General features: G+C 65.6%; 59 protein-coding genes. 18 read left to right on the top strand and 41 right to left on the bottom strand.

From position 1 onward, the window contains the following. Positions 1 to 140 precede the first annotated feature (140 nt). The 17 genes from gcvH to V5A19_RS03520 form a co-directional block, all read right to left on the bottom strand. Positions 141 to 578, bottom strand: coding sequence for a glycine cleavage system protein GcvH (gcvH, locus tag V5A19_RS03600; RefSeq protein ID WP_332317946.1), 438 nt, complete (start codon positions 576 to 578; stop codon positions 141 to 143). A gap of 129 nt (positions 579 to 707) precedes the next feature. Further along, complete coding sequence (locus V5A19_RS03595) at positions 708 to 1,094, bottom strand: DsrE family protein (protein WP_332317945.1); 387 nt, start codon at positions 1,092 to 1,094, stop codon at positions 708 to 710. Between the two features lie 89 nt (positions 1,095 to 1,183). Then, positions 1,184 to 1,630: a hypothetical protein gene (locus tag V5A19_RS03590; protein ID WP_332317944.1), complete on the bottom strand. Its 447-nt coding sequence runs from the start codon at positions 1,628 to 1,630 to the stop codon at positions 1,184 to 1,186. 104 nt (positions 1,631 to 1,734) lie between these two features. Then, a complete protein-coding gene (locus V5A19_RS03585; RefSeq protein ID WP_332317943.1) occupies positions 1,735 to 2,649 on the bottom strand; it encodes a CoB--CoM heterodisulfide reductase iron-sulfur subunit B family protein in 915 nt (304 codons plus the stop codon). Continuing rightward, entirely contained in the window at positions 2,642 to 3,361 is a 720-nt protein-coding gene (locus V5A19_RS03580) for a 4Fe-4S dicluster domain-containing protein (RefSeq protein WP_332317942.1), read from the bottom strand. The genes V5A19_RS03585 and V5A19_RS03580 overlap by 8 nt, the downstream gene beginning before the upstream one ends. Positions 3,362 to 3,550: 189 nt before the next feature. After that, positions 3,551 to 4,384: a hypothetical protein gene (locus tag V5A19_RS03575; RefSeq protein ID WP_332317941.1), complete on the bottom strand. Its 834-nt coding sequence runs from the start codon at positions 4,382 to 4,384 to the stop codon at positions 3,551 to 3,553. Beyond that, positions 4,356 to 5,408, bottom strand: a complete 1,053-nt coding sequence (locus V5A19_RS03570) for a CoB--CoM heterodisulfide reductase iron-sulfur subunit A family protein (protein WP_332317940.1) — start codon at positions 5,406 to 5,408, stop codon at positions 4,356 to 4,358. Before V5A19_RS03570 ends, V5A19_RS03575 begins: the two co-directional genes overlap by 29 nt. Positions 5,409 to 5,410: 2 nt before the next feature. Then, positions 5,411 to 6,769 carry a heterodisulfide reductase-related iron-sulfur binding cluster gene (locus V5A19_RS03565; RefSeq protein ID WP_332317939.1) on the bottom strand — a complete coding sequence of 453 codons (1,359 nt, stop codon included), beginning with the start codon at positions 6,767 to 6,769 and terminating at the stop codon, positions 5,411 to 5,413. 56 nt (positions 6,770 to 6,825) lie between these two features. Then, the gene (locus V5A19_RS03560; RefSeq protein ID WP_443081408.1) at positions 6,826 to 7,491 is read right to left on the bottom strand and encodes a 4Fe-4S dicluster domain-containing protein; all 666 of its coding nucleotides are present in this window, start codon (positions 7,489 to 7,491) and stop codon (positions 6,826 to 6,828) included. 228 nt (positions 7,492 to 7,719) lie between these two features. Further along, on the bottom strand, positions 7,720 to 8,193 hold the full coding sequence (gene dsrE2, locus V5A19_RS03555; RefSeq protein ID WP_332317937.1) for a sulfur carrier protein DsrE2: 474 nt from the start codon (positions 8,191 to 8,193) through the stop codon (positions 7,720 to 7,722). A gap of 64 nt (positions 8,194 to 8,257) precedes the next feature. Beyond that, positions 8,258 to 8,488, bottom strand: coding sequence for a sulfurtransferase TusA family protein (locus tag V5A19_RS03550; protein WP_332317936.1), 231 nt, complete (start codon positions 8,486 to 8,488; stop codon positions 8,258 to 8,260). Positions 8,489 to 8,622: 134 nt separating this feature from the next. Then, a complete protein-coding gene (locus tag V5A19_RS03545; protein ID WP_332317935.1) occupies positions 8,623 to 8,946 on the bottom strand; it encodes a rhodanese-like domain-containing protein in 324 nt (107 codons plus the stop codon). An 89-nt stretch (positions 8,947 to 9,035) separates the two neighbouring features. Then, positions 9,036 to 9,974: a dimethyl sulfoxide reductase anchor subunit family protein gene (locus V5A19_RS03540; RefSeq protein WP_332317934.1), complete on the bottom strand. Its 939-nt coding sequence runs from the start codon at positions 9,972 to 9,974 to the stop codon at positions 9,036 to 9,038. A gap of 33 nt (positions 9,975 to 10,007) precedes the next feature. Then, positions 10,008 to 10,703, bottom strand: coding sequence for a 4Fe-4S dicluster domain-containing protein (locus tag V5A19_RS03535; protein WP_332317933.1), 696 nt, complete (start codon positions 10,701 to 10,703; stop codon positions 10,008 to 10,010). A gap of 285 nt (positions 10,704 to 10,988) precedes the next feature. Beyond that, the gene (locus V5A19_RS03530) at positions 10,989 to 13,010 is read right to left on the bottom strand and encodes a sodium-translocating pyrophosphatase (RefSeq protein WP_332317932.1); all 2,022 of its coding nucleotides are present in this window, start codon (positions 13,008 to 13,010) and stop codon (positions 10,989 to 10,991) included. Positions 13,011 to 13,315: 305 nt separating this feature from the next. Continuing rightward, complete coding sequence (locus V5A19_RS03525) at positions 13,316 to 16,246, bottom strand: molybdopterin-dependent oxidoreductase (RefSeq protein ID WP_332317931.1); 2,931 nt, start codon at positions 16,244 to 16,246, stop codon at positions 13,316 to 13,318. After that, on the bottom strand, positions 16,243 to 17,475 hold the full coding sequence (locus V5A19_RS03520) for a molybdopterin molybdotransferase MoeA (protein WP_332327705.1): 1,233 nt from the start codon (positions 17,473 to 17,475) through the stop codon (positions 16,243 to 16,245). Before V5A19_RS03520 ends, V5A19_RS03525 begins: the two co-directional genes overlap by 4 nt. Before the next feature lie 352 nt (positions 17,476 to 17,827). On the opposite strand from V5A19_RS03520, the gene V5A19_RS03515 reads away from it, so the two are divergent. The 12 genes from V5A19_RS03515 (at position 17,828) to soxB (ending at position 29,280) form a co-directional block, all read left to right on the top strand. Continuing rightward, complete coding sequence (locus V5A19_RS03515; protein ID WP_332317929.1) at positions 17,828 to 18,133, top strand: hypothetical protein; 306 nt, start codon at positions 17,828 to 17,830, stop codon at positions 18,131 to 18,133. Between the two features lie 86 nt (positions 18,134 to 18,219). Then, entirely contained in the window at positions 18,220 to 18,732 is a 513-nt protein-coding gene (gene moaC / locus V5A19_RS03510; RefSeq protein WP_332317928.1) for a cyclic pyranopterin monophosphate synthase MoaC, read from the top strand. Between the two features lie 82 nt (positions 18,733 to 18,814). Beyond that, positions 18,815 to 20,257, top strand: coding sequence for a M48 family metalloprotease (locus V5A19_RS03505; RefSeq protein ID WP_332317927.1), 1,443 nt, complete (start codon positions 18,815 to 18,817; stop codon positions 20,255 to 20,257). 53 nt (positions 20,258 to 20,310) lie between these two features. Then, entirely contained in the window at positions 20,311 to 21,237 is a 927-nt protein-coding gene (locus V5A19_RS03500) for a phosphate/phosphite/phosphonate ABC transporter substrate-binding protein (protein ID WP_332317926.1), read from the top strand. Further along, on the top strand, positions 21,234 to 22,697 hold the full coding sequence (locus V5A19_RS03495; RefSeq protein WP_332317925.1) for a sensor histidine kinase: 1,464 nt from the start codon (positions 21,234 to 21,236) through the stop codon (positions 22,695 to 22,697). The genes V5A19_RS03500 and V5A19_RS03495 overlap by 4 nt, the downstream gene beginning before the upstream one ends. A gap of 10 nt (positions 22,698 to 22,707) precedes the next feature. Next, entirely contained in the window at positions 22,708 to 24,057 is a 1,350-nt protein-coding gene (locus V5A19_RS03490) for a sigma-54-dependent transcriptional regulator (RefSeq protein WP_332317924.1), read from the top strand. A 409-nt stretch (positions 24,058 to 24,466) separates the two neighbouring features. Beyond that, the gene (gene soxX, locus V5A19_RS03485; protein WP_332317923.1) at positions 24,467 to 24,862 is read left to right on the top strand and encodes a sulfur oxidation c-type cytochrome SoxX; all 396 of its coding nucleotides are present in this window, start codon (positions 24,467 to 24,469) and stop codon (positions 24,860 to 24,862) included. Positions 24,863 to 24,897: 35 nt separating this feature from the next. Continuing rightward, on the top strand, positions 24,898 to 25,407 hold the full coding sequence (gene soxY, locus V5A19_RS03480) for a thiosulfate oxidation carrier protein SoxY (protein ID WP_332317922.1): 510 nt from the start codon (positions 24,898 to 24,900) through the stop codon (positions 25,405 to 25,407). 58 nt (positions 25,408 to 25,465) lie between these two features. Further along, positions 25,466 to 25,795 carry a thiosulfate oxidation carrier complex protein SoxZ gene (gene soxZ, locus V5A19_RS03475; protein ID WP_332317921.1) on the top strand — a complete coding sequence of 110 codons (330 nt, stop codon included), beginning with the start codon at positions 25,466 to 25,468 and terminating at the stop codon, positions 25,793 to 25,795. Positions 25,796 to 25,827: 32 nt separating this feature from the next. After that, positions 25,828 to 26,700 (top strand): sulfur oxidation c-type cytochrome SoxA, encoded by an 873-nt coding sequence (gene soxA, locus V5A19_RS03470; protein WP_332317920.1) that lies wholly within the window; start codon positions 25,828 to 25,830, stop codon positions 26,698 to 26,700. Between the two features lie 290 nt (positions 26,701 to 26,990). Next, positions 26,991 to 27,434 carry a DUF302 domain-containing protein gene (locus V5A19_RS03465; RefSeq protein ID WP_332317919.1) on the top strand — a complete coding sequence of 148 codons (444 nt, stop codon included), beginning with the start codon at positions 26,991 to 26,993 and terminating at the stop codon, positions 27,432 to 27,434. A gap of 76 nt (positions 27,435 to 27,510) precedes the next feature. Continuing rightward, a complete protein-coding gene (gene soxB, locus V5A19_RS03460) occupies positions 27,511 to 29,280 on the top strand; it encodes a thiosulfohydrolase SoxB (protein ID WP_332317918.1) in 1,770 nt (589 codons plus the stop codon). 177 nt (positions 29,281 to 29,457) lie between these two features. Here the strand turns inward: soxB and V5A19_RS03455 are convergent, their stop codons facing one another. The 4 genes from V5A19_RS03455 to V5A19_RS03440 form a co-directional block, all read right to left on the bottom strand. Further along, positions 29,458 to 30,546 carry an AI-2E family transporter gene (locus V5A19_RS03455; RefSeq protein WP_332317917.1) on the bottom strand — a complete coding sequence of 363 codons (1,089 nt, stop codon included), beginning with the start codon at positions 30,544 to 30,546 and terminating at the stop codon, positions 29,458 to 29,460. Between the two features lie 99 nt (positions 30,547 to 30,645). Beyond that, positions 30,646 to 31,038, bottom strand: coding sequence for a hypothetical protein (locus V5A19_RS03450; protein WP_332317916.1), 393 nt, complete (start codon positions 31,036 to 31,038; stop codon positions 30,646 to 30,648). A gap of 16 nt (positions 31,039 to 31,054) precedes the next feature. Then, the gene (locus tag V5A19_RS03445; protein WP_332317915.1) at positions 31,055 to 31,804 is read right to left on the bottom strand and encodes a type 1 glutamine amidotransferase; all 750 of its coding nucleotides are present in this window, start codon (positions 31,802 to 31,804) and stop codon (positions 31,055 to 31,057) included. An 8-nt stretch (positions 31,805 to 31,812) separates the two neighbouring features. Then, on the bottom strand, positions 31,813 to 32,766 hold the full coding sequence (locus V5A19_RS03440; RefSeq protein WP_332317914.1) for a selenium metabolism-associated LysR family transcriptional regulator: 954 nt from the start codon (positions 32,764 to 32,766) through the stop codon (positions 31,813 to 31,815). A gap of 158 nt (positions 32,767 to 32,924) precedes the next feature. On the opposite strand from V5A19_RS03440, the gene V5A19_RS03435 reads away from it, so the two are divergent. The 3 genes from V5A19_RS03435 to V5A19_RS03425 are packed head-to-tail and all read left to right on the top strand — an operon-like array spanning position 32,925 to position 35,733. Beyond that, complete coding sequence (locus tag V5A19_RS03435; RefSeq protein ID WP_332317913.1) at positions 32,925 to 33,341, top strand: hypothetical protein; 417 nt, start codon at positions 32,925 to 32,927, stop codon at positions 33,339 to 33,341. Then, positions 33,338 to 34,510, top strand: coding sequence for an acetoin utilization protein AcuC (locus tag V5A19_RS03430; RefSeq protein ID WP_332317912.1), 1,173 nt, complete (start codon positions 33,338 to 33,340; stop codon positions 34,508 to 34,510). The genes V5A19_RS03435 and V5A19_RS03430 overlap by 4 nt, the downstream gene beginning before the upstream one ends. Positions 34,511 to 34,542: 32 nt before the next feature. Continuing rightward, positions 34,543 to 35,733 (top strand): aldo/keto reductase, encoded by a 1,191-nt coding sequence (locus tag V5A19_RS03425; protein WP_332317911.1) that lies wholly within the window; start codon positions 34,543 to 34,545, stop codon positions 35,731 to 35,733. Positions 35,734 to 35,888: 155 nt separating this feature from the next. On the opposite strand, the gene V5A19_RS03420 is transcribed toward V5A19_RS03425, so the two are convergent. Beyond that, the gene (locus tag V5A19_RS03420) at positions 35,889 to 37,475 is read right to left on the bottom strand and encodes an endonuclease MutS2 (protein ID WP_332317910.1); all 1,587 of its coding nucleotides are present in this window, start codon (positions 37,473 to 37,475) and stop codon (positions 35,889 to 35,891) included. A gap of 212 nt (positions 37,476 to 37,687) precedes the next feature. Here V5A19_RS03420 and V5A19_RS03415 point away from each other — a divergent pair, with 212 nt between their 5' ends. Then, positions 37,688 to 38,281 carry a LabA-like NYN domain-containing protein gene (locus V5A19_RS03415; RefSeq protein ID WP_332317909.1) on the top strand — a complete coding sequence of 198 codons (594 nt, stop codon included), beginning with the start codon at positions 37,688 to 37,690 and terminating at the stop codon, positions 38,279 to 38,281. Positions 38,282 to 38,560: 279 nt separating this feature from the next. Here V5A19_RS03415 and tsaB read toward each other — a convergent pair whose 3' ends face one another. The 16 genes from tsaB to aspS form a co-directional block, all read right to left on the bottom strand. Further along, a complete protein-coding gene (gene tsaB / locus V5A19_RS03410) occupies positions 38,561 to 39,286 on the bottom strand; it encodes a tRNA (adenosine(37)-N6)-threonylcarbamoyltransferase complex dimerization subunit type 1 TsaB (protein WP_332317908.1) in 726 nt (241 codons plus the stop codon). Between the two features lie 251 nt (positions 39,287 to 39,537). Continuing rightward, positions 39,538 to 39,789, bottom strand: coding sequence for a molybdopterin converting factor subunit 1 (gene moaD / locus V5A19_RS03405; protein ID WP_332317907.1), 252 nt, complete (start codon positions 39,787 to 39,789; stop codon positions 39,538 to 39,540). A gap of 62 nt (positions 39,790 to 39,851) precedes the next feature. Next, positions 39,852 to 40,415, bottom strand: coding sequence for a molybdenum cofactor guanylyltransferase (mobA, locus tag V5A19_RS03400; RefSeq protein WP_332317906.1), 564 nt, complete (start codon positions 40,413 to 40,415; stop codon positions 39,852 to 39,854). A 37-nt stretch (positions 40,416 to 40,452) separates the two neighbouring features. Further along, on the bottom strand, positions 40,453 to 41,289 hold the full coding sequence (gene ybgF / locus V5A19_RS03395; protein WP_332317905.1) for a tol-pal system protein YbgF: 837 nt from the start codon (positions 41,287 to 41,289) through the stop codon (positions 40,453 to 40,455). Positions 41,290 to 41,293: 4 nt separating this feature from the next. Beyond that, entirely contained in the window at positions 41,294 to 41,884 is a 591-nt protein-coding gene (gene pal / locus V5A19_RS03390) for a peptidoglycan-associated lipoprotein Pal (RefSeq protein ID WP_332317904.1), read from the bottom strand. A 29-nt stretch (positions 41,885 to 41,913) separates the two neighbouring features. Next, positions 41,914 to 43,203, bottom strand: a complete 1,290-nt coding sequence (gene tolB, locus V5A19_RS03385) for a Tol-Pal system beta propeller repeat protein TolB (RefSeq protein WP_332317903.1) — start codon at positions 43,201 to 43,203, stop codon at positions 41,914 to 41,916. Then, a complete protein-coding gene (locus V5A19_RS03380) occupies positions 43,200 to 44,063 on the bottom strand; it encodes a cell envelope integrity protein TolA (protein WP_332317902.1) in 864 nt (287 codons plus the stop codon). The genes tolB and V5A19_RS03380 overlap by 4 nt, the downstream gene beginning before the upstream one ends. After that, positions 44,060 to 44,467 (bottom strand): biopolymer transporter ExbD, encoded by a 408-nt coding sequence (locus V5A19_RS03375; RefSeq protein ID WP_332317901.1) that lies wholly within the window; start codon positions 44,465 to 44,467, stop codon positions 44,060 to 44,062. The genes V5A19_RS03380 and V5A19_RS03375 overlap by 4 nt, the downstream gene beginning before the upstream one ends. Positions 44,468 to 44,476: 9 nt before the next feature. Next, positions 44,477 to 45,154, bottom strand: a complete 678-nt coding sequence (tolQ, locus tag V5A19_RS03370; RefSeq protein ID WP_332317900.1) for a protein TolQ — start codon at positions 45,152 to 45,154, stop codon at positions 44,477 to 44,479. Positions 45,155 to 45,404: 250 nt separating this feature from the next. Beyond that, complete coding sequence (ybgC, locus tag V5A19_RS03365; protein WP_332317989.1) at positions 45,405 to 45,812, bottom strand: tol-pal system-associated acyl-CoA thioesterase; 408 nt, start codon at positions 45,810 to 45,812, stop codon at positions 45,405 to 45,407. A 5-nt stretch (positions 45,813 to 45,817) separates the two neighbouring features. Next, on the bottom strand, positions 45,818 to 46,861 hold the full coding sequence (gene ruvB, locus V5A19_RS03360; protein ID WP_332317899.1) for a Holliday junction branch migration DNA helicase RuvB: 1,044 nt from the start codon (positions 46,859 to 46,861) through the stop codon (positions 45,818 to 45,820). Positions 46,862 to 46,867: 6 nt separating this feature from the next. Then, complete coding sequence (gene ruvA / locus V5A19_RS03355; protein WP_332317898.1) at positions 46,868 to 47,467, bottom strand: Holliday junction branch migration protein RuvA; 600 nt, start codon at positions 47,465 to 47,467, stop codon at positions 46,868 to 46,870. After that, positions 47,464 to 47,976, bottom strand: a complete 513-nt coding sequence (ruvC, locus tag V5A19_RS03350) for a crossover junction endodeoxyribonuclease RuvC (RefSeq protein ID WP_332317897.1) — start codon at positions 47,974 to 47,976, stop codon at positions 47,464 to 47,466. Before ruvC ends, ruvA begins: the two co-directional genes overlap by 4 nt. A 34-nt stretch (positions 47,977 to 48,010) precedes the next feature. After that, positions 48,011 to 48,760 carry a YebC/PmpR family DNA-binding transcriptional regulator gene (locus V5A19_RS03345; protein ID WP_332317896.1) on the bottom strand — a complete coding sequence of 250 codons (750 nt, stop codon included), beginning with the start codon at positions 48,758 to 48,760 and terminating at the stop codon, positions 48,011 to 48,013. Positions 48,761 to 48,856: 96 nt separating this feature from the next. After that, complete coding sequence (locus V5A19_RS03340; RefSeq protein ID WP_332317895.1) at positions 48,857 to 49,519, bottom strand: alpha/beta fold hydrolase; 663 nt, start codon at positions 49,517 to 49,519, stop codon at positions 48,857 to 48,859. A gap of 13 nt (positions 49,520 to 49,532) precedes the next feature. Next, positions 49,533 to 51,317: an aspartate--tRNA ligase gene (gene aspS / locus V5A19_RS03335; RefSeq protein ID WP_332317894.1), complete on the bottom strand. Its 1,785-nt coding sequence runs from the start codon at positions 51,315 to 51,317 to the stop codon at positions 49,533 to 49,535. A gap of 433 nt (positions 51,318 to 51,750) precedes the next feature. Between aspS and V5A19_RS03330 the strand changes: the two genes are divergently transcribed. Both V5A19_RS03330 and V5A19_RS14290 read left to right on the top strand, forming a co-directional pair. Continuing rightward, the gene (locus V5A19_RS03330) at positions 51,751 to 52,026 is read left to right on the top strand and encodes a hypothetical protein (RefSeq protein ID WP_332317893.1); all 276 of its coding nucleotides are present in this window, start codon (positions 51,751 to 51,753) and stop codon (positions 52,024 to 52,026) included. A 316-nt stretch (positions 52,027 to 52,342) separates the two neighbouring features. Further along, complete coding sequence (locus V5A19_RS14290) at positions 52,343 to 52,678, top strand: GGDEF domain-containing protein (RefSeq protein WP_443081406.1); 336 nt, start codon at positions 52,343 to 52,345, stop codon at positions 52,676 to 52,678. Positions 52,679 to 52,719: 41 nt separating this feature from the next. On the opposite strand, the gene V5A19_RS03325 is transcribed toward V5A19_RS14290, so the two are convergent. The 3 genes from V5A19_RS03325 to V5A19_RS03315 all read right to left on the bottom strand — a co-directional run. Then, complete coding sequence (locus V5A19_RS03325) at positions 52,720 to 52,899, bottom strand: hypothetical protein (RefSeq protein ID WP_332317892.1); 180 nt, start codon at positions 52,897 to 52,899, stop codon at positions 52,720 to 52,722. 22 nt (positions 52,900 to 52,921) lie between these two features. Next, the gene (gene bfr / locus V5A19_RS03320) at positions 52,922 to 53,398 is read right to left on the bottom strand and encodes a bacterioferritin (RefSeq protein WP_332317891.1); all 477 of its coding nucleotides are present in this window, start codon (positions 53,396 to 53,398) and stop codon (positions 52,922 to 52,924) included. A gap of 189 nt (positions 53,399 to 53,587) precedes the next feature. Next, positions 53,588 to 54,859, bottom strand: a 1,272-nt coding sequence (locus tag V5A19_RS03315; RefSeq protein ID WP_332327704.1) for a DUF2325 domain-containing protein, incomplete at its 5' end; no start/stop codon positions are given.

Here is a 54,859-nt window from a genome sequence, read left to right as displayed (position 1 = left end):
CGGCGCTGGGCTCCGGGTGCGCTGCGAGCCCAGCGCCGGGACCCGCCGGCTCCCTGGTCAGGGAATCAGGGGTGCCCGGTCCGGCGGCCTGGGGCCACCGGAACGCGGGGACCGGTGCCGCCTGTCCCCGCAGTGAGGCGCTAGCAGCCGTCGAAGCCGTCGGCGTCCATCTTCTTCTCGAAGACATCGAGGGCGTCCTGGCCGGTCACCAGGTCGGCGATATCGTTGTCCCAATCGGCGGGATCCAGCTTGGCCAGCCAGCCGTCACCGTAGGGATCGCGATTGACCAGGCTGGGATCGTTGGCCACCTGGTCGTTGGTGGCGGTTACATCGCCGCCCACCGGGGCCTTCACGGGGCCGACCCACTTGCCGGACTCCACCGTGGCGGCGGACTTGTCCTTCTTGATGCTCTTGCCCACCTTCTTGGGCGTATAGGCCACCAGATCCCCGGCCAGGGCGGCCGCAAACGCGGTCATGCCGATGGTGACGGACCCGTCGTCTTCCTTGCGCGCCCAGACGTTATTCTCGACGTTGTAATAGAGGTCCTCGGGAATCTCACAACCACGTACGGTCCCCATTTAACATCCTCCTATCGGGTAGGGAGTGGGCCGGCCTCCGGCCGGTTCCATGCCATCAATTGTGCGGCTTTATCCTAGCCAACGGATCGCGTAGGGCGCCCCTACGCCCTTCTCCGCTCGGGCCCCCGTTCAGAACGTTACCAACTTGTCGCAGGAAAGGATAAGATCGGCCAGCCGTCCGGCATTGGCAACCTCGTCCACCTCATCGACGAGCTCGGCATCCTCCAGCTCGTAACCTGGCAAGGCAGGCTTGCAGCCGATGAGCTCGACCCCGGCGCGCTTGGCCTCCTGCATGAAGGTGTGAATGTATTTGCCACCTTCCATGGCGGTCAAGTTCTCCGGCACGCCCTTCTCCAGCAGGCGAACCCCCTCCATGGTGAAAAAGATCTTGACCTCTGTGTCCATGGCGGACAACAGCGAGCCCAAATAGAACGGCGTGGCACACCGCTGGGGCGTGCTGGGCCCGCTGGTCATCAGGAAGATAACCAGCTGGTCCTCGGCCTCCTGATAGTCCATGGCCTGAATCCTCTATAAAAACCGCCCGGCCCTGGGCTCCTGCGGGGCCTCGCTACTGGCCCCGAATCCCGCACGGTCCTGGAGCGGGGTCAGCGAACATCCCGGTCGCATTCCCAACCTTCTTCCTTCGCCCGGCGGCAGAACTCCTCGGCGGCCGCGTCGCCGGTGAGCATGCCATCCAGCGCCGCTTCGGCGCCGTTCTCTGGATCCACGACCGCGATGTAGGCCTCGTACGGCTCCAAGTTGAGGAGGGTGGGATCCTTCATGATCGCCTCGTTGGGGTCAACGATCACGCAGTCGAAGAAGTTGGGCACCGGTCCGGCCCACTTGCCGGATTCCAAGGTGGCGATGGGCTTGCTGGCGGGACGCCGGGTGCCGGCCTTGCGCACGCGAGCGTGCAGGATCTTGCCGGCGATGGACTGGGCGTAGTCCGTCATGCCCACCGTAAGATTTCCGTCCTCCTCACGCCGAGCCCAGATCTGGAAATCCGGGTCGTAATAGAGCTCCGGACGGATCTCGCAACCGTTGCACTCCATGGCTGCCCTCTGTGGGTAGTCCGTGCACCTAGTGGTGGGACGCACCAGGCCCCAAAAACGAAGGGCGGGACCCGGGGTCCCGCCCTTGCCATCCTTCCATGGTCTTAAGCGACGCCTTTTTCCTTGAGCAGGCCCATGGAGTCGCTGATGTTTTCGTGGATACCCAGTTTACGCGGCGACAGACCCACGGCCAAGCCCAACAGCTGGGTGAAGTAAACGATCTTGACGTTGGTCTCGATCCCGAACTCCTTCTCGGCGCGCACCTGATGGAGCTCCAGCCCTGAATGGCAGGTGGGGCATTCGGTAGCGATCACCTCGGCGCCTGCATCCTCGGCGGCCTGCAGCAGGTTGAGCACCAGCTGAGTGGAGGTGTCGGCGTCGGACAGGGTGTGGGCGCCGCCGCAGCAGGCGGTCTTTAGGGGATACTCCACGTTGATCGCGCCGGCCGATTCCAGGAGATCGTCCATGAAATGCGGCTGATAGGAGGACTCGCTGCCCGGGCCCTGGTCCTTCTCGGGGAAGATCTGACGCGGCCGAGTATACATGCAGCCGTAGTAGTTGGCGATCTTGAGGCCATTGAGGTTCTTCTTGATCTTGGCCTTCATGCCCTCGGGGCCGAGCTCCTCCATGAACCACTCGAGGGCGTGCACCGTACGGACGTCACCGTTGTAGACCGGATCGTCGGACTTCTTGGCCAGGTCCTGCACGGTCTCCATGGTCTCTTCGTCGGTGGCGGTTTCGTACTCGGCCTTCTTGAGATTGTGGTAGCAGCCGTTACACGGCGCCATCACGGTGTCGAAGCCCTGTTCCTCGGCGGCCAAGGCCATGACCCGGGAGGACATATAGGTCTGGAGCATGGGATGGACGTTCTTGGCCTCCATCGCGCCACAGCAGCTCCAATCCTGGACTTCCTCCATCTCGAGGCCGAGGGCCTTCACCAGCGCCTTGGTGGATTTATTGTAGGGGCCACCGGAGCCCTCAAGGGCACAGCCCGGATAATACGCGACTTTGTTAGGCATGATGCCTGGCCTCCTTCTGCTCCCGGATGTATTCCTTAAGCACCTCGCCGGTCTTGCCCCAGTTCTTGGACCGGGGGCTGAATACCGACGCCAGACCCATGTGGAACATGTGGCTGATCGGCAGATGCTTGAACATGCGCTGACCCACCGCCATCAGCCATTCCTGGAACAGGGACTGGTTGGTCTTCTTGTAGAAGTTTTGCAAGACCTCGCCGTCCTCGATCTTGCCGCGCTCGAGGATCTGCTCGGTGAACTCCTCGTCGAACACCGTGGAGGGGTTGGTCTCGGTGTAGCCATTCTCCTCCAACCAGTGCGCCAGCCCCTTCATGACGCCCTCGGGGCGAACGTCCTTGGGGCAGATGTTGGTGCACTTGTTGCACGACACGCACTGCCAGATGATGTCCTTGTCCTTGAGCAGCTCATCCTTCAGGCCCAGGTTGGTCAGATAGATCCAGTACCGGGGATTGAAGTCGGTGTTCAGGGCGTAGACGGTGCAGGAGTTGGTGCAGGACCCGCACTGCCAGCAGCGGTGCACGTTCTGCGCCTGGGGCATGGCCGCGATTTCCTTGCGGAATTCCGGATCGTAATCCGTGAGGTAGCGCGGCCGAATCATGGTGTTCCAGTGGCCGGAGACGTCCACACCGTCAACGGTGAGATCCTCCTCCTCCATGATATTTTCGGCATCGATCAGGGATTTTTCGTGAATCGCCATCGGATTTCTCCTGTTCAAGCCAGTACCGCGCTCACGGCGGTATGAGACCCGCGGTCAACCACCACCGCACAGCCTCCTTATTCCGCCTGACACGTCCTGGGCCGGACATCCGGTGAGCTAACCCGGGGGTGGCCGGGGGGAAGCGCAATTTCCGCAGTGCCCCATCCCCTTTCTGAAAGGAATGGCCAGCTAACCCTCGGCGCCCTCTTCCTTGAGCCGGGAACGGCCCCCCATACGCTGCTCGTCGATCCCCAGCAGCTTGCGTAAATGCTCGCTGGGGTCTTCGCTGCTGGAGCCGAAATCGGTCCGGAGCATGCCCTCGGCCATGGCCTTGATGTACTGGGCATAGACCTGGGCCAGCACCAGATCGACCATGAACGCCAGATCTCGATAGAAGGCCTGGGCCTCCAGCTGCTCCCATACCCAGTTGCGAAGCGCCACATAGGTGCCGGGATCGCCGCCCGTGGGCAGCTGGGTCACCTGGTCGCTGTTGGGCACAAGCTCTCGCATGGCCCCCGAGTCCGTATTAACGTCCCAGACCCAGCGGGCCATAAGCGGATAACGCTCGGGGTCGTAAAAGTGCAGGAGATCGGCCGCGAGGTCCCGCCGCGCCCGGCAGGACTTACCCTCGCAGGGAAGGCCTTCGACAAAGGCCTCCATTCGATCCGCCACCGGCCCCTTGCCATGAAGCAGCTCGTTGACCAGCGCCCGGACCTCGGCAAGCTCCATGGCCCGTACATAGGGCGACAAACGCCGACGGGCCGAGAAGACCCGCTCCAGGATGGTGTCCCGGGCCTCCTCATCCAGCTCGGCCATAGCGTCCGGGGCCAAGAGGCGCCCGAACAGCTCGCTCTTCATCTTGAGCGCGGCAATGTAGCGCTCCAACCCGCCGTCGGGCTCCAGATGCTCGAACATCTGCTGAAGGGCGTTCTCCAGACGCTGGGGGCTGAGCTCAACCCCCAGATCGGTCGGCTCGAGGGCTTCCTCCGAGCCTTTAGCTTGCTGCCTTCGAAGCCACGCCATTGATGGTCCCTACCGCGCGCAGGGCAGCCGACTGGCCCTCGGCGACGCTGCTGTCGATGTCGTTGGGACCGGTTGCCGCGCCCGCTACGAACACGCCCTCGCGGGTGGTTCCCTGCGGGTTGGTATACATCTCGGCCCGATCGATGAAACCGTGATGCTCCAGGCCCACCCCAAAGGTCCTTGAGATCTCGGGGTTGTCGTCCTGGGGATCCATGCCGATGGCGTGCACAACCAAGTCGAAGGGGATGATGATCGGCCGCTTAACCAGGGTATCCTCGCCCTTGACCAGCAACCGGTTGTCCTCCGACTTGGTGACCTCGGCGATACGGGCCTTTACGAACTTGGTCTTAAATTCTTCCTGAGACTTCCAGTAGAACTTGTCCTCATAGAGCCCGAAGGTCCGGATGTCCATGTAATAGATGTAGACGTCCGTCTCCGGGGACAGCTCCTTGATCTCCATGGCCAGGTTGCAGGAGACCGTACAGCAGATCTTGGAGCACCACTCGCGCCCGATCTGGCGGTCCCGGGAGCCCACGCACAGGAGGATGGCCACCCGCTCGGGCACGCGCCCATCGGAAGGACACATTACCTCGTGCCGGCCCACCATCTGCTCCACCTGGGTGGTGGTCACCACGTCCGCGTAAGTCCCGAAGCCCCACTCCGGTTTGTTGATGGAGTCGAAGTGGGTGAACCCGGTACCGAGAACCGTTGCGCCGCACTCCAAACTCTCGCCATTGGAGAGCTTGGCCGTGAAGCTGCCAGGCTCACCGTCGAGCTGCTCCACCGTGGTAGAGGTGTGGACGGTGACGTTGGGGTCGTCCTCGACCTGGTTCACCATCCGACCGATCGCATCCTTGGCCCACTCGCCGCTGGGAACCAGCTTGGAGTAGCCCGACAGGATGGGAGCGCCGCCCAGGATGTCCTCCTTCTCCACCAGGGCGACCTGCTTGCCGGCAGTGCTGGCAGCGTGTGCCGCCGACAGCCCCGCCGGACCGCCACCTACGACAAGAACGGTGTCCGACATGATTAGTTCGTGCCTCCGTACGCCAGTTCCGGGTTGTACAGGTATTCGATATTTCCTTGCTCAACTTCCTTGAGGTATTCCTCGAAGTTGGCCTTGGAATCCGCCCAGGAGATGCCCATCTTCTCCACCAGCTCCTCGACGGGCGAGGCGTGCCACTGCAGCTGCACGATCTTGAACGGATCGGCGCCGCAGGCCAGCGCAGCGAGCTGCACCTCGGCAATGATCGGCACCTGATAGGGCTGGTTGTGGGCCTTACCGATCCACTGGTTCTTGTCCATGGTGGTGATGCAGCCGGTGTCATTGCCCATCATGACGTCGGCTTGGGCCTCCTCCTGGGCCACCCGGATCTTGCGGTCGATGGTGAAGGACCGGGTGAACTCCCGCTCGGAAATGATGTGGCGGAAGCCGAAGCCACAGCAGTCGTACCAGGTGGAGTAGTCGATCACCTGGGCCCCAAGCGCCTGGGCCAGACCGGTACCAATGGCGGTGCGATTGCCGCCCAAGATGTCGGGGTCGTAGACCGCGTCCTCGTGGATCATCTTGTAGTAGTGGCAGGCCACGTGCATCGTCGTCCGGATATTGCTCATATCGATGGTCTGCAGCTCCGAGGCGATGCGGTGGCGCATCACGTGAACCCACTCGGAATAGTGGACCACCTCTTCCGGGATGACGAGCTTACCGTTCACGGTCCGGCCCAGCTTGTCGAGGATCTTGGTGACCTTCTCGCGCAGCTCGGCGGACTCGATCAGGTACTTGCGGATCTCCTTGTAGTTGCCGAAGGAGGTGCCGCAATGGACCAGCGGGAAGAAGTGCCCCGCATCGAAGCCGTGCTGCTGGCCGGAAACATAGGCCTGGTGGAAGTTCCGAAGGAACACCGCCGCCAGCGACTCCACGTTGCCGATGCCGGAGCCGTGGTAGTTCCAGGCGGTGCAGGAGGTCTGGTCGGTTTCGTCGAGATAGTCCTTGCCCGGCTCCAGGCCCAGGTTGTTCATCAGCCACAGGAGGCTGGCCGGATAACCCGGAATGTTGCCGCACTGGCCACAGGACTTGTGGTGCCAGAGCTGCTTGGTGGGGATCTGCTTGTTCCAGCCGTATAGGGTCTCGACGTCCATGGGCTCATGGTCATCCGTGATGCGGTGGACGATAATCTCGCCCTCGCGCTCGAGCTCCCACATGTGCTCGCGGATGTCATCGACGCGCTCAGCATTCTGGTACCGGCGCTTGTCCACTTCCTTGCGCACCCACTCGGTAGCCGCCTGGGCTTCCTCGGGCGACAGATCGGTGGGCTGGAAAAAGGAGCCGTGTCCGGCGATGCCGCCCTCGTCCTGACCCGGGTTATTGGGATCCATTTCATCGGCCATGATCATTCTCCTATCTATTTCGAAGGTGCTGCCTCGGATTCGCTGGAAAGGGACCCTTAGTCCTCTTCCTGCTCCTCGAGCCAGTCTTCATAGTCCTCGCGCTTCTCCTCGATGAAGTCCTCGATCACGTCGTAGAGATTCTCATCCATCGTTTCCAGCGAGGCGAGGACGCCGGTCATCTCCCAGATGGTGTACATCTCCACGGAGGTCTTGAGGCTGACCTCCCAAGCGGTCTCGACGGTCTGCAGCGTCTTTACCGGGATGGCGTTGCGCAGGGTCTGCAGATCGCCCTCGACCTTCTGGATGTTCGGGCCCCAGTCGGGGAAGGCATCAGGCTGGATCATGTCCGGTGACAGCTGGTTCCCGGTAGTGATCAGCTTGAGCATAACGCGCCCGAAGGGCCGCAGCACCTGCTTCGCGGACTCGAAGCCGTGCTTGATGGCCACCTCGCGCATAATCATCACCAGCCCGCCCGGGCTATTGCGGAAGGGGCAACGTGCCGCGCAGGTCATGCACTGGGCGCAGGCCCAGATCTTCTCCTGCATGGCGTTGTAGACCTGCTCCACGTTCTCCGTCCACAGCAGCTGTACGATTTCGCGCGGACTGTAGTCGTAGAAGTGCGCTGAGGGGCAGGTGGCGGTGCAGATGCCGCAGTTCAGGCAACCGTTAAGCTCGTGGTCGTAACGGAAGTCCTGGGTGATCTCATTGAAAATATCCTGCATTTCGGCGTACGTTGCCATCGCCTCACACTCCTGTTGTTGAGCCTCCAGGCGGATCAGCCGGATTCCGAGCTGACAAACCCGACCGAATTACTCGGGTTTTTGCCGTCTCTTCACCCTTTCGAGCCCCACCGGGAACGTGGAGTTCCCGGTGAGTGGCAATCAGCCTACTTATTTAGGCGGATTCCAGCCGGGTTACCAACTAAGGCGGATTGTAGCCGCCCTCCCCGCTCAGATAAATAGGGAGATGTCGGATTCGCCGGCGAACTCGAAGAAGGTCGCGGCACCGCCGTACTCGATGCCATCGATGAACTGATCGGGGGTATAATCGAACAGATCCACCGTCATCTGGCAGGCGATCAGGGTGACCTCCGCCTCCACACAGAGGTCCCGCAGGTCATCCAAGCTCGCCACCCCCTTGTCCTTCATTTTCTTCTTCATCATCGAGGTGGCCATGGACTCCATGCCGGGCAGGACCTGGACCAGGTTTGGGATGGGCATGGGCATCGGCATGGCCGGGTTGCCCAGCGGGCTCACCTTCGTGCCGCTCAGATCTTTCTTCAGCAGGTTTAACCCGTAGAAGGTGAAGAAGATCTGGGTATCGTAACCCAGAGCGGCTGCGGTGGACGCCAGGATGAAAGGCGGGTAGCCCCAATCCAGGGTCCCCTTGGTGGAAATAATTGCAAGCTTCTTTTCGTCGGCCATAGGAAGACCCCCCTCCCTAAAAACAAAAAGAGAGCGCGAATCGCGCCCCCTTTTTGATGAATTGTTACGCCTTCTTCAGATAGAAGGTGTATTCGCCGTTGTCTTCGCTGTGCTCCATCAGCTCGTCACCGGACTGACTGGCGTACGCCTCGAAGTCCTTGACGGCGCCAGGATCGGTGGCGACGATTTTGAGGACATCCCCAGAACCGAGGTCCTTCAGGGCCTTCTTGGTCCGGAGGATCGGCAGAGGGCAGTTCAGTCCACGAGCATCAAGCTCTTGAGTTTCTTCGGGCATTCGGCATCCCTCCCTGTAGAAGCGTGTTGCCCAAAATCCCATTGAGGATGGTTTACTGTCCCCGTGCAGGCAACGCAAATCTTTTGATTCCGGAATAAGGGTGTTTTATTTACGCCCCACCTCCGGTTTCGGATTCACGCCTCCTGTGGGGTGGTTACCGGGTAAATCTTGGCCCAGGCTTGGATCCCTCCGACGAGATTGTACACCTCCTCGAAGCCGTTCTGGGCCAGATAGTACCCGACCTGCGCCGAGCGCGCACCGCTGGCGCAATACACCACCACCGGCCGGCTCGGATTCAGCTCTTGGGATCGGATCGGAACCATGTGCATGGGGATGTGGCTCATCCCCGGGATCACCCCGCGGGCCACCTCCCCATCACCGCGTACGTCAATTAGCTGTACCGTTTCCCCGGACCAGTTCTTCAGCTCTTCCGGGGACAGCTCCCGCAAATTCGTCATGAGCTCAATCCGTTTGCATTACGTATTTTCGAACGTGGGCAAATGCTAATACTAAGACCTTAGCCAGTGCCGGTAAATTCCCGAAACGCTCAGGTGGTCTGGGCACCATGGTAGAGGTTAACCACGTGGCGCGCCTCGGCGAAGAACAGCCAGCGCTCGACAGCGGCCCCAGCCAGGGCGGAAACCGCGGCCACCCACATGGCCCCGCCGCCCGGGTCGCCGGCTGCCGGCCACAGCATCACCAGCGGCACCACGTAGGCCAGGGCGAAGACCACCCCTTTCAGGACAGGCGTCAGACCGGCCGGCGGCTGGTAGCCGAACTCGTGGGTCAGGAAGGTATCGTGGCCGTGCCCCGGATCGAGGATGCGGACCCCTGCCCGGGTGAAGCCGGTGGCGGTATTGATGGTCGGCCCCACCGATCGGCCGATCCAGAAATAATAGGTGGCCTTGACGATGGCCGCCAGCACGATCAGGGCCGCAGCCAGGCCCAACATGCCCTTAACCTCGCCCAGCTCCCCCAGCCCTAGGGCGTAAAGCAGCAGGACACCAGTGAGGAAGGCTAGGGCTAGGTAGTTAACCGGGACCAGGGGATTGGACCACTGCCGGATGGTCTTGAGGCTGGCGTAGATCATGCCGGTGGCAAACAGCGTGGCCAGGCCCAACAAAAAGGCGATGGCCCCCAGGGCGAGGGCCCAAGGCGGGGTCTGCGCTGCGCCCACATAAACCCCCAGCAGGTAGAGCAGGAAGAAGGGGTAGAACGCCATGGCGAACACCCCCTCACGCGACAGCCAGGAGGTTTTAAAGCGGATGAACGAGCGCCAGGCGTTCTTGGGGTTGGCCAGGTGGGCGGTGGATGACAGCAGGCCCACCGTGATCAGGACGAAGGCCACACCCCCGACCACGAGGAGGGTCTCCCGGGGTAAACCGCCGCCCAGGCCAAACAGGTCGAACAGTATGGCCAACATGATCAGCCCGAACCCGGCCCCCGAGGCCACCGTGAACAGGATTACCGAAAAAGCCGGTTTCATGAGTCGTCAGGCTCCTTTGGGCAGTCCGTAGCGCTACCGGTTGACCACTTTGTTGGTCCACTCCCTGACCTTGTCCCGAGCCGACGGCTTGGGGAGGTCGTCGGTGGGGATGGGTCGGGAGGACCGGGGCGGCAGGTACTGGTTGGTGGGCTCGTAGCCGAGCTCCGGCATCAGCGAATAGCCGCCGCGGGCGCGCACCGTCTCGCCCACCGCCGACTCGGAATCGTCGAGGTCCCCGAACATGCGGGCATGGGCGGGACACGCCAGGACGCAGGCCGGCTGGCGCTCGCGCTCCTCCAGCTCCTCGTCGTAGATGCGGTCCACGCAAAGGGTGCACTTCTTCATGGTGCCGGTGGCCTCGTCCAGCTCTCTGGCCCCGTAGGGGCAAGCCCAGGCGCACAAGTTACAGCCCATGCACTTGTCCTGGTCCACCAGCACGATGCCGTCCTCCTCGCGCTTGATGGAGGCGCCGGTGGGACACACCGTGACGCATTCGGCGTTCTCGCAGTGGAGGCAGGACATGGGGAAGTTGACCGTCTTGTTATCCGGGTACTCCCCCACCTCGAAGTGTCGGATGCGATTGAACCACACCCCGGAGGGCTCGGCCCCATAGGGATCGTAGTCGGACAGCGGTCCGGTTACCCCCGAGGCGTTCCACTCCTTGCAGGCCGTTGCGCAGGCGTGACAGCCCACGCACGTATCAAGATCTATGACCAATCCCAGTTTCATTACCTAACCCTCGCTCAAGGCCCAGCCGGAACTGCTCCCGGCGATAACCGGGGGCGGCCGCCGGGAAACCCACCGTCAGACTGAACGGAGACCCACTGGCAAACCGCCAGCCGAGGCTCCAACAAGACCGCTCCCGTCGGTTAACGCCAGGGGATCCCGTGCCTTCGCATTCCGCTCTACCCTGTATGGCTCGGTGGGCCCTGCCACTTCGGAAGGCATACGGGTTAGAGCGGTACCGAAGCCTCCTGCGAGGCCCCGTCACCCAAGTCAGGCCTGGGCAGCTCCCTACAGCAGAGGCACCATCAGCAGGGCCACCACGTTTATGACCTTGATCAGGGGATTGAAAGCCGGCCCGGCAGTATCCTTGTAGGGATCGCCTACGGTGTCGCCGGTCACCGCGGCGGCGTGGGCCTCGGACTTCTTGCCCCCGTAGTTGCCATCCTCGATGTACTTCTTGGCGTTGTCCCAGGCGCCACCGCCGCTGGTCATGGAAATGGCCAGGAACAAGCCGGTGACGATGGAGCCCACCAGCACCCCGCCCAAGGCTTGGGGACCGAGCAGCAGGCCCACCAGGAGCGGAATGACCACCGGCAGCAAGGATGGGATCACCATCTCCTTGATGGCCGACTTGGTCAGCATATCCACCGTCCGGGAATAGTCCGGCTTCTGAGTACCCTCCATGATCCCGGAAATCTCTCGGAACTGCCGGCGCACCTCCTCGATTACCGAGCTCGAGGCCCGGCCAACCGATTCCATGGACAGGGCCCCGAACAGGTACGGCACGAGGCCACCGATAAACAGGCCGATAATCACCAAGTGATTGGACAGGTCGAAGGACAGCATGTGGCCTGCCTGGGCACCGAGCTCGTGGGTGTAATCGGTGAACAGCACCAGCGCCGCCAGCCCGGCGGAGCCGATGGCGTAGCCCTTGGTCACTGCCTTGGTGGTATTGCCCACCGCATCGAGGGCGTCGGTATTGTCGCGCACCGATTCGTCGAGATCGGCCATCTCCGCCACGCCGCCGGCGTTGTCGGTGATGGGCCCGAAGGCGTCCAGGGCCACGATCATGCCGGTCATGGAAAGCATGGCGGTCACGGCGATGGCGATGCCGTAGAGGTCGGCGAAGGCGTGGGCGGTGAAGATGCCGGCGCAGACCACCAGCACCGGCGCGGCGGTGGCCTTCATGGACAAGGCCAGGCCGGCGATGATGTTGCTGGCATGGCCAGTGGTAGAGGACTTGGCCAGATCCTTTACGGGGCTGAACTCGGTGCCCGTGTAGTACTCCGTGATCACCACGAACAGGGCCGTCACAGCCAGCCCCACCAGGGCCGAGCCGTACAGCCCGGCCACGGAATAGGCCTCGGCACCCCCCATCAGCAAGGCGGTGGCGGGGTAGAAGCCGATGATGGCTAGCACCCCGGAGACAATCAGGCCGCGGTAGAGGGCCTTCATCACCTTGCCCTCGCTGGTGGTGACGAAGAAGGTGCCGATGATGGAGGCGACGATGGAGATGCCGCCCAGCACCAAGGGATACAGCACCGCTGCCAGCCCGGCTTCGGCGAACGCCAGATGGCCCAGCAGCATGGTGGCCACCACGGTCACGGCGTAGGTCTCGAACAGGTCGGCGGCCATGCCGGCGCAGTCACCCACATTGTCGCCCACATTATCGGCGATCACCGCGGGGTTGCGGGGATCGTCCTCCGGGATGCCCGCCTCGATCTTACCCACTAGGTCGGCGCCCACGTCCGCGCCCTTGGTGAAGATACCGCCGCCCAGCCGGGCGAAGATGGAGATCAGCGATCCCCCGAAGGCCAGTCCCACCAGCGGCGCCAGCCCCACCTCCTCGCCGGCGGGGGTTATCAAAGTGAGGATGGCATAGTAGCCGGCCACGCCCAGCAGGCCCAGGCCCACCACCAGCAACCCGGTGATGGCGCCACCCTTGAAGGCGACCTGGAGCCCCTCGTTAACTCCCGTCTTGGCGGCCTGCGCGGTACGGGCATTGCTCCGGACCGAGATAAGCATACCAATGAAGCCGGCCCCGCCGGAGAAGACCGCGCCGATCAGGAAGCCAATGGCGGTGGCCAGCCCCAGGCCGAGCCACAACAGCACGAGGAGGATCACGCCGACCACCGCGATGGTGGTGTACTGCCGGCGGAGATAGGCGGAGGCGCCCTCCTGAATAGCCCCGGCGATTCGGCGCATCTCCTCGCTACCCTCGGAATAAGCCAGCACTCGGGAGATGGAAACCCCACCGTAGACGATCCCGGCAAGCGCGCAGATCAAAGAGAAGACCAATGCGGTTGACATACCAATCCCTTTTTCCTGGTTGAATCCTTGACGGATGGGCCCATGAGAGCCCGGCCCTCCTTACGGCAACGCCTTCCGTCCCCGAACTGCAAGTCAACCGCCAACCCCGAGGCCGAAAGATCCGGCCAGTGCCTCCACCACCTTGCAGGCCGGTCAGGCCACGTGTCGGGGCCAGGCCACCGGGCCTTCCGTCGTTAGGGCCGTCCACCCCCGGCGGGTGCCGGGAAGAGCCCTTTCCGCCTGACCACCCAACCCAAAATGCGGGGCGACCTTCGTTTTGCTCCGGATCCCCCATTGCCGGGCCGTTATTCCTCGCCCCCTTGGGCCCGGCTGGTGTAGCGGAGCACCTCGGGCGCCTCCGACTGCCCGGCCAGCGGCTGGACCGCCGACGGTTCAGGCCAGATGCCCTCCTCGCTGGCCGGCGTGATGCGGACCCGCAGGTCGAACCAGGCCGCCTGACCGGTGACGGGATCGGAGTTGGTGATCGGCCGCTCCCCGACTTTTTCCGGAAGCAGCTCGGAGATCAGGTGGTTCATGATGAAGCCATGGTTGGCCTCGGGGGCATCCTCATTCAGCCCCCAGGTTCCCTTCTGCTTGCCCACCGCGTTCCAGGTCCAGACGGTGTCCGGATGGGTGCCCTCCATATGCTTGACCTGGACCCGGATGCGGCCGTTGTGGCTCTCCACCCAGGCCCAGCCTTCGTCGGGGATCCCCAGCCCCGCGGCGCGGCCGCGGTTCATGTACAGAAAGTTGTAGGGCAGGACTTGGCGCTGCCAGACGTTCTGGGAGTCCCACGAGTGATACATGATCATGGGACGCTGGGTCAGCGCGAAGAAGGGGTACTCTTCGGCGCTGACCCGCTGCTGCTCCAAGGGCCGGTACCAGAAGGGCAAGGGGTCGCAGTAAGTGCGCAGGCGTTCGCGGTCGGCGGGATCCTCGGGCTTGGGCCCGGAGCTCACACCCTCGCCAGCGAGCCGGAAGGTCTGCAGCGGCTCCGAGTAGAATTGCATGATGATGGGCTCGGAGGAGCAGATAAAGCGCTCGCTGGCCCAGTCCAGATAGTCCCGGTTCCACCCCTTGTAGAACCGCAAGTTCTCCGGCAAGGGGTGATGGAAGAAGGACTGGTTCTCGATGTAGCGGTCCCACTGGTCGGGGTTGGGCTTCCCCAGCAGGTGCTGGTCACCTTCCTCGCCCCGCCAGCCGGCCAAAAAGCCCACCCCGGGGGATTTCTCGTAGTTGACGATGAAATCCTGGTAGCCGTCGAACTTGGGGTTGCCCTCCTCATCCGTGAAGGCTGGCAACTTCAACCGCCCGGCCAGATCCACCAGCACCTCCTGGAACGGCCGCACGTCCCGGTCCGGCTCGATTACCGGGTAGCGGATGGCATCGGCCACCGCGTCCGGCTCCGAGATGGGGCGGTCGAGCATGGAGATGCAATCATGGCGCTCGAAATAGGTGGTGTCCGGCAGCACCAGGTCGGCGAAATTGACCATCTCCGAGTGGAAGGCGTCGGCAACCACCACGAACGGGATGCGGTACTCGCCGTCGTCGTGCTGAGCGGTGAGCATCTCCTGCACCCCGAGGGTGTTCATGGACGAGTTCCAGGCCATGTTGGCCATGAAGGTCATGAACGTATCGATGGGGTAGGGATCCTCGTTGTAGGCGTTACTGATCACCATGTGCATCAGGCCGTGCAGGGCGAGCGGGGCCTCCCAGGTGTAGGCCTTGTCGATCCGCAGGGGCTTGCCGTCCTCGTCGTGCAGGAGGTCGTCCGGCGATTGTGGGAAGCCCAGCGGCACCCCCTCCAGGGGGGTATCCGGTCGCATGGCGGTCTGGATCCCCCCCCCGGCCGGGGCGCTCCGGGGCGGCACCGGGCGCGGGAAGGGTGGCTTGGAGCGGAACCCCCCGGGGACATCGATGGTGCCCAGCAGCATCTGGACGAAGTGGATGGCGCGGCAGGTGTGGAAGCCGTTGGAGTGGGCGGAGATGCCGCGCATGGCGTGCATGGACACCGGCCGGCCGATGAACTTGTCCTGCTTGCGACCGGCCCAATCGGTCCACTCGCAGTCGATCTCGATGCTCTCCCGGAAGGCCACGTGGGCCATCTCCAGGGCCAGACGCTCGATGGTTTCGGCCGGGATCCCCGTGATGGGCGCGGCGGCCTCGGGGCTGTAGGCCTCGTCCAGGTAGCGCTCGGCCATGAGGCTCATGACCGTCTTCAAGTGCTCGCCGTTGGGTCCGGTGAACTCCCCGAACAGGGCGGGCGCGGTATCGGGCTGATCCTGGCGGGCAAGCCCGTTGACGTGCTGATCCCACACCATGGGAATGCCCCCCATCTTGGACCCATCGCGGGGACCCTCGGGGGGCTCGTCCGGGAACCGCTGGCGGTAGAACAGCCCGTGGTCTTCGTGGCCCGGATTGTCGAGGATCAGGTTGGGGGCGTTGGTGTAGCGAACCAGGTATTCCCAGTCGAAAAGCTCCCGGTCCAGCAGCACGTGGATCATGGCCATGGCCAGCATGCCGTCAGTCCCGGGACGAATACCCACCCATTCGTCGGCGATGGCGGCGTAGCCGGTGCGCACGGGATTGATGGCCACGAACTTGGCGCCGTGGCGCTTGACCTTCTCCAGTCCGATCTTGATGGGGTTAGAGTCGTGGTCCTCGGCCACGCCCCACATGAGCAGGTACTTGGTGCGGTCCCAGTCGGGGGTGCCGAACTCCCAGAAGGAGGTACCCATGGTATAGAGTCCGGCAGCGGCCATGTTCACCGAGCAGAACCCCCCGTGAGCGGCGAAATTGGGAGTACCGAACTGGGCGGCCCAGAGGCCGGTCAGGGCCTGCATCTGGTCGCGGCCGGTGAAGAACGCCAGTTTGCGCGAGTCGGTGGAGCGGATCTTGTCCAAGCGCTCGGTGAGCATCTGCATGGCCTCGTCCCAGGAGATCTCCTGGAACTCCCCGGCGCCGCGCTCGGTACCTGGCTTGCGAAGCAGGGGCGCCCGCAGCTTGGCGCGGGAGTACTGCTTCATGATCCCTGCCGAGCCCTTGCCGCACAGCACCCCCTCGTTGACGGGGTGGTCGGGGTTGCCCTGGAGGTAGCGCAGCTTGCCGCCCTCTAGGTGGACCTTGACCCCGCAGCGACAGGCACACATATAGCAGGTGGTGTACTTCACCTCCTGCTCGGAATGATCCTCGTAATTGGCAGGATCGGCGTAATAGGACAGACCGTTAGCGCTCATTCTTCGTCCCTCGATTGCGGCTCGCCAAAGCGGCACCATTCGGTGGTGGGCTCCACCATTACCCGCTCGCCGAACCCGAAGCCGTGATTGCCGGCAGCCACCACGATAAGCCCGTGGGCCCGGGAGAGCCCCCCGATCATGCCCGAGCCCTGACGACTCAGGGGGGTGGCGACTAGACGCCCTTCCTCCGGGTGGAGCCGCGCGCGCAGGAACTCGGTCCGCGAGGCCGCCTCCCGGTGGAAATCGGCCCCGGCCTCGGCGGGCACCTGGACGGAGGAGTAGGTCCCGCCCATCCAACGGATGGCCGCGGGACGTACGAATTGCTGGAAGGTTACCAGGGCCGACACCGGGTTGCCCGGCAGGCCGAAGAAGTCGGCGCCGCCAAGGCGGCCGAAGGCGAACGGCTTGCCGGGCTTGATGGCCACCTTCCACAGGGCGATCTCGCCCTGCTCCGCCAGGACCTGGCGGACCTGGTCGAGATCGCCCACCGAGACGCCGCCGCTGGTGACCACCAGATCGTGATCCGCGGCTTCTTGCAAGGCTCCCCGCAGGGCATCGATCTCGTCCGGCACGTGGCCGCCGTCGGTGACCTCGGCGCCCAGCTCCCGCAGCATGGCGGCCAGAGCCGGACTATTGGAATCATAGATCTCACCGGGGCCAAGCGCCTCACCCGAATCGCGCAGCTCGGAACCGGTGGCCAGCACGTAGACCCGCGGCCGGCGCCGTACCCGGACCTTAGCCACACCAGCGGTGGCCAGAGCCGAAATCAGGGCCGGCGACACCCGCTCTCCGGCCCCAGCCAGCTCACCGCCCTCGGGGATGTCCTCCCCGGCGCGGCGGATATTATTCCCGGCCGGGGGGGGCTGACCGAAGCGAGCGGTAGCGCCGTCGGCATCGACCTTTTCCTGCATGACCACGGCATCGGCCCCGGGGGGGATGGCGGCGCCGGTCATGATACGGGCACAAGCCCCGTCCGGCAGGGGCCCGGGGTCGTCGCCGGCAGCCAGGTTGAGGGCCACGGGTAGCTCGCCGCCAGCTTCGGCCAAGTCCCAGGTTCGGACCGCGTAGCCGTCCATGGCCGAGTTGTCGAAGGCCGGGCTGGGCACCCGCGACGCAGGCGTCTCGGCGAGGTAGCGACCGACCGCCTCGCCAACGGCAACGGTTTCGGTCTGCGGAGTCGGACGGATCGTTTCCAGGATCCGGGCCCGGGCATCCTCTAGCGCCAACATGGGCGATTCTCCGGGGACGTCAGCCTGATGATTCGGAACCGGGAGAATGTTGGCTATTGCCCCACCCCAAAGCAAGGCAGATATTTTAATTTACCAATCAAGGAGCTTTATTTGCCGCCCCCGGGGGGCCGTGCTAGCGTTCTCATCTTCAGCAATTCTGCCCACGCATTGCAAGCCTAACGGGTCGCTCGGCCCCGATTAGCGGCCTTCATCTACTTGATCACCCGGTGCCCGACCCCAGGGAGGCGGTAACCGGTTGGCGAACCCATTCTGCCGGCGAGGGCGAGCGAGCAACCGACCACCCTAGCTAGCGGGCCCGCTGGTGGCCAGGCCAAACCCAGGAGGAATTGCAGTGGACCGCAGCAATTTCGAGGAGAACACCCGGATAACCGTCACCTACAAGGACAGGCACGGCAAGCTGCGTCCGGGCAACTTCTACGTCTACAAGCTGTTCGACGACTTCATGATTGTCCGTGCCACGGACAACGACGGTCTACTCCGCAAGATGCCCTACGGCGACATCGTCAAGCTCGTAAAGAGCAAGCCGGCCGACCGGGCCAGCCTGTTCTATGTGCCCGATGAGCTGCTCGAAGAGAAGATGTGGCAGGATCGGGAGACTATGTACCACTACTCCTCCGCTCCGGGCCGGGGGAAGTAGGCCCGATCGGCGGGCCCGCCCTGCGCTTAATCGGATCGGGCCGGGACAGCTGTCCCGGCCCGTTTTGCTTCGTACGAGGAACACCCATGTCCAGCGGCGATGACCCCCTCTCCCATTTCGACGAGCAGGGCAACGCCCGCATGGTGGATGTGGGCGGCAAGGCCGTCAGCGAACGGCTGGCCGTGGCTGAAGGGTGGATCCGCATGGAGACCGCCACCCTGGGGCGCATCCGCGGCGGGCAGGTGGCCAAAGGCGACGTCCTGGGTGTGGCCCGGGTCGCCGCCATCCAGGCGGCCAAACAAACCGGCCAGCTGATCCCCCTTTGCCACCCGGTTCCCCTCACCAGCGTCGATGTGGCCTTCAGCGACCAGGACGAGCCACCGGCGGTGCGGGCGGAGGTTACCGCCAAGACCGCCAACCGCACCGGGGTGGAGATGGAGGCCCTGAGCGCTACCAGCGTCGCCCTTCTCACCATCTACGACATGTGCAAGGCCATGGATCGGGCCATGTCTATCACCGAGATTCGCCTGGTTGAAAAGGCCGGCGGCCGCTCCGGCCACTGGCGTCGTGACGAGGCAAGCGACGATTCCGGTCCCTGACGGCGGCGGAACTCGAAGCGGCCGAGGCGGCCCAAAAGGCCGCAAACCGCCCATGCTACATCCACGGATCCCAGCGACCGCCATGCGCTACCGTGACCCCGCAAATCGGATCCGCCTCCAACTGCTTGCCCTCGTCCTTGCCGGAGCCGTTGCCCTGCCCTTGCCGGCCTTGGCCGAACTGCCCTCCCTGGGCAGCCAGACCGGCGGCGAGCTTACCGCCACCCAGGAAGTGGAGATTGGCCAGCGTTTCCTGGCCCAGGCACGGCAGGAGCTGACCTTCGTCCACGATCCCGAGGTGGTGGCGTTCGTCCGCCTGTTGGGCAACCGGGTTGCCGCCCAGACCGATTTCGATGCCTACCCCTTCCAGTTCTACGTGGTGAAGGACAGCCGCTTGAACGCCTTCGCGGTTCCCGGGGGCCACATCTTCGTCCATTCCGGCCTGATCGAGCGCAGCGACAGCGTGTCGGAGCTTGCCGGGGTGCTTGCCCACGAAGTGGCGCACATAACCCAGCGCCACATGGCCCGCCAGGTTGCGGCCAGCAAGCGCAGCCAAGCGTCGTCCCTGCTGCTGGTGGCCGCTGCCGTCCTGGCCGGCATGCAAGGCCACGGCGAGGCGGCCACCGGTCTAGTGGCGGGTGCCAGCGCCTATTCCCAGCAGGAGATGCTGGCCTACAGCCGCTCCCATGAGCGCGAGGCGGACCGCCTGGGTGTCAAGTACCTGGCTGGGGCCGGCTTCAATCCGGACGGCCTGCCCCGGTTCCTGCAGAAGCTCCAGAGCTGGTCCCAGCTCCAGGGCCGGGCACCGCCACCGTACCTGTCCACCCACCCCCTTACCGGCGAGCGCATCGCCGACGCCAAGGGTCGGGCCAGTCAGCTGGATAACGGCTCCAACGCCCCCCTAGGCGAGACGGCTTTTGCCCGCATCAAGGCCCGCGTCCAGGCCATCACCGCGGATTCCCCGGAGAAGGCGTTCCAAGAGCTCCAAGAGCGCGTCCGCAGCCACCCGGAGGACCAGGCCGCGCGTTACGGTCTGGCCATTGCCGCCGGGCGCAGCGGCCGCTCCCAACAGGCCTTGGACCAGGCTCGCGCTCTGGTGGCGGACCATCCCGAGACAGTGGCCTACCGCCGCACTTTGGCCGAGCTGTATCTGGCCGAGGGGCAAACCGATGCCGCCATCGACGAGATCAAGGCCGCCCTGGAGCGCCGGCCGGGGAATCCAGACCTGCGCGAAGCGCTGGGCAAGACCCTGCTGGCCCAGGGTAAGGCGGAACAAGCCCGTCAAACGCTGCGGGAAGTCACCCGCGATTTCCCGGAGCGGCCATCCGGCTACAGCGCCCTGGCCAACGCCCTCAGCCGCCTCGACCGACCCGTCGAAGCCCATCGATCGGAGGCAGAAGCTCGCTGGCTTCAGGGCCAGCGCACCGAGGCCCTGGAGCAGCTCAGGCTGGCCAAACGCTTGGCGCGGGAGCGGGATTCCGCCCAGCTGAGCCAAATCGAGGCACGAATCCGGGAACTGGAGCCCTAGTCGGTACGGAACCTGCAGGGCTTTGATCCCCCAACTGAACCGCGCAGGAGGCCATGAGCTTGCCGCTCCCTTTATCGGCCCGTCGCCTGCTGGGTGTTGCCACCCTGGTGGCTCTGGCCTTGGCCGGGCCATCCGCTGCCGAAGACGAGCACCAGCTTCGGCTCCTGCTGCCCCCATTGTCCAGCGCCGACCAGGTCTACGCGCGATTCCAGCCCCTGGCAGCCCACCTCCAGGGATCCCTGGGCGTTTCCGTCGAAGCTCGGGTCGCCAGCGATCTGGACGCCCTTCTGCGGCTCGCCCGCGAGGACCGGCCCCAAGTCACCTATCTGTGTCCCCTGCTCTACACCCGGCTGGCCGATGACGGCGACCTGTTGCCCCTGGCCCGTATCCAGCGCCACGGCAAGAGCACCTTCCGAACCGCGGTGGTGGTCCGTCGCAACAGCCCCTACGAGCGTCTGGAGGAGCTCAAGGGGGCCCGCTTCGCCTACGGTAACCCGGTTTGCGCCGCCAGCCAGCTGGTTCCTAGGGCCATGTTCACCCAGGCCGGACTCGATCCGCGCAAGGATTTCTTCGAGGAACGGACCCTGGGCTCCAACGAGAACGCCCTGTATACCGTTGCCGCCGACCTGTTCGATGCCACCGCCGTGGACGAGGCCTCCGCACGTCCCTTCGTGACCAAGGAGCTGCTGAGGGTGCTGCGTTATTCACAGCCCATTCCTCAGTATGTCCTGGCCGCCAGCCCTGCCACCCCTGAGGGGCTTCGCCGACGGCTCCGAGCCGCCGTCACCGGGCTCCAGCGCCCCCAGGACGACGCCGTTCTGGACGCCATCGGCTCCGGCGTGGACGGCTTCGTCGTCACCGAGGACGCCGATTACGACGTCATCCGGCGGATGCGGCGGCAAAGCGGCAACGGCAGCCCCATGGACGTGCTGGCCCCCCGCGGTGACACCGCGGCCGGCAAGGAGCACTCCGGCCCATGAGGGCCGGGGCCGGCCGCCTGCCCCTGCAGACCAAAGGGGCCTTCTACGTCCTGCTACTGATCACCGCCATTTTCCTAGCGGTGGCCCTGGTGGTATACACCTCGGTCAAGCGGGACCTAGAGCAGCAGCTGGTCTCGGAGAATCTGCGCATGGTCCGCGATGTGGCCACCAGCGCCCGTAGCCCCCTGGTAACCACCGACCTCACCGGACTGCAGGGCCTGGTGGAGCAGGCCACCAGCAACCGGGCGGTGAAAGCGGCAGTCATTACGGATGCCACCGAGCGCATCCTAGCCAGCACCAAGCTGTCCGAATTGGGACAAAAGCGCCCCGCATGGGCCAAGGGTGGCGAGAGCCCGTCCCAGGCCGGCTCGGCCGCCGACCTGATCCCCGTACCCACCCAGGATCTCCTGGAGACGGCCAGCCACCCGATCCGGGTGGGCGGCGATCGCCTGGGCACGGTTCACGTCCGGTTCGCACCCCAGGAGCTGCGCCAGATTGTGGCCGAGAACCTTACCGCCACCCTTAAGAAGCTCCTGTGGCTGGGCCTGTTCACTGGCGTCGTGGGTGCCGCTGGCGCCTTCCTGGTTTCGGGCTTCGTAACCCGACCCATTCGGCGCCTGACCGGCCAGGTGGAGGCTATGGAGCGCGAGCTGGCCCAGGACGAGGAAGGTCACCACGGCGGGCTCCGCCAGGAGGGCGATGAGCTCGACCGTCTCCAGCACGGCTTCCACCGGCTGCGCTCCACCCTCAACCGCTACCTGGTGGAACTCGATCGCCTCCACCAGAAGCAACAGGCCCTCAATTGCCTGGCCACCATCGGCGAGATGTCCGCCCACGTCGCCCACGAGCTGCGCAACTCCCTGTCCAGTCTACGGGGCGCTTCGCGCTACCTGCGCCGGCATCCCGAGAAGGCGGAAAAGGCCGAATTTTCCCAGATCATCGAGGATGAGGTCTCTCGGCTCTACGAGATGACGGAAGGTTTCCTCGACTTCAGCCGGCCCTTTGAGCCCCAGCTGGAGGATCGAGACTTGTGCGAGCTGGTGACCGATACCTGCAGCCGCCTCCAGACCGATTTCGAGGGGGCCGGGGTGGCTCTGGAGTGTGCCTGCGCCGAGGCCCAGGTATGCCCGGTGGACTCCCAGCTCATCCACCAGGCCCTGACCAATCTGCTGACCAACGCCCTGGATGCGCTCGAGCCCGGTGATCGGGTTCGGGTGCGGCTAGAGCCGAAGACGGAGGTCTCTTCTCGCATCACCGTGCACGATTCCGGTCCGGGCATCCCCGAGGAAGAGCACGAGCGGATCTTCAAGCCGTTCGTGACCACCAAAAGCCAAGGCAGCGGCCTGGGTCTGGCCGTGGTGTCCAAGGTGGTCCTCCAGCACGGCGGCAATATCGAAGTGGACAATGCCCCTGCGGGCGGTGCCCGGTTCACCTTGAGCCTGCCCCGAAAGGCAACCTGAGAAGGCCTCTATGGCGCAGTCTCACACCATTCTGATCGTCGAGGACGAGCGTAACCTCCGCCGGGTCATGGCGGCCTGGCTGGAGGGCGAAGGCTTCGCCACCCAGACCGCTGCAGACGCCGAGGCGGCCAGAGAGGAGCTGCGGCGCGCACCGGCGGACTTGGTCATCACCGACCACCGTCTGGGCCAAGGGCCCAGCGGCCTGGAGCTAATGCACGAGGCCAAGGCCGAGCGCCCCGATCTGCCGGTTATCATTGTCACCGCCTACGGCAATGTGGAGCACGCCGTCGAGGCCATGAAGGCCGGTGCCGACCACTATCTAACCAAGCCCGTCGAGGAAGCCGACCTGGTCGCCCTCGCCCGCAACCTGCTCAACCGGTCCGGGCATGCTCTACCTACTCAGCAGCCCGACCAGGATTTCGGCATCATCGGCGACAGCCCGCCCATCCGCGAGGTCCTGCATACGGTTGAGCTGGTGGCCCCGGCCCCCTCAACGGTCCAGATCACCGGGGAATCTGGGACCGGCAAGGAGCTGGTGGCACGCGCCCTCCACACCGCCTCGCCGCGCGCCGAGGAGCCCTTCCTGGCGGTGAACTGCGCCGCCCTGCCCGGCGAGCTCATCGAAAGCGAGCTGTTCGGCTACGAGCAAGGCGCCTTCACCGGGGCCCAACGGGCGCGGCCCGGCAAGTTCGAGGAGGCCGGCAACGGCACTCTTTTCCTGGATGAAGTGGGCGAGATGCCGTTTTCCATGCAGGTCAAGCTCCTGCGCGCGCTTCAGGAGCGCGAATTTACCCGCCTAGGCAGTCACCGACCCATACCCTTGAAGGCCCGGATGGTCACAGCCACCAACCGCGACCTTCAGGCCGATGCCGAGGCCGGTCGATTCCGGGAGGACCTGTATTACCGCCTCAACGTCATCCCCCTCCACCTTCCCCCGCTGCGCGAGCGGGCCGAGGACATCCCGGTACTCGCCCGCCATTTCCTTAGCCGGGTGGCTCGCCAGCTCGAGTGCCACACCCCCTCCCTTGAGCCTGACGCCGTGGCCGCCCTGCAGGCCTACCCCTGGCCCGGGAACATTCGGGAGCTGGAGAACGTCATCGAGCGGACCGTGGTCATGAGCCGAGCCCAGACCATTGGGGCGGCGGACCTGCCCCCGGACCTGCGTCAGCCCCCCTCCCAAACGGGCAAGGGGGATTTCACTACCCACCACCTGCCCACCATCGAGCGCCAAGTGGTTGTCGACGCCCTGGACAAGACCAACTGGAACCAGAGTCGGGCAGCGGTTCTGCTCGGCATCAGCCGTAAGCAGCTGCGCACCAAAATGAAGAACCTGGATCTACTCGGCGGCGAGGAGGGATAAGGCGAAGACGAGCCCTGAGCCTCTCGGAGGCTAGCGAAGCTCCTACCCGCCCAAAGCTGGATTTTTAAATATTAAAACTTTTTAATATACCAATATGGAGCCCCATCAGGTTCTAGCGCCTCTTTATTTAAACCTCCCCACGCCTAGCCCCGCGCATACGGGAGCTCAGCTTGTAGACAAGACCTGAAGAGATGATATGCTTTAGTTCGTTTGCGCCTCACTTCCGGCTTCTCGCGGGCCCTAAACCTGGCCCAAATGGGCCAGGTCGGGGGCATCGCAACATTTCTTACGGTTTACCAAAATCGGGCGGGTTGCGGGCCCCTTACTCGGTATGGCATATAAGGTGCACGATTGGGTCACGGCCGGTGCACGCCGGGCCCTTCTCTTCAAGCCGCAAAGGAGGAGTTACATGGGGATCAATGGAGTCTCCCGGTTCTCCCGGCTGGGCATGCCACTTCTGGGAGCTGCCTTCCTGGTTGTCGGCAGCATGACCGGTAGCACTGCCCTGGCCCAGCAGGAAGACCTGGGCAAAATCGAGCAGGAAGGCAAGGAGATCGCCTACGACCGCCAGAAGGGCAACTGCCTGGCCTGCCACGAAATGCCCGGCGGGGAGCTACCGGGCAACCTGGGCCCCAGCCTGGTGGGTGTCGCTGATCGACTGGAAAAGGAGCGCATCCGCAAGCAGATCTGGGACCCGGAGCAGTACAACAAGGTCACTTCCATGCCCCCCTTCGGTAAGCACAAGATCATGACCGAAGAGGAAATCGACAAGGTCACCGCCTACCTGATGACCCTGACCTACTAATCGTCCAAACTCGGTAAAACGGAGGAATTAGAGCCATGCGCGCTACCACGAATGATCAGACCGGTCGGCGCTCCTTCCTGAAGGCGATGGGCGTCACGGGAGCGGTGGTCGCCACCGCCGGCGCCGGCCTGATGAAGCCAGTCAAGAGCCTTGCCGCCAAGTGGAGCTTCCCCAAGGAAGCCTTTAATGTCGAAGGCAGCATGGAAGAGGCCTTCCAGGCGGCGCTGGGCACGACCAACGTCAAGGAAGGCAACGTCAGCCTGCAGACGCCCACCATCGCCGAGAACGGCGCCGTGGTGCCGATCACGGCCACCAGCGACATGGGCAACAAGGTGAGCACGTTCCACGTGTTCGTGGAGGGAAACCCGGCGCCCTACACCGCCCGTTTCCACCTCACCGACGCCACTTCGGACACCGCCGAGGTTTCCACCCGGATCAAGATGGGCGAGACCTCGAACGTGATGGCGGTCGCCGAGACCACCGACGGCGAGTTCTACAAGGCCAGCAACGAGGTCCGCGTGACCATCGGCGGCTGCGGCGGCTGACGATCCACTCGGCGAGAGCTCACAACGGCAACCACATTTAGCAATAGGGGAATAGACAATGGCTAAGATGGGACAAGCCCGCGTTCGGGTCGGTAGCGCCAAGTCAGGCCAACCCACCCAGGTTCGCGCCCTGATCCTGCATCCCATGGAGACGGGCCTGCGCAAGGATCCGGATACCGGGGAGAAGATCCCGGCCCACTGGGTCAAGAAGGTGAAAGCGGACTTCAACGGCCAACGTGTGTTCGAGGCCGATTGGAGCGTGGCCATCAGCAAAAACCCGTACCTGTCGTACTACCTCACCCCCGAGTCCAGCGGCACGCTGAAGATGACTTGGGAGGACAACCAGGGCGGCACATTTACCGCCGAGGCCGAAGTTAGCGTCGGCTAACGCATCTGCCTTCGCCAGCAGGAGGACCCAGCATGAAAGTAAGTCTGTCCTATGCAGTGGCCACGCTAGCCCTGCTCGTCTGGACGGGCCAGGTCGGTGCGCAGCTGACCGGGTCGCAGCAGGAGCGCGCGGTCTCCGAGGAAGGTGCCGAGAAAATCGGCCAGGATTTCAATCCCGGGGATTTTGACATCGATTCCGGTAAGGCCGTGTTCCAGGAGGAAGGCCCCAACGGCAAGTCCTGCGCTTCCTGCCACGGAGAAGACGGTGAGGATCTGGAGGGCGTCGCCGCCACCTACCCCAAGGTAGTGGACAACGTCTATCCCATCGGCAACAGCTCCGGCCCGGACCTGATCCACAAGGGCGAGAAGCAGGGCGAGCAGCTGAACCCCAACAAAGCCATCAGCGGCGAAGGGGTTCGGACCCTGGCCATGCAGATCAACCTGTGCCGGGCTAACAACATGGATGCCGAGCCTCTGGACTGGAGCCAGAAGCACGGCAGCGACATGCGGCATTTGACGATCTTCGTTAAGAGCCTGGCCGAAGGCGAGCCTCTGGCCATCAAGACCGACGGCAAGGCCAAGGACTACTGGGAGCGGGGCAAGGAGCTCTACTGGATGAAGCGCGGCCAGCTGAACTTCTCCTGCGGCACCTGCCACGTCCAGAACGGCGGCATGCGCATCCGCGGGCAAATTCTGTCCAATGTGCGGGGTCAGTACAACAAGTTCCCGACCTTCCGCATGAAGAAGCAGCAGACCCGCCTGATGCACACCCGCTATCGCGGCTGTAACCGCCGGGTCCGGGGGCATGACCTGCCCTTCCAGCACAAGGGCTATCGCGCTCTGGAGGTGTACCACGGCTCCCTCTCCAACGGGCAGCCCATGAAAGTACCCGGGCACAGCCTGTAACCCGTAGTCGGGGTTCGATGGATAGGTCCGGGGCTTAGCCCCGGACCTATTTTTTTTATGCCCCTGGCTTGGAGGTCCCGGCCACCGGAATGGGTGCCGGCTCGAAAGGGTCAAACCCAACAAGGCCCCGTCCCGGGGGACCTAGGTTTGCGCAAGCGACAGAGTCGCCACGCATCTCGGCGGCCACCACCGTTAAAGGATAAGGCCCAATGCGCAGAGCAGCCCTACCGCCGTTAATCAGCGGACGCCTTTTCATCGTTGGCTTGGTAATTGCATTATTCTGGGCGTGTATGGTGCCCGCAGCCGGGGCGCAGACCGAGGAGTCCGGGCCCCTGTATCGGGTCGACCTACCTCCGGAGCGGACCCTCGAAGACGTTGAGCTGAGCATCCAGTCCAAGGCCAAGGGCATGAACCTGGCCGATGTCGGCAGCCTCAACGTAGCCGAGGGCATGCGCAACCGGGGGATCGACTACGATCGGGTCTACAAGGTCTTCCAGGTTTGCAATTTGGGCCTAGGCGCCGAAGTACTTCGAGAGATACCGGCCTTCGGTGCCTTCATCCCCTGCAAGATCGTAGTCTTTACGGCTGACGACCACCTAGCACTAATCACCTACCGGCCGAGCTATGCCCTGCGCTATTTTCCGGATGCCCCGCCCAAGGCCCGACGCATCGCCGAGCGGATCGAGGCGGACATTATCGAGGTCATGCAAACCATCAAGAAAGGCGGTTTCTGAATGACCAGCGCTCGGCCCTGCCGGGCCGTTTCGTTTCCTAACCCAACCTCCAACACCCGAGGGAGAGGCTTAAACCATGCAGCTATCCCGACGCGAATTCCTTAACGCCCTAGGCATGGCCGGCGCTGCCGGTATGTTGCGTCCACGCGGCGCTCAGGCCATGGGCTGGTTCAAAGACGACCCCTATGCCATTCCCGATTTCGGCAACGTCACCCTGATGCACTTCACCGACTGCCATGCCCAGCTCAATCCGGTCCATTTCCGGGAGCCCAATGTCAACCTCGGCGTCGGTCCAATGAAGGGCGACCCGCCGCACCTGGTTACCGACGCGTTCCTGGAGCATTTCGGGATCAAGAAGGGCTCCAAGCGGGCCCACGCCTTCACCCCCATTGATTACGTGGAGGAGGCCCGCCGCTACGGCAAGATGGGCGGCTTCGCGCACATGCAGACCCTGGTCAACCGCTACCGGGCCGAACGCGAGGGCAAGGCCCTCCTGCTCGACGGCGGCGACACCTGGCAGGGCTCGGCCACCAGCCTGTGGAGCAACGCCCGCGACATGGTGCGAGCCTCCAACCACCTGGGCGTGGACGTGATGACCGGCCACTGGGAGTTCACCTACGGCTCCGACCGGCTCCGCGAGCTCATCGACGGCGGCGCCCTCAACATGGATTTCGTTGCCCAGAACATTACGGACAACACCTGGGGCGACCGCATCGATCTGTTCTCGCCCTACACCGTGAAGGAGCGCAACGGCGTCCGCATCGCGGTGATCGGGCAGGCCTTCCCGTTCACGCCCATCGCCAATCCGCAGTACAAGGTCCCGGGGTGGTCCTTCGGCATCGACGAGGAGAACGCCCAGAAGGTGGTGGACGAGATCCACGACGGCGACAAGGCCGACATGGTTGTGATCCTGTCCCACAACGGGATGGACGTGGACAAGAAGATGGCCTCCCGCCTGCGGGGCGTCGACGTGATCCTCGGCGGCCATACCCACGACGCCATGCCCGCCCCCATGGAGATCCCCAACAAGGGCGGCGGCCTGGACGGCAAGACCCTGGTGATCAACTCCGGCTCCAACGGCAAGTTCCTCACCCGCATGGACTTCGACGTCAAAAACGGCAAGGTTCGGGACTACCGCTTCCACATGCTGCCGATCTTCTCCAACGAGATCGAGCCGGACCCGGACATGGCCCAGCTCATCGGGGAGGAGCGAACCAAGGCCCAGGAGGGGGTGGGCAAGGACCTCAGTGAGGAGCTGGCGGTGACCGAGGACCTGCTCTACCGCCGAGGCAACTTCAACGGCACCTTTGACCAGCTCATCTGCGATGCCCTCATGGAGACCCAGGATGCAGAGGTGGCACTGTCGCCAGGGTTCCGCTGGGGCACCACGGTGCTGCCGGGGGATCCCATCACCCTGGAGCATGTCTACTCCCAGACCGCCATCACCTACCCCGAGGTGACCCTCAGCAACATGAGCGGGGAGCGTCTGAAGCTGTCCCTGGAGGACGTCGCGGAAAACCTGTTCAATCCCGACCCCTACTACCAGCAGGGCGGTGATATGGTCCGCGTGGGCGGCCTCAAGTTCGCCTTCAACCCCAAGGAGAGCCAGGGCAACCGCATCCAGGACTTGGAGGTCAACGGCGAGCCCCTCGATCCCAAGAAGACCTACAAAGTTGCCGGCTGGGCCTCCGTGGACCCGATCGAGGAAGACCTTCCCGCGGTCTACGACGTGGTGGCCGGCTGGCTGCGCGAGAAGAAGAACGTCAAGGTGGGTGAACCCAACATCCCCAAGCTCAAGGGGGTCAAGGGCAATCCGGGCCTGGATATGGACGTTCGGCTGTCCTGATCCGGACGCCAGGACACAACAAGCCGGCCTCTCAGGGGGCCGGCTTTTTTTGGTTCCTCGCCTTGATAGCAATCAGGGGGTGGGCTCGGTATGGGCGGGCATTTCCAAGGGGTAGGCCCCCACTTTGCCAACGGCCAATGCCGCTGCCCGGCCTTCGGAATCCGGGAATCGGCGGGCCTAGACCGGGGCTCGTTCGGTTTCTTCCAGGTCCGAGCCCGCTTCCCGGAGCCTTGGCACGGCCTCAAGGATGGACTTGACCACGGTGGCCAGGGGGATGGCGAAGAACACCCCCCAGAAGCCCCAGATGGAGCCGAAGATGAGGATGGCCAGGATGATGGCCACCGGGTGCAGCTTGACCGCCTCGGAGAAGATGACCGGCACCAGGACATTGCCGTCCAGCGCCTGAATGACCCCGTAGGCGATGATCAGGTGGGCGAGCTCCCAGCTGGGTCCCCACTGCACCAGCCCCAGCAGGGCCACGGGGATGGTCACCACCGCGGCGCCGATGTAGGGCACCAGCACCGAGAAGCCGGTGACCACGCCCAGGAGGGCGGAGTAATCGAATCCCAAGAAGCGGAAGGTTGCGTAGGTCACCACCCCCACGATGACGATCTCCCATACCTTGCCGCGAATGAAATTGCCGATCTGGCGGTCCACGTCCTGCCAGACCTGTTTGGCTAGCTGCTGATGAGGCGGCAGGAAGCTGCGCACCCAGTCCAGGATCAAGGACTTGTCCTTGAGCATGAACAGGATAAGGAAGGGCACCAGCACCACATACACCAGCAGGGTGGCAACGCCGGGGATGTAGGAGATGGACAGCGACACCAAGCGACCGCCCCACTGCTGCAGGCGATTGCCCAAGGAGGCGATCAGGCTGTCGACGTAGGCGGGCTCGATGAAGCCCGGATAGCGCTCGGGCAGGGTCCGGATCAGGGCCTGGACACGGCCGATGATGTCCGGCAGATCGCGCACCAAGCGCTGGATCTGGTCTGTGACGATGGGAACCAGGCTGAACAGCAGGAACAAAGCCACCAGCAGAAAGCCAGTAAAGACCAAGACCACGGCCAGCGCACGGGGCACGTGGTGGTTCTCCAGGGGCCGAACGAAGCCCTCCAGCAGGTAGGCGATAACGATACTGGCGACAAAAGGCTTGAGGGCCGGCCCGAACAGATAGAGGACCAGTATGCCCCCGGCCAGGAGCAGGGTAAGCAGAAGGATCTGCGGATCGGAGAAGCGCTCGCGAAACCACTCGACCGGCGTGTACACGTAACCTCCGGCGCTGGTGGCGGCAGGCGAACCCGGGCGGCTGGCCAAGACCTCCGCCCCGAGGGTAGTCCATAGCGCCGACCGGGGGAAGGCCGGCGCTTACGGCTCGAACCGGTCCAGGTAGCGCCGGTAGTGCCGCTCGAAGGTTTCCTCGAGCTCCTCGATTACCTCGCCCTCCGGCTTTCCCTGGAGATAGCGCTTGGACATGATGGTGGTGGTCTCGTCGAGCAGGTCCTTGGCATCGAGCATGGGGTAGGTGGCCCGCAGCCGCTTGATGGCCTTCACAGGCCCCTCGTCCGGCTCCGGCTCCACCGGCTCCGGCGCCTGCGGTCCCGCGGGCTCCGCCGGCTGGGCAGCGGGTTGGCCGGACCCCCCCAAGGGATCGCCGCTGCTTCGGCCCACCAAGAATTCGGCGTAGTCCACCAGTTGGCGCTGCTGATCTTCCGGTAGTCGCTCCAGAGCAGCCAGGATGCGCTTCTCGAACTCGGTCATAAGCGCTATGGGACTCTCAGTCTTCTTGGACATTGAAATCGAAGGCGGGTCCAGGCTTAGCGTGGGGATGCATGAGCTCCAGCTGCCGCACCAGGGCCACCACCGTCTGATCGGTGACCTCCTGCATGGTGCCCGCGCCCCAGGCCTGCCGGGCGTATCCCAGGAGGTCGCCGACATTGTCCGGATGGGGGCGATCCTCCATCACCATGTCCTCGATGATGCCCGGCTTGATCTCCGGACGGAAAAGCAGCCCGTAGGCCCTGGGATGGGGCCGAAAGGCCAGCCAGTTGCCGTCGTCGTCCACCAGAATGGGCTCCACCCCCTCGGGCAGAGTCACGGAGCCGGCATGCCACACGAATACTTCCTTGCCGTCCATGACCTCGGCCAGTTCGTCGCCCTCCCCGGCGGCGGTCTTGCGGGCGTTGACAAAGGCCGCGGTGAGCTCCGGGTCCTCGGATGCCCCGCCGCCGAAGTGCTGCGCCATGAGCTGGGCCCCGAGGCTGATCCCCACCACCGGCTGGTCCTGCTTGAGGAACTGGCCGATGAGGAAGGTCTCCTCCTCCAGGTAGGGGAAATCGTCGGTTTCGGTGGGGTCCATGGGCCCACCCAAAACGAACAGGGCGTCCTTGTCCTGAGGGCTCCCAGGGATGGCCTGGCCCACGAATGGCCGGATGTAGACAAAACCGATGTCCCGGTGCTCGAGCTGCTTCTCGATGGTTCCGAGGAACTCGTGGTGGCTGTGCTGTATGACAAAAAAGCTGGGCATGGCAGCGTCTACCTCTGAACGGCGACTCCGCTGGCACCGGAGGCGGTTTCCGCCTCCTCCCAGGGATCGCCTTTCTTGCACTGTTCCTGAATGAATTGATAAAACCGCTCGACGGCCTGGGACCGGAACTTCTGCTTCTGATGAACAAAGGAAAAGGCCCGCTCCAGGACCGGATCGAGCGGCCGCACCTCGAGCGTGCCGAGCTGGGCCTCCTTGCGCACCGTGGCCTGGGACACCACGGAGATGCCCATACCGCTTTCCACAGCGCCCTTGACCGACTCGCCGGAGCCCAGCTCCATGACGATGTCGAGCTTGTTGGAGTCAGCGCCGCCGTCGCGGATATAGTCGGCAAGCACCTCCCGGGTCCCCGAGCCCTCCTCGCGCAGAACGAACTGGTAATCCAGCAGCTCCGCCGGGGTTACCCGGTCCTTGGCGGCCAGCTGATGGCCGCGGGGAAAGATCGCCACCAGCTGGTCGGGCTGGCACTCTCGGATGGCCAGGTTGGCGTTGTTCACCGCACCCTCGACGATGCCGATGTCGATGGTATTATTTTCCACCTGCTGGAGGATGTCCCGGGTGTTGGCCACATTCATGCGTACCTTCATGGCCGGGTAAGCGGCGCGGTAAGCACCTAGGACCCGCGGCAGCAGGTATTCGCCGATGGTGGTGCTGGCCCCGACCAGCAGCACGCCCCGCATCTCGCCGGTCAGCTCGCCCACCGAGTTTTCCATCTCCTCGTAGAGGTTCAGGATCTTATCGGCGAAATCGAAGACGGTCTGGCCGGCGTCGGTCAGGGTGATGCGATTGTGGTTGCGGTCGAACAACCGGGTATTGAACTGCTCCTCCAGCTGCTTCACCTGGAAGGTGACCGCCGGCTGGGTCATATGCAAACGATTGGCGGCCTTGGTGAAGCTGGAGAGCTGGGCCACCGTGTGGAAAACATGCAATCTGCGATCGGCCATGGTGCTTCCATTCTCCCGGACCGGCCACCGGGCAGCTTATTCAGGGTGATTGGGGACGCTTCTCTTGCCTTGCCCTTTCGGGGTATCCTGAATAGTTGATCATTTTAGTCAACAACTCAGTATTCGTTAACCAAATTATTTTATGAGGGGATAAAATAATGAGCAAGCAATGGCAAGGCATGGACCTCAAGGGCGGCGGCCTGCAGCAGGTCCAGATGGCCTATAAGGCCATGGAGCGAACTACCCTGGGCGCTTACCTGCGCTGGATCCTGTTCGGCATCGGTTGGCACCGTTTCTACCTGCGGGAGCCGGTCGGTGGTCTGCTGTTCCCAGCCGCCACCATTGCCGCGGCACTGGTCCACTATCTGGCAGGCTGGCCCTGGCTCTGGCTGCTTCCGGCGATCGGCGCCCTGGCGGATCTGTTCTGGATCCCTGGACGGGTGGTCCGGATTAACAAGGACCTGCGCATGGCGACCATGATGGGCAGCATGCAGCGCGGCGCGCCCCGGGGCTTCAAGGGCCACTTCACCGAAGAGAACACCACCGAGCGGGGACGCGGCGGGGGCGGGGTGTGACTCCCGCGATCTTCCTCGGCGCGGCACGATACCGCCGTCCCAGCTACGGTGCCAACCACCCCTTGGGGATTCCCCGGGTATCGCTGACCGTGGACCTGCTCGAGGCCTACGGCGCCCTCCCCGAAGTCGAGTACCGTGACTCCCGACCCGCCGCCGATCACGAGCTGGCCTGGTTCCACGATCGCGACTACCTGCGGGCCGCCCGTCGTATCGAGGCCACCGAGCGCGCCTCGGCGGAGGACCGGCGCCGATGGAATCTAGGCAACTTCGAGAACCCGGCCTTCAAGGATTTCTACAGTACAGCGACCCTGGCTACCGGTGCCAGCATCCAGGCCGCCGAGGCGGTAATCCACGAGGGCCGGGTCGGCTTCAACCCGGCCGGCGGCATGCACCACGCCGCCCCCGACCAGGCACGCGGCTTCTGCTACTTCAACGACCCTGTTCTGGGCATCCTGCGGCTACGGCAAACCGGGTGGCGGGTGCTGTACGTGGACCTCGACGCCCACCACGGCGACGGCGTAGAAAACGCTTTCGCCGAGGATCCGGCGGTATTGACCCTGTCCCTGCATATGGATACGGCGAAGGGCTACCCCTTCGCCGGTGGCGGGCTCGCCGACTGGGGCAGGGACTCGGGCGAGGGCTACGCCCTCAACCTGCCCATGCCCGCAGGGGCCCACGACGACGACTTCGAGACCGCCCTCGCTACCCTGTGGCCGTGGGTGAGCGACCGCTTCCAACCCGACGCGGTGGTCATGCAGGCCGGCACGGACATCCTGCTGCCCGACCCCCTGAGCCGGTTCCGGGTCTCCACCCAGGCCTTCCTGCGCATGGTCGAGCGCATCCGGGCCGACAGCGCCCCCCGGCTGGTGGTAACCGGCGGCGGCGGCTACCACCCCATCGCCCTAGCCCGCTGCTGGGCCGGTCTGTGGGCCCAGCTATCCGGCCGCGGCCTGCCCGAGAAACTGCCACCCCGGGGCCGGGAGCTTCTGGAGGCGGTCGATTGGGACCTGGATGAGGACGAGGACTGGTTCGAGGACCTGTTTCAAAGCCGGTTGGACCCGCCCCAGAGCGGTCCGGTGCATCCCGAGGTGAGCGAGGCCCTGGCCTGGCTGCGGAGCCACCACCCCCTGCTGCAGCCCGCCGGCAAAGCCGCCGAGGCGGCGCCCTGACCACTGACTCCCGCAAGCGAGCGAGAACCACCATGTTCGGACGATCCCCCAGCAAGGACCTCCCCGAGCTCATCCCTGGCCACGCCTCTCACGAGGGCACCCAAGCCTATGCCGCCGACAGCGGCCTGGCGGAGGCCCACTTCAGCGACTTCGGCAAGGAGGCCCTCAAGCTGTCCTCCCTCGGCCTGGGCACCGACTTCGGCGAGGCAACCGACGCGATCGACGCCGGCTATCGCGAAGCCCTGGCCCACGGCCTCAAGAACGGCCTCAACGTAGTGGAGGCGGGCATCTCCTACCGCTTCGGTCGCTCCGCCCAGGCCGCCGGTGCCGCCATCCGCGACGCCGTAGCCGACGGGGTGGCCCGCGAGGGCCTGTTCGTTGTGGCCAAGGGCGGCTTCATGGCCTTCCCCGGCGGCCCGCCCGAGGACCTGGGAACATGGTTCAAGAACAACATCGTGAAAAAGGGGCTGGGCACGCCCGAGGAGCTGGCCGAAGGACCCCACCTGCTGTCCGCGGCCTACATCGCTTGGCAGCTGGAGCAGTCCCGGCAGGCCCTGGGTGTGGAGACCCTAGACGCCTTTTTGATCGACCAGTCCGAGGTCCACATTCCCCACATGGAAACCAAGGAGGACCTCAACACCCGGCTTCAGAAGGTTTACGCGGTACTGGAGATGGCCGTGCAGGCAGGCAACCTGCGCAGCTATGGCCTGGCTACCTGGAAATCCTGCCGTGTCCCCACCAACGACCCCATGTTCCAGTCCCTGACCAGCCAGGTGGCCACCGCCGAGAATGCGGCCGGAGACCCTCAGAGCCACCACATGCGGCTGGTAACCATGCCCTACAACGTGAACATGCTGGAAGGCTTCACCCGCTTCAATCAGGCCACCGGCCAGGGCAACGTGGCCTCCACGGTGCAGACGGCCTACCAGCTCGGGCTCTATTTCATCGGCACCCACACCCTCATGGGCGGCCAGCTACTCCATGAGCAGCCGCCCATCCTGCGTCAGACCATGGGGAACCTGCGCACCAACGCCCAACGGGCCATGCAGTTCTCCCGCTCCACTCCCGGTGTGGGCACCGCCATGGTGGCCATGGCCGACAAGGCCCATGTCGACGAGGCCCTGGAGCTGGCCCGCTATGACCCCCTGGCCCGCAAGACCTTCCTCAAGATGTTCGAGCAGGCCGAGGACGACGACAGCGGGGAAGAAGCGGCGGAAGGCTGAAAACCGGGTTTACCGCCAAGGGCGCCAAGAACGGCCATTCCCTTTCTCCCAGGGCGCCCTGTCACTCCGGCCCAACTCTCCGCCGAGGGCTGCGGGTCCAGCCCCTTTCCCCGCTTTCTTAGCAGAATTGGCGTCCTTGGCGGTTCCCGCCGTGCCTACCGGTCCTTGCGCTCGGAGGTCGCCCCCGGCCGCAGCTCCTCAAGGTGGCCACGGGCGCGCTTCAGCAGGGGCTCGGACAGGCCGTTGCGCTCGGCCACCACCAGGCCCAGGGAAGCCCCGGCCTCGCCCACATGCAGCCGGTAGGTGGGCTGGATCCGCTCGAAATCGAAGGCCATGTTGGCGTTGACCATGGCCGGATGCTGATCGGCAAACCCTTTCAGCGGCGACAGGTGGGTGGTGAACACACCCTGCACACCACGGTCGGCTAGCTCCTCCAGGACCGACATGGCCAGGGCCGCGCCTTCTTCCGGATCGGTTCCTGTGCCCATCTCGTCCATGAGCACCAGGGTGTGCTCGTCCGCCTCGGCCAGGATCTGCTTGAGCACCTCCACGTGGCCGGCAAAGGTGGAGACGTGGTGCAGAATGCTCTGCGGATCGCCGATATCCACCAGAATGCGGTGGTAAGCGCCGATCACCGAGCCCTCCGCCGCCGGGATGTGCAACCCGCAGAAGGCCATGGTGGCAAGCAGGCCGATGGTCTTGACGGCCACCGTCTTGCCGCCGGTGTTGGGTCCGGTGATGAGCACCATGGGATGGTCGGGATCGAGGCCTACCGACAGCGGCACCGGGGCCCCACCGCCATTCTTGTGCTCGGCCACCAGGGCCGGATGGCATGCCTCTCGGAGCTCGAGGCGGGGCTTCTCCGCCAGCGCGGGAGCGGTGCCGTCGATCTTGAGGGACAGCCTGCCGGCGCCCAGGGCCAGATCGATCCAGGTAATGGCGTCCAGCAATTGGCGGAGCTGGTCCCGGCGACCGCCCACCGTCTCGGTGACGGCCTTGAGGACGCGGCGCTCCTCGGCGTCGATCTCCTTGGCCAGCTGCTCCAACCGGTTGTTCAGGGGAATCCACTCCATGGGCTCGACCATGATCCCCCGGCCGCGCGACAGGGCCTCCCGGCGAACCCCCTTGATGGCTCCCGCCGCCTCGTTCTTGATCGCCAGCACCCGGCGCGGTCCGGAGTAATGCTCGGTATTGGGCTCCACCAGGTCGGGGGCGAGCTTTTTGTCCTTGAGCTTCTTCTTGACCGCCTGGTTGAGCTCTTCGCGCTTTTCGGCAACCTCGCCGTGAAGACGGTCCAGCTCCTCGGAGGCTTGGGAGCGCACCTTGCCCATGGTGTCCACTGCCGCGTCCAGCTCATCGACAAGGTCGCTGGCCGCAGTCAGGTCCGCGGGATCCCCGGCGTAAAGCTCGGGTCGGCTATCCAGGTTGCGGGCCAGGTATTCCCCGCTCTGAATCACCGTCACCAGATTACGCAGGGCCATGCCGTTCAGGGGCGAGGCACCGTCCTGGCTGGCCTGCCGCAGCGCCGCGCGCACATCGGGCAGCTCCTCAAGCTTCGGGCCGTCACCCTTTTCCAGCCCGTCCCGGGCGGCGGTTACCGCCGCCTGGAAGGCCCGGCCCACCTGAACACCGGGCGCCGGCTCCAGGTTACGCGCGGCCTCCTGGCCGTAGGGGGAAGCGCATTCGCGGGCCAGGGTCCGGCGAATGGCGTCGAATTCCAGGGTATTGAGATCGCTTTCCATGGCTGAGGTCTGCCTTGTCGCATCGCAGCTCCCGCTTACCCAACCTTGACGGGCCGAAAGGCCCCTGCGCGGGTGCAAGGAAGCCTGTTATAGTCCACCCTGGGTGGTCGATAAAAAATTCCGGGTCCCGGGAACCGTGGCGAATGCGTCCGGTCCATCGGGCCGTTGAGCCCTTTGAGCCGAAAACTTAAAGCCTACTTGAGGAAACTTCCATGACCGACTCCTACGAAGGCGTTATCTGGCTGGACCACGATGACCGCACCGCTTTGTTCATTGACGGCCCTAACTTCCACGGCAGCTCCCGCGACATGGGCTTCGATGTGGATTATCAGGCCCTGTTGGGCTTTTTCCGGGAGCGCACCAAGATCCTTCGGGCCTTTTACTACACCGCCCTGGATGTCTCCGGCGAGCACACCCCCCTCAAACCCCTGGTGGACTGGCTCTCCTATAACGGCTACATCGTCGTAACCAAGCCCACCAAGGAGTTCAAGAACGGCGGCCAGCGCCGGGTCAAGGGGAATATGGACGTCGAGCTGACCATCGACATGCTCAACCTGGCGCCACACCTGGAGCACGTCGTCCTGTTCTCCGGCGATGGCGACTTCCGCCGCCTGGTGGAGGCCGTCCAGCAGCGGGGGGTCAAGGTGACCGTGCTAGCCGCCTCCGACGTTACCGCCGACGAGCTGAGGCGCCAGGCCGACCAGTTCGTGGAGCTGCAGTCCTTCCGCCCCTTCATCCAGCGCCGGCCAGAGAGCAGCCCGCAATCCGAGGATGAGGAGGAGGGCGAGATGGGCAACCGCCTCTAGTGTCCCGCCCCAGAAGTGCGTCGGGGTTCTGAGCGTTCTGAGCCGGTCCGGAGCAAGGCCTCCCACCCCTGAGCCTCTTAGGGAGGGTTCCTGTAGCCCCGGAAGGAAAGGGCTCAGGGGCCGGATGGCGGCCCCACGTCGAGAAGGCGCAACCCAGCGCTGGGCCGGTTCAGACGTTCCCCTCGGGCGAGCCGGGATAGCTGACGCCGCGCCGTCAGCTATCCCGGCTCGCAGATCCCCGACGCACTCTGGGGCGGGACACTAGGCCGCTAGAGCGCCCTACCCGGCTGACTCCTCGGCGTACGACGCCCGCAGGTAGGTGGGGACCGCTTGACTCGACGTCAGGGTGGCGCCGTCTCGCCACGAGGCCAACGCCAGCGCCGCCACCGCATCCGCCTCGCCGCTGATCTCGGGGCTTGTCCCGGCCAGGGCAGGCCCCATGCGGGCGGCGAGCATTTCCCCCGCGACCGACCAGCCGCTGCCAACCCCCCACCAGGATCCGCTGCCCGCCCCTGGTAGGGCGAGTGCTTCCGGTGCGGCCACCTGCTCCTCGCCGACACCCTCCATCCCCTCGGAGGTACGCCGGAACCGGCCCCAATAGACCTCGCCCCGACCAGCCTCCAGGGCAACGGCGCACTGGTGGCACTCAGCCACCCAGGCGGAGGCGGCCAGGCTGGAGACAGGGATCAACGGCACCCCCAGCCCAAGGCCCAGGCCCTGGGCGGTGGCCACCACGATACGCCCAGCAGTGAACGGGCCGGGACCGCGGGCGAAGGCCACCGCTTCCAGGTCGGTGCGGGCCAGAGCCAGGTCGGCCAGCAGCTCGTCGAGGAGGGGCAGCAGATGGCGGACGTGCTGCGCCCGTCCCGACCGATGTCGAAGGTGCAGCCGACCCCGATGGAGGATCGCGGCCGAGGTGGCATCGGCAGTCCCAGCCAGGGCAGCCAGAGTGCCCGGAAAGGGGCCGGCGGGTAGGACGGTTACGGCCCTAGCGTCCTGTCCCATAAGTGCGTTGCCTTTCTGCGAGTCGAGATGCCGGGGGAAGCAAGGAGCCGGGCCGCAGGCGGGCTCCCTGCCCGTCAAGGACCGGTGACGCCGCACCGTCCGCCATCTCGACTCGCCCGCAGGTAGTTCCTGCGCCGGCCCGGAGCGGCGTTGCTCCTCCTCGACGTGCAGCCAGCACGCCTTCGTCGGCGCGCCTTGCTCCGAACCGGCGCAGGAAAATCAGAAAGGTAACCCACTTTTGGGACAGGACACTAGCCCCCGGTGACCGGTGGGAACAGGGCCACCTCATCGCCATCCGCCAGGGTCCGAGCCCCGTTGGCATACTCCTGGTTCACCGCAACCAGGACCCGCCTTTCTTCGGCCAGAACCTCGGCATGGGCATCATCGCGGCCACGCAGGTGTTCCAGCAGATCGGCCACGTTGGCGACGCCGTCGACGGCCACCTCTTCCTGGCCCCTTCCCAGCTTTTCTCGTATGGCGGCGAAGTAGAGGACCTTGATCAAGGCAGTGCTCCTGCGGGCATCGGCACCCCTTCCGGAAAGGGCTCTCGGGTCCGGACCAGCCATTAAGGCGCAGGCTCTCGGTACGGCGGGCCGAGCAGGCGGGCGGCCTCCTCGGGGGTATTCACATTGACCCACCAGGGCCCAGGAACCGCGAACGGAACTCGCGGCCCGGAAAGCGCCCAGGAAATGGCCCGGCGCTGCCCCCGGCGTAGTAGCCTCAAGGCACCGCGGGCGTGCTCCGCCGGATAGAGCCCAGCCAGGGGCTGCCAGGCGCCCTCCGCCGTGCGGCCGACCACGGCCCGATCCGGATGGCGGCGGCCGGCATCAACGAGCAAATCGGGGCGAGCGCGGGGCAGATCCAGCGCCAGAACCAGGTAGTAATCGGCGGGGAAAGCCTGGACCGCCGCCGCCACCCCCGCCAAGGGCCCGCACAGACCGGGCGGGTCGCGCAGCCAGGGCACCCAAGGCGGCGGCCTCTGGCCGGGCCCTTGCCCAGCGACAACGCGAACCCGGGCCCACGGCCAGAGACGGTGCAGGGCGGTGGCCATCAGGGGCCTACCGGTGGCATCGATCAGATCGGCTTTGGGCCGACCCATGCGGCGGCTACCGCCACCGCCCAGGACCACCCCGATGGTATTCTCGGGATGGGGCCCCTGGGGCCGGTTAATGCCCTTCCTCCGCCATGCGTTCCAGGCGCTTTCGCGCCAGGCGGGCCTCGGAGGAGTCCGGGAACCGCTCGCGCACCCGCTGCAAGGCCTGGCGGGCACCGTCGTATTCGCCCAGCTCGTAGAAGGCGTAGCCGATCTTGAGCAGGGACGCGGGCGCCTTGCGGCTCTCAGGGTACTTGTCCAATACCTGATTGAAGGCCTTCAGTGCCGGCTCGAACTCGCGCATGACATAGTGGGACTCCCCAAGCCAGTAGCGGGCGTTGGGGGCCAGGTCGCTGTCGCCGTGCTCGGCCAGGAACTGCTGGAAGGCCTCGGCGGCGGCCTCGTACTCATTGGCCTCGATGTTGGCGAAGGCGGCCTTGTAGGCCTCCTCGGCCGTTTGGGGCTGGCTTTCACCGCCATCCTCCCCGGCGGGCTGATCGCCTTCCCCGCTGGGGTCAGTCGCCTCCTCCGATCCGCTGCCTTGCTCCAGGGCCCGAAGGCGGGCGTCGACGTCCTCGTAAAGCCGCTCCTGCCGATCGGCCAACCGGTCGAGACGATGCTGCACCATTTCCAAGTCGCCTTGCCGACCCCGAACTTCCTGGCGCAGCTCCTCCATCTCCACGGTCAAGGATTCCAGGCCGTCCCGCAGGCCCTCCCTACCGGAGCGGGCCTCCTTCAGCCGAGCGACCTCCGCCTCTAGGGCCTGGACCCGCTGGCGGAGCTTTTCCTCGGCGGTCGGACCCCCTTCTTGCTCTTCCGGCCCCGCCCCCCCACCCGGTGGCGGTGGCAGACAGCCCCCCAGGATGCCGACAAGGGCCACCATGGCCGCGGCGGCCGGAAGGGGGCGCAACGGGCTAGCCCTCATCCCGATCGCGGTCATAGGCCAGGTTAACCCGCCGGTTGCGGGCGTACGCCTCCTCGGTGCTGCCTTCCATCAGGGGCTTCTCCTCACCAAAGCTGACCACCTCGAGACGCTCCGAGCTAATCCCGTTCACCAGCAAGATGCGACGCACGGATTTGGCCCGGCGCTCTCCCAGACCCAGATTGTATTCTCGGCTACCCCGCTCGTCGGCATGTCCTTCCAGGGTCACCCGAATGCCCGGATTGGCCTGGAGGTAGTCGGCGTGCTTCCGGATCCGCTTGCGCGCTTCATCCGAGAGCTTGGAGCTGTCGAATTCGAAGAACACACGGTGCTCCTCGGGCTTGGTTACGGCTTCCTCTTGGTCCGCCCCCAGGGCAGCGCCCTCGGCGGATTCGGCGGCTCCCAGGCCCTCGGCGGTGGCTCCTTCGGCCTCCTCCTGCTGCTCCTCAAGGGGCGGACCGTCCCCAGCCGTCGACGGCGGCTGTTCCTGCTCAGCTTGGCGCTCACCCGGGGTGGCGCAGCCGCCGAGGACCAACAGGCCGATCAGGCCCAGCCCGAACATCATCCCACCTTTTACGACCATGCGGTTACTCCCTTCTATCAGTTTGCGCCTCATTCGGGCAGAGGGGACCACGCCGGCTCGCGGACATCCCCGGAGCGCTCGCGCTGGATCCGCTGCTGAACATTGCCGTCCACCGATACGGTGGCCAGCTCGCCGGCCCCGCCGGGACCCTGTGTAGCGTACAGGATCATGCGGCCATTGGGGGCAAAGCTGGGCGCCTCATTGAGGCCGAAGCCCGTGACGGTACGCATGGATCCACTGTCCAGCTCCATCACCGCGATGGCGAAGCGATTGCCATCGCCGTGGACAAAGGCCAGGCGGTCACCCCGTGGGGACCAGCTCGGGGCGGCGTTGTAGCGGCCCTCGAAGGTCAGCCGCTCGGGCTCGCCCCCGGTGGCGGCGACCCGGTAAAGCTGAGGTGTGCCGCCCCGGTCGGAGGTGAATACGAGGTTCTCACCTTCTGGCCCCCAGGTGGGCTCGGTGTCGATACCCCCGCTGCGGGTCAGCCGGCGCATGCGGCGGGAGCCCAGATCCAGCACATAGAGCTCGGGGTTGCCGGCCTTGGACAGGGTCAGGGCCAGTTTTTCCCCTTCCGGTGAGAACACCGGGGCGGAATTGATGCCCTCGTAAGCGGCCAGGGTGGAGCGCTTGCCACTTTCCAGATCCTGCACATAGACCGTGGATCCTCCCCGCTCGAAGGAGACATAGGCCAACCGCTTGCCCTCGGGACCCCAGGCCGGAGACATGACAGGCTCGCCGCTGGTGAGCACCGTTCTCGGGTTGGCTCCGTCGGCGTCGGCGACCATAAGCCGGAAGCGCCCATCTTCTTTGACCACATAGGCCAGCCGAGTGTTGAAGGCCCCCGACCAGCCGACCAGCTCGGTGTGGATGCGGTCGGCAATGCGGTGGCCCACCTCGCGCAGCTTTCCGGCATCGACCACATAGCGCACACCGGTTAGCTGAGCCTGATCGTAGACGTCGAACAGTCGGAACCGCACCTCCACTTGGCCTTCCGCGGCCGGCAACATGCGCCCGATAACCAGGGCATCGGCCCCCACCAGCCGCCAGTCCTTGTAGGTTACGCCGTTCGGGCTGTGGGGCCGGCTCAGGAACGCCTTCGGGTCGACCGGGCGGAACAGGCCGGAGCGTTTCAGGTCGCCCGCCACCAAACCACCGAGGTCAAAGGGGCGCTCGCCTTCGCCTTCCCAGCCGAATGGCACCACCGCCACCGGAAACGGATCGCGCACCCCCTGACGGATGTCGATGGAGAGCACGGCGCCGGCAGCCGGCACCCAGCCGGCCAGAACGACGGCGGCCAGCAGCGGCAAGATTCGCATCATTGGACCATATCCGGGCTGAAGTGGAGCTCAAGCTCCTGAAAATACTGGGTGGGACCGTCGGGCATGGGGAAAGGGGCCGCCTTCTCCACCGCCCGTACCACCGAGCTGTTGAAGTAACCGGGCCCGTTAGAGGCCACCACCTCCGGTGGCGCCGCCAGTTCGCCGCCGGTGGTAAGGGCGATCCGGACCCTAGCCGACAGCTCGCCGCGATCCTCGAGCCCCGGGGGTAACAGCCAGTTGGACTGGACCCGGCTGCGCACCGCCTCCTGGAAACGGGCCACCGCTTGCCGCTGGCGCAGGGAGCCTCTCTTCGCGTCGCCCTGGTCGGCCACCTCGGCGATCCGGTTAGACAGCTCCTCGCTCAGGATGGGCTCGGGCTCTGAAGGCTTTTCCGGGGCGCTATTCTTCGCGGGCCCCGGCTCGCCTTCCTCAGGCTTCTCCCGCTCGGGCTCCTCGGGCTCGGGTGCCGTTTCCTCCGGCTCCGGCGCCGGCTCTTTCTTCTCCGGCTCGCGCTTGGCCAGGCGCTTCTTGAGCACCGCCTGCTCCGGGGTCTTGATCGCCGGCCCCGGGGTCTTGTCGGGTGCGGAATCGGGCTCGGGAACCGCCTGGGCCTCGGGCCGAGGCTTTGGGGCGGACTCCCCGGGGTCGGCCTCCCGCTCGGTGGCAGCATCCGCCGGCTCCGGGCTTTCCGGCTGAGCGGGCGCCTCGGCCTTGGACTCCGGAGCCACCAAGCGGGCCTCCATGGGCTGGGGCTCGGGCGGTTCGGTATGACTAAGCAAGGTCCATACCAACCCCGCAGAGAGCATGAGAACGTGCACCAGCACGGAAAAAGTCAGACCCTGCAGCCAGAGGCGGTTCATCCCTGACTCAGCGGCTCGGTGACCAGATCCACCTTTTGGATACCGCCCTGACGGAGCAAATTCAGCGCCACCACCACCGCTTCGTAGGGAACATCCTTCTGCCCCCGAAGCAGGACCCGTTGCGCGGCCCCTTCCGCCAGTATGGCCTGGACCTTGGCGGCCAGGTTCTCGCGCGGGTTGGCGATGCGGGTTTTCTGCAAGTAGATGCCGTCCTGCCGGACGGTCACCTCAAGCGGCTCCCGCTCCGCCTTCAGGGGCGCCGATTGGGTCTGGGGCAGATCCACCTTGACGCCTTGGGTCAGCATGGGGGCGGTCATCATGAACACCACGAGAAGCACCAGCACCACGTCCACTAAGGGGATGATGTTGATCTCGCCCATGAGCTTGCGGCGACGATAGGCCATGCCGGCGCCCTACCCTGCCTGCCGCTCGAACACGCCGGTGAGATCGTCGGCGAAATTCTCCAGACGGGTGTGATGGTGCTCCACCCGGCGGGTTAGCATATTGTAGGCTACTACGGCGGGGATCGCCGCACCCAGACCGAAGGCGGTGGCGATCAGGGCCTCGGCGATGCCCGGGGCCACCACCGCCAGGGTGGCCTGGCCCATGGCGCCGATGTTTTGGAAGCTGTTCATGATGCCCCAGACCGTACCGAATAGCCCCACGAAGGGCGCCGCCGAGGCCACCACGGCCAGGTAGGCGAGGTTGCTATCGAGCCGGTCGACATGCTGGCTAACCGCCACCCGCATGGCGCGACGGGCGGCTTCCCGAACGTCGCCCCGCGGCAGGCCGTCCTCCAGTAATCGCCGCACCTGGTGGTAGCCGGCGCGCAAAACCGCCGCCGAGCCGCTGCGAGCGGCCTCGCGCTCCCGCCCGATCCCGGTCACTAGCTGGTCCAGATCCCTGGCCCGATGATAGAGACCGTCGAAAGCCTGCTCGGCTCGAGAGGCCCCCAACATCTCCCGGGCCTTGACATAGATCACCACCCAGGAGGCTACCGAGGCCGCCAGCAGCACCAACATTACCCCCTGCACCAGGGGGCCGGCTCCCAGGATCAGGTCCCATGCCGAGTAGGTGGTCTCGCCTTCCATCGCGTTTGCGGGCTCCCATGTCGTTGTTCGGGGACGCCGCCGCCGGAAATCGGGCTTGGGCGCCTATCAAAACGGTTGCGGAGGGCGGCTGGCGCGTTACCCCTTGCCCCTCCCCGACCGGCCCCGGTGTGGGCTTCAGTCGCTGCGCGGTGTCCGCCTCCCAGCCGGCCTGGTGCGGTGCCCGCCCCCGCCTGGTTTTTTAAATCGGCGAAGCAGCGAAGCGGTCCGCGCGACGTTTTTCAACGGGCGGTTAGTGGCCGTAGCCCAGGGCCTGGCGTATCCCCTCGGGGATGCGGGCGGGTTGGAAGCTCTCCCCCTCGACGCAAGCCACCGTCACCCTGCCCTGGCACAGCGGGCGGTGCTCATCCTGCCGATAGACCGCCTGCTCGAACACCACCCGGGCCCGACCCAGCTCCGCCACCTCCGTAATCACGCGCAGGAGATCGTTGAATACCGCTGGGCGCAGATAGTCCACCTCGACCCGACAGACAACGAACAGGACCCCCTGTTTCCCCGCCAGGGCGTCCTGCTCGAAGCCCAGGGAGCGCAGCAGCTCGGTGCGACCGCGCTCGAAGAAGCGCAGGTAGTTGGCGTAATAGACCCCGCCACCGTGATCGGTGTCCTCGTAGTACACCCGGACGGGCATCTCCCCCACCACGGTGGTCAAAGCAGCCGGTCCTGGCTTGCGCCTTCGGCCCCCTCACCGCCCAGGCCCAAATGACGGTAGGCCAGGGGGGTGGCGCAGCGTCCCCGGGCAGTGCGCTGCAGATAGCCTTGCTGGATCAGGTAGGGCTCGAGCACATCCTCGATGGTATCGGCCTCTTCGCCGATGGCCGCCGCCAGGTTAGTCAAGCCCACAGGCCCGCCGCCGAATTTCTCGATCAGGGCCCCAAGCAATTTCTGGTCCAGCTTGTCCAGTCCCGCCGGATCCACCTCCAGCATGGCCAGGGCGTCGTCGGCCACGGCGCGGGTGACGACGCCGTCGGCACGCACCTCGGCGCAATCGCGGACGCGCCGCAGCAGACGGTTGGCCACCCGGGGCGTGCCGCGCGAGCGCCGGGCGATCTCACAGGCGCCCTCGGCCTCCACCGTTACCCCCAGGAGACGGGCGGAGCGCTCCACGATCCGGGCCAAGTCCTCGAGCCCATAGAAATCAAGGCGCAAGGTGATCCCGAAGCGGTCGCGCAGCGGCGACGTCAGCAGGCCGGCGCGGGTGGTGGCGCCCACCAGGGTAAACGGCGGCAGGTCCAGCTTGATGGAGCGCGCCGCCGGGCCCTCGCCGATGACGATGTCGATCTGGTAATCCTCCAGAGCCGGGTAGAGGACCTCCTCCACGGCCGGTGGCAGGCGGTGGATCTCGTCGATGAACAGGACATCGAAGGGGGCCAGGTTGGTGAGCAGGGCGGCCAGATCGCCGGCCTTCTCCAGCACCGGCCCGGAGGTCACCTTGAGGCTGGCCCCCATCTCGTTGGCGATGATGTGGGCCAGGGTGGTCTTGCCCAGACCCGGGGGGCCGAACAAAAGGCAGTGGTCCAGGGACTCGCCGCGCTCCCGGGCCGCCGGCACGAACACCTCTAGGTGCTCACGCACCCGCGGCTGGCCTTCGTATTCGGCCAGTCGGTGAGGCCGCAGAACAGTGTCCTGGCCGCCCTCTTCGCCGGTGGCTTGGGCGTCGATGACGCGTTCGGGCTGGGGGTCCGGCTCCATATCCGCTTACCTGGCCATTTGCCGGAGCGAGCGCTTGAGCAGCTCCTCCACCGACAGGTCCGCCTCGCCGACGCCGCCCACCGCGCGCTCGGCCTGTTCGGCACTGTAGCCCAGCTCTTGGAGCGCCGCCACTGCTTCCTGCCGGGGCCCGCCGCTGGCAGGCCCGGCCGACGGCCCACCGCTGCCCTCCTCGCCGGCCGCCGGCGCCTGGAGCGTGTCGCGCAGCTCCATCACCAATCGCTGCGCGGTCTTCTTGCCGATGCCCGGGACCTGGCTCATGCGCGCCAGGTCGTTGTCCTGCACGCAGCGCCACAGCTCCGCCGGCGGCAGACCGGACAGCACCTGCAGTGCGAGCTTGGCGCCCACGCCGCTGACGCGCAGCAGCGCAGTGAACAGCCGCTGCTCGTCCCGCGTCAGGAAGCCGAACAGCTGGATGGCATCGTCGCGCACCACGGTGTGGATGCGCAGGCTCACCTCCTCACCCACCGCGGGAAGGTGGTAGAAGGTGGACAGCGGCGCGTCAACGGTGTAGCCCACGCCGCCGGCCTCGACGATCAGGGTAGGGGGCTCCTTCTCCAGGACGGGGCCGCGCAGGTGGCCGATCATGACCGTTTACCGCCAGGGGCGCCAGCGGCCCGCAGGCGGGCGCCGGCTTGGAGGTGATGGCTGTGGCAAACGGCAACCGCCAGGGCGTCGGCGGCGTCCTCGGGGGCGGCCTCGGGCAGGCCCAGCAGGCGTTGGATCATGAAGCCCACCTGGTCCTTGCCGGCCGATCCGCGCCCCACCACCGCCTCCTTGATCACGGCCGGGGTGTACTCGCCCACCTCCAGGCCGGCATCCACCAGGGCGGCGATGGCGGCGCCGCGGGCCTGGCCCAGCTTAAGGGCGGAATCGATGTTGCGCTTGACGTAGACGGTCTCCACCGCTGCCGCCTCGGCACCGTAGTCCCCTACCGCAGCACACACCTCGCGGAAGAGGTGGCCGAGCCGCTCGGGGAAAGGGCCATCGCCCAGGCCCAGGGCCCGATAATGGAGGGCGTGCAGTCGGCCGCCTTCGGCCTCGACGATCCCGATCCCGGTCGTCCGGGATCCCGGGTCGATGCCGACTACCCGCATGCCCCCTCCTTACCCTTGGGCCCGCAGCCGCGGCCTAGGCCGTGACCCGCTCGAAGACCTCATCGGGGATGTCGTAGTTGGCGTAGACGTTCTGGACGTCGTCGGAGTCCTCGAGGGCCTCGAGCAGCTTGAGCACCTGCTCCGCCTGCTTACCCTCGACGTGCACGGTGGTCTCGGGCTTCATGGTCACCTCGGCCACCGACGGCTGCCAGCCGGCGGTCTCCATATTGGCCTTGACGTCGGTGAAGTCCCTCGGCTCGGTGTAGACCGTGAACTGCCCGGCCTCGGCCTCCATGTCGTCGGCCCCAGCCTCCATGGCGGCCTCCAGGAGGGCGTCCTCGTCGATGTCCTCGCCGTCGAATACCAGCATGCCCACCTTGTGGAACAGGTGCTCGGCGCAGCCGTTCTCGCCCAGGTTGCCGCCGTGCTTGGAGAAACTGTTGCGGATCTCGCTGACGGTGCGGTTCTTGTTGTCGGTCATGGCTTCCACCAGCACCGCCACACCACCGGGGGCGTAGCCCTCGTAGGTGGCCTCCTCGTAGCTGACCCCTTCCAGCTCGCCCGTGCCGCGCTTGATGGCGCGGTCGATGTTGTCCTTGGGCATGTTGTTGGCCAGGGCCTTGTCAACCGCCTGGCGAAGCCGGGAATTGGCCTCGGGGTCGCCGCCGCCCATACGGGCGGCCACGGTGATCTCCTTGATCAGACGGGTGAAGATCTTGCCCCGCTTGGCATCCTGCGCCGCCTTGCGGTGCTTGATGTTAGCCCATTTGCTGTGCCCGGCCATGGCCGAACCTCCTGCTGCGGGCACCGCCCCGGAAGGGCCGGTGGGGAATCCGGTCTGAGTCGCCGCGTTAGAGACGCGGCTAACGTTGCCGGGATTCTAGCACAGCCCCCGGGCCGGCTCACCATTGCCGTCGAAACGGCCAGTTTGGAGAAAGTGAGCGGTCGCTTCCACGACCGGTTGGCGGAACATCAGGCCCATGTGGCCCACCGGCAAGGTAACCACCTCGACACCGTCTAGGCAGGTTTCGGCTACCCGCACCATGCCGTCGTTGGGGCCTTCGAGCAGCCAGCGGGTCCACCAGCGGCTGCGCGTACCGGCGATGATGCCCACCACACCCGACGGCACCGGCAGTTGGCTCGGCCGCCCCGCGGCCACCTCGCGTCCCGCCATGCCCAGCCACCATCGCCCCGCGCGCGATTGCCTCAGGAAGTCCGTCCCCGACGGCCGCTGATTGGGCGTGCCCAGCATGACCGTCCGCGCCCCCTCGAACCACGCCGGGTTGCGCGCCGCCAGTGCGCGCAGGATTACGCCGCCCAGGCTGTGACCGACGAAATGCAGGGGCTGGCCCGGGGTAAAGCGCTCGCCCAGCCAGGCATCCAGGGCAGCCGCGTGGTCGGCAATGGTGCCGTGGCGGGTCCGGTAGTCGAAGCGGTGGGGGTTGAACCCGTACCGGCGCAGACGCCGGGCCAATGGCACCAAGGTCAGGGACCGCATCCACAGGCCGTGAATCAGGACCACCGGCCGTCCGGGCCCGCTCACCGGTCGGGTGTCCTCAGGAGCCACCGCCGGCTGCGGTCTTACTGATCCGCAGCCCCAGCTCGTTGAGCTGGCCCGGCTCCACCTCCGCCGGGGCCTGGGTCTGCAGGCAGCTGGCGCGCTGAGTCTTGGGGAAGGCGATGACGTCGCGGATGGAATCGGACCCGGCGAGCAGCGCCACCAGGCGGTCGATACCAAAGGCCAGGCCGCCGTGCGGGGGCGCCCCGAAGCGGAAGGCATCGAGCAGGAAGCCGAACTTCTCCTGGGCCGCCTCGGCATCGATACCGAGGGCGCTGAACACCCGTCGCTGGGTGTCGGGGTCGTGGATACGGATGGAGCCGCCGGCGACCTCGGCGCCGTTGAGGACCAGATCGTAGGCCCGCGACAGGCAGCCACCGGGGTCGGCTTCCAGCCTGTCCACGTGCTCCGGATAGGGCGCGGTAAACGGATGGTGCAGGGGCTCGAACCGCCGGGTCTCGTCGTCCCACTCGAACATGGGGAAGTCGGTGATCCACAACGGCGCCCAACCGGACCCGGTGAAGCCGCGGCCCAGGCCCAGCCGCTCGCGCAGGGCACCCAGGGCCTCGTTGACCACGATGCGGGTGTCGGCGCCGAAGAAGATCATGTCCCCGGTCTCGGCGCCGGTGCGCTCGAGCACGGTGGCGACCACTGCCTCGGGCAGGAACTTGAGGATGGGCGACTGCAGACCGTCGCTGCCGGCGGCGGCGTCGTTGACCTTGATGTAGGCCAGACCCTTGGCCCCGTAGCGGCCGACGAACTCGGTGTAGTCGTCGATCTCCTTGCGCGACAGCTCACCGCCGCCGGGCAGGCGCAGGGCGGCGACCCGGCCGCCGCTCACCGCCGGCTCGCGGAAGACCTTGAAGTCCACCTCGGCCATGACGTCGGTGAGCTCGGTGAGCTCGAGGGGATTGCGCATGTCCGGGCGGTCGCTGCCGAAGCGGCGGGTGGCCTCGGCGTAGGTCATGCGCGGGAAAGGCTCGGGCAGCCCGGGCTCGTCCACCGCCTCGAACACCTGGCGGACCATGGCCTCCGTCAGGTCGATGATGGCCTCCTCCTCCAGGAAGGAGACCTCCAGATCGAGCTGGGTGAACTCGGGCTGGCGGTCAGCGCGCAGATCCTCGTCGCGGAAGCACTTGGCCACCTGGTAATAGCGCTCCATGCCGGCGGCCATGAGCAGCTGCTTGAACAACTGGGGGCTCTGCGGCAGGGCGAAGAAGGCACCGGGATGGGTCCGCGACGGCACCAGGTAGTCGCGCGCGCCTTCGGGCGTGGAGCGGGTCAGCACCGGGGTTTCCACCTCCACGAAATCGCGGTCGTCGAGGAAGCGGTGCATGGTCTGGATGACGCGGTGGCGCAGGCGCAGGTTGGCCGCCATCTCGGGCCGTCGCAGGTCGATGTAGCGGTGGCGCAGCCGGATCTCCTCGCCCACGCCCTCGGCTTCGTCCAGCTGGAAGGGCGGCGTCTCGGCCTGGTTGAGCACCGCCAGATCCTCGGCCACCAGCTCCACCTCACCGGTGCCCAGCTCGGGGTTGCGGGTGCCTTCCGGCCGCTCGCGCAGGGTGCCGCGCACCCACAGCACCCACTCGTTGCGCAGCTGGTGGGCGTCGCCGAAGATGGCCTCCTGGTCCGGATGGAAGACCACCTGCAGCAGCCCGGAACGGTCGCGCAGATCGATGAAAATGACCCCGCCGTGATCACGGCGGCGGTGCACCCAGCCGCAGACGGCGAGCTCGGCGCCGATATCATCGCGCCCAAGATCGGTGCAAAGATGGCTGCGCATGGTCGTCCTTCCTGAATTGGCCCGCGCGCCCCGGGCACGCAAAGGCGCAAATGGTACGGCGCCCGGCCCCGCCAAGCAAGGTAGGGCCTCTTTCGGGCCTTTAGCCAGGACCGAGGCGGGTTGCCCTAGCGCCTGATTCCCCCACTACGCAGCCGGTCCAGGGGACCCGGCCGAGCGGCTGGGAATGCCCAGACAGACCCCTGGGATCGGTATAAGCGTCCCTTGGCCCATGCTTCGCGGGCAAGGGCGGATAGCCATTGCGGGCTAAAAGCTGGCCCGTCCCCCAGCTCCTTCAGTAAATTCGCGGAGATCCATCCATTATCGGGGGCCGTTTCCCGGAAGGGAGAAGCGTGGCAGGGCAGGTTGCCGGGTCGGAACAGGCGAGCGGGGCCGTCCAGTCCCAACCCCGGGAAGAGCGCAAGCTGCCCGGCGGGTGCTGCTCCGGGAAAACAGCCAGACCTTCGCCGCCGTCACCTTCCATTACCTGGACCAGTTCAAGCTCCAGGTGCGTCATGTAATCACCGCCGAGACGCCGCTCGACGAACTGGGCTTCGAGTTCGCCTCGGTGCTGTCCGATTTCTTCTCGGACGGCGAGCGCACCGGTATGGATTTCGGGCGGCGGATTCGGGCGCGGGACGATGCCCTTTCGCTACTGCCCATGCAAAAGGTCACCAGCCCCGAGGGGGCCGACAACCACATCGCCAGCTAGCGGTACGTGGCCAAAGACGAGACATCCACGACCCCTTCCATCCGGAAGAGCTATTCGCCCGCATGAACAAACTGCTGGCCCTGCGCTACGCCTACAAGAAGCTTTACACCCAGAAAAAGGTTATGGAACGGCTGTCGGTCACCGACGGCCTGACCAACCTCTACAACAAGCGCTTCCTCACCGACGAGGCCCCTTCTCTCCTCGAGAACGCCCAGCGCGGCGGGTCAGCCCCTGTCCCTTCTCATCGTAGACCTGGGCCACTTCACGGACCTCAACGATCGTCACGGCCAAGACGTGGGCGAACGGCACTCAGGGGGTGGGCCCAGACCAGCGAGGAGGAATTTCAGGAGGTCAATTTGATCGCCCGGTACGGCGACGAGGAGTTCGTCGTGGTCACGCCCGGCAGCGACCCGAACCACGCCGCCGAGCGGGCCCAGCGCTTGCTCTTGCACCTACAGGGCCTTTCCCCGGAGCTACCCATACCGCCAGCATCGGCATCAGCGGCCATCGGCCCGACAAGCCGGAGCCGGACTCCGACCAGCTGTTCCGCGAGGCCGATCAGGCCCTGTACAAGGCCAAGGACAGCGGCCGCAACCGGGTTGCCGTTTGGACCGTGCCCGACGGCCACCCAGAGGTGCACTCCACCGCCTGAGCGCTTCTGCCTGCCTCACCAGCTCAGGGCCGCCACCGCCGTCAGCACGGCGAGCGCAGACCGTGATAGATCGCCGAGACCGTATACAGCGCCACCAGGGAGGCGCCGAACAGGGCGCTGCCTCCCACCAGATCCGGATCCTCGTACCCAGTCGGGGCATGGGTCAGGTTGTTCAGGCGCCCCTCGCGGGCATCGTGGCCAGTCGGCTTGGCCGACCCCAACGCTGCGGGTGAACCACTGGACCTATTCGGCCGACGCCATCTGGCTCTGCAGGTAGTTGGGCAGTCCCACCTTGTCGATCAGCTCGAGCTGAGTCTCCAGGAAGTCCACGTGCTCCTCCTCGTCGTCGAGGATCTTCTGGAACAGCGCTTTGGACACATCATCGCTATGGTCGCGGCAGTAGTTGATGGCCTCGCGCAGCACCGGATTGGCCTCGTGCTCCAGGGCGAGGTCGTTGCGCAGTTGCTCCTGGACGTCCTCGCCGATGCGCAGCTTCTTGATATCCTGCAGATTGGGCAGGCCCTCGAGGAACAGGATCTGCTCCATGAGCTCCTCGGCGTGCCGCATCTCGTCGATGCTCTCATCCCGGGTCACCTTGGCCAGATTCTCCAGTCCCCAGTCCGCGCACATCTTGGCGTGCACAAAATACTGGTTGATGGCCGTCAGCTCATTGGTAATGGCCTGATTGAGATACTCGATGACCTTGCTATCACCCTTCATGGCGAGCTCCGATCCGATTACATTGTGGCGCCCTCCCCGCCCAGGGCGGCGGAACCGGGCACTAGGCAATAAATAGTAACCTCCCAGTCTGACCTAGGGAACCCCATATCCACCATTAAAAAATTGCAAGTGGCTGACAAAAAAAGCTTTTTATTGCTAACAACTTTAATTTTTACCACCGTTAAAGCCCTATCCGCCGGCGCCCGCTTGCTCCAGAGCCGGAAGCGCCCGCTCCAGGGCGGTGACGCTGGCGCTTTCCAGGAACAGGCAAGGCATACCGGAGCGCTTGCAGTGGTCCTTGACGCAGCGGGTGGCCTGGTGGCTGACACAATCCACGGGGCACACCACCTGATCGGCCCGCTCCAGCAACTGCCGCAGACGCTGGCCACTGTGCTCGATGCCGCCGTCGTGGTAGAGGAGCTCGCCCCCCGCTTCCTCCACCACCTCCCGGTAACGGTCGCTCAGGCCCCGGCGTCCCCCGACGCACAGGATGCAGCGGCCGTTCAGGTCGGGCCGGCAGGCCGGCTCACCGCTCGCCTCCCCGGCCACTTCTTCACACCCAACCGGGGCCGGAGACTTGGCTGCCGAGGGATTGTTCGCGGCGGCAGCCTCCCGCGCCTGCTCGGCTCGATCCGCGCGCCGGGCATGGTGGCGCACCTCGCGCTCGAGCTGCTGGATGCGACGCTCAAGGGCGCGGGTGCGCTCGCCCTGCTCCCACTCACGGAGGGCGACCTCCGCCTGCGAGGCCCTTGACTCGGCCTGTCGAGCCCGATCCCGCCAACGGTCCCGCTCCTCCAGGGTCCGCTGCTTCGCGTTCAAGTGCTCGTGGGCCCGCTGCTCGGCACGGCCAAGCTGATCAGACAGCTCCTTGGCGCGCGACTCCAGCTCCGAAAGGCGGCGCAAACCCGAGCGTATGCCAGCCCCTACCTGATGGCCGAGCATGTGGATCTCTCCGTAGATCTCGTAGGCCAAGCCCGCGGTGGTGGCGGGGTGGCTGACGAGCGCCCAGAAGGCCCCGGCGATGCGGCCCTCGGCAAGATCCCCCTGCCATTGTTGGCGCAGGGCCTGCTCGTCGCGCAGGCGTCGGAAACGGCGCACCGCGCCCCGATAGCGGCGGTCGAGCAGGCCCTGCAGGCGCTGGCTCAGCGGGTTTTTCTCGCCCGCCATGCCCACGAAGCGGGTGTGCACCTCGTAGTCAGACAGCCCGCGCACCTCGCCCAGGCCCACCTCCGGCGCCAGGCCCCGCAGCTCGTCCACTCCCAGGCAGGTGCCAATGACGGCGCAGTGGAAGCGGTGCGGCAGGTGCCAGAGCTTGCGCCGAGCCTTGCCGGGCGCTTGGCTCTCGCCCCGGAACACCGAGGCCTCGCTCCGGCAGCATTGATCGGACTCGGGCAAGCGGACGGCGGGAGCCGGCGCCGTGGAGGGCCCCGATCGCTTCGGGAACAGCTCCGCGACGGGATC

This window comes from Thiohalorhabdus sp., assembly GCF_036628635.1.
GTDB lineage: Bacteria > Pseudomonadota > Gammaproteobacteria > Thiohalorhabdales > Thiohalorhabdaceae > Thiohalorhabdus.
Note: the sequence above shows the minus strand (reverse complement) of the source record. Positions and strands in the feature narration are given on the sequence as shown.

What these genes read in the sequence shown, in the direction of transcription:
- V5A19_RS03580 (WP_332317942.1), bottom strand. Translation starts at nt 3,361, where the DNA reads ATGGCGATTCACGAAAAATCCCTGATCGATGCCGAAAATATCATGGAG.
- soxX (WP_332317923.1), top strand. Translation starts at nt 24,467, where the DNA reads ATGGGGATCAATGGAGTCTCCCGGTTCTCCCGGCTGGGCATGCCACTT.
- aspS (WP_332317894.1), bottom strand. Translation starts at nt 51,317, where the DNA reads ATGCGCAGCCATCTTTGCACCGATCTTGGGCGCGATGATATCGGCGCC.
- V5A19_RS03345 (WP_332317896.1), bottom strand. Translation starts at nt 48,760, where the DNA reads ATGGCCGGGCACAGCAAATGGGCTAACATCAAGCACCGCAAGGCGGCG.
- V5A19_RS03595 (WP_332317945.1), bottom strand. Translation starts at nt 1,094, where the DNA reads ATGGACTATCAGGAGGCCGAGGACCAGCTGGTTATCTTCCTGATGACC.
- V5A19_RS03540 (WP_332317934.1), bottom strand. Translation starts at nt 9,974, where the DNA reads ATGAAACCGGCTTTTTCGGTAATCCTGTTCACGGTGGCCTCGGGGGCC.
- soxA (WP_332317920.1), top strand. Translation starts at nt 25,828, where the DNA reads ATGAAAGTAAGTCTGTCCTATGCAGTGGCCACGCTAGCCCTGCTCGTC.
- ruvB (WP_332317899.1), bottom strand. Translation starts at nt 46,861, where the DNA reads ATGGAGCCGGACCCCCAGCCCGAACGCGTCATCGACGCCCAAGCCACC.
- soxB (WP_332317918.1), top strand. Translation starts at nt 27,511, where the DNA reads ATGCAGCTATCCCGACGCGAATTCCTTAACGCCCTAGGCATGGCCGGC.
- V5A19_RS03465 (WP_332317919.1), top strand. Translation starts at nt 26,991, where the DNA reads ATGGTGCCCGCAGCCGGGGCGCAGACCGAGGAGTCCGGGCCCCTGTAT.
- V5A19_RS03490 (WP_332317924.1), top strand. Translation starts at nt 22,708, where the DNA reads ATGGCGCAGTCTCACACCATTCTGATCGTCGAGGACGAGCGTAACCTC.
- V5A19_RS03495 (WP_332317925.1), top strand. Translation starts at nt 21,234, where the DNA reads ATGAGGGCCGGGGCCGGCCGCCTGCCCCTGCAGACCAAAGGGGCCTTC.
- V5A19_RS03420 (WP_332317910.1), bottom strand. Translation starts at nt 37,475, where the DNA reads ATGGAAAGCGATCTCAATACCCTGGAATTCGACGCCATTCGCCGGACC.
- moaC (WP_332317928.1), top strand. Translation starts at nt 18,220, where the DNA reads ATGTCCAGCGGCGATGACCCCCTCTCCCATTTCGACGAGCAGGGCAAC.
- V5A19_RS03500 (WP_332317926.1), top strand. Translation starts at nt 20,311, where the DNA reads ATGAGCTTGCCGCTCCCTTTATCGGCCCGTCGCCTGCTGGGTGTTGCC.
- tolB (WP_332317903.1), bottom strand. Translation starts at nt 43,203, where the DNA reads ATGATGCGAATCTTGCCGCTGCTGGCCGCCGTCGTTCTGGCCGGCTGG.
- V5A19_RS03565 (WP_332317939.1), bottom strand. Translation starts at nt 6,769, where the DNA reads ATGGCCGATGAAATGGATCCCAATAACCCGGGTCAGGACGAGGGCGGC.
- V5A19_RS03575 (WP_332317941.1), bottom strand. Translation starts at nt 4,384, where the DNA reads ATGGCGTGGCTTCGAAGGCAGCAAGCTAAAGGCTCGGAGGAAGCCCTC.
- gcvH (WP_332317946.1), bottom strand. Translation starts at nt 578, where the DNA reads ATGGGGACCGTACGTGGTTGTGAGATTCCCGAGGACCTCTATTACAAC.
- ruvC (WP_332317897.1), bottom strand. Translation starts at nt 47,976, where the DNA reads ATGCGGGTAGTCGGCATCGACCCGGGATCCCGGACGACCGGGATCGGG.
- V5A19_RS03375 (WP_332317901.1), bottom strand. Translation starts at nt 44,467, where the DNA reads ATGGCCTATCGTCGCCGCAAGCTCATGGGCGAGATCAACATCATCCCC.
- soxZ (WP_332317921.1), top strand. Translation starts at nt 25,466, where the DNA reads ATGGCTAAGATGGGACAAGCCCGCGTTCGGGTCGGTAGCGCCAAGTCA.
- V5A19_RS03435 (WP_332317913.1), top strand. Translation starts at nt 32,925, where the DNA reads ATGAGCAAGCAATGGCAAGGCATGGACCTCAAGGGCGGCGGCCTGCAG.
- V5A19_RS03585 (WP_332317943.1), bottom strand. Translation starts at nt 2,649, where the DNA reads ATGCCTAACAAAGTCGCGTATTATCCGGGCTGTGCCCTTGAGGGCTCC.
- V5A19_RS03550 (WP_332317936.1), bottom strand. Translation starts at nt 8,488, where the DNA reads ATGCCCGAAGAAACTCAAGAGCTTGATGCTCGTGGACTGAACTGCCCT.
- bfr (WP_332317891.1), bottom strand. Translation starts at nt 53,398, where the DNA reads ATGAAGGGTGATAGCAAGGTCATCGAGTATCTCAATCAGGCCATTACC.
- V5A19_RS03505 (WP_332317927.1), top strand. Translation starts at nt 18,815, where the DNA reads ATGCGCTACCGTGACCCCGCAAATCGGATCCGCCTCCAACTGCTTGCC.
- V5A19_RS03445 (WP_332317915.1), bottom strand. Translation starts at nt 31,804, where the DNA reads ATGCCCAGCTTTTTTGTCATACAGCACAGCCACCACGAGTTCCTCGGA.
- dsrE2 (WP_332317937.1), bottom strand. Translation starts at nt 8,193, where the DNA reads ATGGCCGACGAAAAGAAGCTTGCAATTATTTCCACCAAGGGGACCCTG.
- tolQ (WP_332317900.1), bottom strand. Translation starts at nt 45,154, where the DNA reads ATGGAAGGCGAGACCACCTACTCGGCATGGGACCTGATCCTGGGAGCC.
- V5A19_RS03570 (WP_332317940.1), bottom strand. Translation starts at nt 5,408, where the DNA reads ATGTCGGACACCGTTCTTGTCGTAGGTGGCGGTCCGGCGGGGCTGTCG.
- V5A19_RS03380 (WP_332317902.1), bottom strand. Translation starts at nt 44,063, where the DNA reads ATGAACCGCCTCTGGCTGCAGGGTCTGACTTTTTCCGTGCTGGTGCAC.
- V5A19_RS03530 (WP_332317932.1), bottom strand. Translation starts at nt 13,010, where the DNA reads ATGTCAACCGCATTGGTCTTCTCTTTGATCTGCGCGCTTGCCGGGATC.
- V5A19_RS03545 (WP_332317935.1), bottom strand. Translation starts at nt 8,946, where the DNA reads ATGACGAATTTGCGGGAGCTGTCCCCGGAAGAGCTGAAGAACTGGTCC.
- V5A19_RS03520 (WP_332327705.1), bottom strand. Translation starts at nt 17,475, where the DNA reads ATGTTGGCGCTAGAGGATGCCCGGGCCCGGATCCTGGAAACGATCCGT.
- V5A19_RS03425 (WP_332317911.1), top strand. Translation starts at nt 34,543, where the DNA reads ATGTTCGGACGATCCCCCAGCAAGGACCTCCCCGAGCTCATCCCTGGC.
- pal (WP_332317904.1), bottom strand. Translation starts at nt 41,884, where the DNA reads ATGGTCGTAAAAGGTGGGATGATGTTCGGGCTGGGCCTGATCGGCCTG.
- V5A19_RS03525 (WP_332317931.1), bottom strand. Translation starts at nt 16,246, where the DNA reads ATGAGCGCTAACGGTCTGTCCTATTACGCCGATCCTGCCAATTACGAG.
- V5A19_RS03440 (WP_332317914.1), bottom strand. Translation starts at nt 32,766, where the DNA reads ATGGCCGATCGCAGATTGCATGTTTTCCACACGGTGGCCCAGCTCTCC.
- V5A19_RS03415 (WP_332317909.1), top strand. Translation starts at nt 37,688, where the DNA reads ATGACCGACTCCTACGAAGGCGTTATCTGGCTGGACCACGATGACCGC.
- V5A19_RS03450 (WP_332317916.1), bottom strand. Translation starts at nt 31,038, where the DNA reads ATGACCGAGTTCGAGAAGCGCATCCTGGCTGCTCTGGAGCGACTACCG.
- V5A19_RS03590 (WP_332317944.1), bottom strand. Translation starts at nt 1,630, where the DNA reads ATGGAGTGCAACGGTTGCGAGATCCGTCCGGAGCTCTATTACGACCCG.
- tsaB (WP_332317908.1), bottom strand. Translation starts at nt 39,286, where the DNA reads ATGGGACAGGACGCTAGGGCCGTAACCGTCCTACCCGCCGGCCCCTTT.
- V5A19_RS03535 (WP_332317933.1), bottom strand. Translation starts at nt 10,703, where the DNA reads ATGAAACTGGGATTGGTCATAGATCTTGATACGTGCGTGGGCTGTCAC.
- soxY (WP_332317922.1), top strand. Translation starts at nt 24,898, where the DNA reads ATGCGCGCTACCACGAATGATCAGACCGGTCGGCGCTCCTTCCTGAAG.
- ruvA (WP_332317898.1), bottom strand. Translation starts at nt 47,467, where the DNA reads ATGATCGGCCACCTGCGCGGCCCCGTCCTGGAGAAGGAGCCCCCTACC.
- V5A19_RS03560 (WP_443081408.1), bottom strand. Translation starts at nt 7,491, where the DNA reads ATGCAGGATATTTTCAATGAGATCACCCAGGACTTCCGTTACGACCAC.